General features: G+C 67.4%; 53 protein-coding genes (2 of these 53 running past the window's edge). 18 read left to right on the top strand and 35 right to left on the bottom strand.

The features are described from left to right. The 4 genes in view from ACRARE_RS11680 to ACRARE_RS11695 are tightly spaced (at most 48 nt apart) and all read right to left on the bottom strand, a layout consistent with a single transcriptional unit that may run on beyond the window. A protein-coding gene (locus tag ACRARE_RS11680; RefSeq protein ID WP_432656615.1) for an ABC transporter permease crosses the window boundary here: on the bottom strand, positions 1 to 27 show its 5' portion. It extends 855 nt beyond the left edge of the window; only the first 27 of its 882 coding nucleotides appear in the window; its start codon is at positions 25 to 27; its stop codon lies off the left edge, out of view. Beyond that, the gene (locus ACRARE_RS11685; protein WP_432656616.1) at positions 24 to 965 is read right to left on the bottom strand and encodes an ABC transporter permease; all 942 of its coding nucleotides are present in this window, start codon (positions 963 to 965) and stop codon (positions 24 to 26) included. The genes ACRARE_RS11680 and ACRARE_RS11685 overlap by 4 nt, the downstream gene beginning before the upstream one ends. Before the next feature lie 48 nt (positions 966 to 1,013). Next, positions 1,014 to 2,543, bottom strand: coding sequence for an ABC transporter substrate-binding protein (locus ACRARE_RS11690; protein ID WP_432656617.1), 1,530 nt, complete (start codon positions 2,541 to 2,543; stop codon positions 1,014 to 1,016). 37 nt (positions 2,544 to 2,580) lie between these two features. Next, entirely contained in the window at positions 2,581 to 3,726 is a 1,146-nt protein-coding gene (locus ACRARE_RS11695) for a C45 family autoproteolytic acyltransferase/hydrolase (protein ID WP_432656618.1), read from the bottom strand. Between the two features lie 198 nt (positions 3,727 to 3,924). On the opposite strand from ACRARE_RS11695, the gene ACRARE_RS11700 reads away from it, so the two are divergent. Next, positions 3,925 to 4,812, top strand: coding sequence for a GntR family transcriptional regulator (locus tag ACRARE_RS11700; RefSeq protein WP_432656619.1), 888 nt, complete (start codon positions 3,925 to 3,927; stop codon positions 4,810 to 4,812). Positions 4,813 to 5,113: 301 nt separating this feature from the next. Here ACRARE_RS11700 and ACRARE_RS11705 read toward each other — a convergent pair whose 3' ends face one another. The 7 genes from ACRARE_RS11705 to ACRARE_RS11735 all read right to left on the bottom strand — a co-directional run bounded on the left by ACRARE_RS11705 (position 5,114) and on the right by ACRARE_RS11735 (position 11,686). Continuing rightward, positions 5,114 to 6,505 (bottom strand): TRAP transporter large permease, encoded by a 1,392-nt coding sequence (locus ACRARE_RS11705; RefSeq protein WP_432656620.1) that lies wholly within the window; start codon positions 6,503 to 6,505, stop codon positions 5,114 to 5,116. Then, the gene (locus ACRARE_RS11710; RefSeq protein WP_432656621.1) at positions 6,492 to 7,016 is read right to left on the bottom strand and encodes a TRAP transporter small permease; all 525 of its coding nucleotides are present in this window, start codon (positions 7,014 to 7,016) and stop codon (positions 6,492 to 6,494) included. The genes ACRARE_RS11705 and ACRARE_RS11710 overlap by 14 nt, the downstream gene beginning before the upstream one ends. A gap of 7 nt (positions 7,017 to 7,023) precedes the next feature. Then, positions 7,024 to 8,046, bottom strand: a complete 1,023-nt coding sequence (locus ACRARE_RS11715; protein WP_432656622.1) for a TRAP transporter substrate-binding protein — start codon at positions 8,044 to 8,046, stop codon at positions 7,024 to 7,026. Between the two features lie 178 nt (positions 8,047 to 8,224). Beyond that, on the bottom strand, positions 8,225 to 8,557 hold the full coding sequence (locus ACRARE_RS11720) for a hypothetical protein (protein WP_432656623.1): 333 nt from the start codon (positions 8,555 to 8,557) through the stop codon (positions 8,225 to 8,227). A gap of 3 nt (positions 8,558 to 8,560) precedes the next feature. Then, complete coding sequence (locus tag ACRARE_RS11725) at positions 8,561 to 9,397, bottom strand: intradiol ring-cleavage dioxygenase (protein ID WP_432656624.1); 837 nt, start codon at positions 9,395 to 9,397, stop codon at positions 8,561 to 8,563. Then, positions 9,394 to 10,473 carry a maleylacetate reductase gene (locus tag ACRARE_RS11730; protein ID WP_432656625.1) on the bottom strand — a complete coding sequence of 360 codons (1,080 nt, stop codon included), beginning with the start codon at positions 10,471 to 10,473 and terminating at the stop codon, positions 9,394 to 9,396. The genes ACRARE_RS11725 and ACRARE_RS11730 overlap by 4 nt, the downstream gene beginning before the upstream one ends. Before the next feature lies 1 nt (position 10,474). Next, positions 10,475 to 11,686 (bottom strand): flavin-dependent oxidoreductase, encoded by a 1,212-nt coding sequence (locus ACRARE_RS11735; RefSeq protein ID WP_432656626.1) that lies wholly within the window; start codon positions 11,684 to 11,686, stop codon positions 10,475 to 10,477. 157 nt (positions 11,687 to 11,843) lie between these two features. On the opposite strand from ACRARE_RS11735, the gene ACRARE_RS11740 reads away from it, so the two are divergent. Beyond that, a complete protein-coding gene (locus ACRARE_RS11740; protein ID WP_432656627.1) occupies positions 11,844 to 12,737 on the top strand; it encodes an AraC family transcriptional regulator in 894 nt (297 codons plus the stop codon). Between the two features lie 17 nt (positions 12,738 to 12,754). Here ACRARE_RS11740 and ACRARE_RS11745 read toward each other — a convergent pair whose 3' ends face one another. The 6 genes from ACRARE_RS11745 to ACRARE_RS11770 all read right to left on the bottom strand — a co-directional run bounded on the left by ACRARE_RS11745 (position 12,755) and on the right by ACRARE_RS11770 (position 17,788). Continuing rightward, positions 12,755 to 13,666, bottom strand: coding sequence for a LysR family transcriptional regulator (locus ACRARE_RS11745; RefSeq protein WP_432656628.1), 912 nt, complete (start codon positions 13,664 to 13,666; stop codon positions 12,755 to 12,757). A gap of 95 nt (positions 13,667 to 13,761) precedes the next feature. After that, complete coding sequence (locus tag ACRARE_RS11750; protein WP_432656629.1) at positions 13,762 to 14,535, bottom strand: cyclase family protein; 774 nt, start codon at positions 14,533 to 14,535, stop codon at positions 13,762 to 13,764. 55 nt (positions 14,536 to 14,590) lie between these two features. Further along, complete coding sequence (locus ACRARE_RS11755; protein ID WP_432656630.1) at positions 14,591 to 15,040, bottom strand: acyl-CoA thioesterase; 450 nt, start codon at positions 15,038 to 15,040, stop codon at positions 14,591 to 14,593. Beyond that, positions 15,037 to 15,927: a beta-keto acid cleavage family enzyme gene (locus ACRARE_RS11760; protein WP_432656631.1), complete on the bottom strand. Its 891-nt coding sequence runs from the start codon at positions 15,925 to 15,927 to the stop codon at positions 15,037 to 15,039. The genes ACRARE_RS11755 and ACRARE_RS11760 overlap by 4 nt, the downstream gene beginning before the upstream one ends. A 299-nt stretch (positions 15,928 to 16,226) precedes the next feature. Next, positions 16,227 to 16,700 (bottom strand): nuclear transport factor 2 family protein, encoded by a 474-nt coding sequence (locus tag ACRARE_RS11765; protein WP_432656632.1) that lies wholly within the window; start codon positions 16,698 to 16,700, stop codon positions 16,227 to 16,229. A gap of 65 nt (positions 16,701 to 16,765) precedes the next feature. Further along, entirely contained in the window at positions 16,766 to 17,788 is a 1,023-nt protein-coding gene (locus tag ACRARE_RS11770) for an MBL fold metallo-hydrolase (protein ID WP_432656633.1), read from the bottom strand. 98 nt (positions 17,789 to 17,886) lie between these two features. Here ACRARE_RS11770 and ACRARE_RS11775 point away from each other — a divergent pair, with 98 nt between their 5' ends. Beyond that, complete coding sequence (locus ACRARE_RS11775) at positions 17,887 to 18,816, top strand: LysR family transcriptional regulator (RefSeq protein WP_432656634.1); 930 nt, start codon at positions 17,887 to 17,889, stop codon at positions 18,814 to 18,816. 49 nt (positions 18,817 to 18,865) lie between these two features. Here ACRARE_RS11775 and ACRARE_RS11780 read toward each other — a convergent pair whose 3' ends face one another. Together ACRARE_RS11780 and ACRARE_RS11785 are read right to left on the bottom strand one after the other, a co-directional pair. After that, the gene (locus ACRARE_RS11780; RefSeq protein WP_432656635.1) at positions 18,866 to 19,720 is read right to left on the bottom strand and encodes a fumarylacetoacetate hydrolase family protein; all 855 of its coding nucleotides are present in this window, start codon (positions 19,718 to 19,720) and stop codon (positions 18,866 to 18,868) included. A gap of 82 nt (positions 19,721 to 19,802) precedes the next feature. Beyond that, positions 19,803 to 20,861: a Rieske 2Fe-2S domain-containing protein gene (locus ACRARE_RS11785; protein ID WP_432656636.1), complete on the bottom strand. Its 1,059-nt coding sequence runs from the start codon at positions 20,859 to 20,861 to the stop codon at positions 19,803 to 19,805. Between the two features lie 148 nt (positions 20,862 to 21,009). On the opposite strand from ACRARE_RS11785, the gene ACRARE_RS11790 reads away from it, so the two are divergent. The 5 genes from ACRARE_RS11790 (at position 21,010) to ACRARE_RS11810 (ending at position 26,290) form a co-directional block, all read left to right on the top strand. After that, the gene (locus tag ACRARE_RS11790; protein ID WP_432656637.1) at positions 21,010 to 21,924 is read left to right on the top strand and encodes a LysR family transcriptional regulator; all 915 of its coding nucleotides are present in this window, start codon (positions 21,010 to 21,012) and stop codon (positions 21,922 to 21,924) included. Between the two features lie 234 nt (positions 21,925 to 22,158). After that, positions 22,159 to 23,181, top strand: coding sequence for an ABC transporter substrate-binding protein (locus tag ACRARE_RS11795; protein ID WP_432656638.1), 1,023 nt, complete (start codon positions 22,159 to 22,161; stop codon positions 23,179 to 23,181). Positions 23,182 to 23,246: 65 nt separating this feature from the next. After that, complete coding sequence (locus tag ACRARE_RS11800) at positions 23,247 to 24,032, top strand: ABC transporter ATP-binding protein (RefSeq protein ID WP_432656639.1); 786 nt, start codon at positions 23,247 to 23,249, stop codon at positions 24,030 to 24,032. Next, positions 24,029 to 24,805: an ABC transporter permease gene (locus ACRARE_RS11805; RefSeq protein ID WP_432656640.1), complete on the top strand. Its 777-nt coding sequence runs from the start codon at positions 24,029 to 24,031 to the stop codon at positions 24,803 to 24,805. Before ACRARE_RS11800 ends, ACRARE_RS11805 begins: the two co-directional genes overlap by 4 nt. 249 nt (positions 24,806 to 25,054) lie before the next feature. Then, positions 25,055 to 26,290, top strand: coding sequence for an NAD(P)/FAD-dependent oxidoreductase (locus tag ACRARE_RS11810; protein ID WP_432656641.1), 1,236 nt, complete (start codon positions 25,055 to 25,057; stop codon positions 26,288 to 26,290). Positions 26,291 to 26,310: 20 nt separating this feature from the next. Here ACRARE_RS11810 and ACRARE_RS11815 read toward each other — a convergent pair whose 3' ends face one another. Together ACRARE_RS11815 and ACRARE_RS11820 are read right to left on the bottom strand one after the other, a co-directional pair. Further along, positions 26,311 to 26,778, bottom strand: coding sequence for an exonuclease/endonuclease/phosphatase family protein (locus tag ACRARE_RS11815; protein ID WP_432656642.1), 468 nt, complete (start codon positions 26,776 to 26,778; stop codon positions 26,311 to 26,313). Between the two features lie 22 nt (positions 26,779 to 26,800). Further along, positions 26,801 to 27,379 carry an endonuclease/exonuclease/phosphatase family protein gene (locus tag ACRARE_RS11820; protein ID WP_432656643.1) on the bottom strand — a complete coding sequence of 193 codons (579 nt, stop codon included), beginning with the start codon at positions 27,377 to 27,379 and terminating at the stop codon, positions 26,801 to 26,803. Positions 27,380 to 27,710: 331 nt separating this feature from the next. Here ACRARE_RS11820 and ACRARE_RS11825 point away from each other — a divergent pair, with 331 nt between their 5' ends. The 6 genes from ACRARE_RS11825 to ACRARE_RS11850 all read left to right on the top strand — a co-directional run bounded on the left by ACRARE_RS11825 (position 27,711) and on the right by ACRARE_RS11850 (position 33,558). Beyond that, positions 27,711 to 28,970: an ABC transporter substrate-binding protein gene (locus ACRARE_RS11825; protein ID WP_432656644.1), complete on the top strand. Its 1,260-nt coding sequence runs from the start codon at positions 27,711 to 27,713 to the stop codon at positions 28,968 to 28,970. Positions 28,971 to 29,064: 94 nt separating this feature from the next. Then, positions 29,065 to 29,934: a carbohydrate ABC transporter permease gene (locus ACRARE_RS11830; protein ID WP_432656645.1), complete on the top strand. Its 870-nt coding sequence runs from the start codon at positions 29,065 to 29,067 to the stop codon at positions 29,932 to 29,934. After that, a complete protein-coding gene (locus ACRARE_RS11835) occupies positions 29,924 to 30,751 on the top strand; it encodes a carbohydrate ABC transporter permease (RefSeq protein ID WP_432656646.1) in 828 nt (275 codons plus the stop codon). Before ACRARE_RS11830 ends, ACRARE_RS11835 begins: the two co-directional genes overlap by 11 nt. Next, positions 30,748 to 31,590 carry a glycerophosphodiester phosphodiesterase family protein gene (locus ACRARE_RS11840; protein WP_432656647.1) on the top strand — a complete coding sequence of 281 codons (843 nt, stop codon included), beginning with the start codon at positions 30,748 to 30,750 and terminating at the stop codon, positions 31,588 to 31,590. Before ACRARE_RS11835 ends, ACRARE_RS11840 begins: the two co-directional genes overlap by 4 nt. Continuing rightward, positions 31,587 to 32,609: an ABC transporter ATP-binding protein gene (locus ACRARE_RS11845; RefSeq protein ID WP_432656648.1), complete on the top strand. Its 1,023-nt coding sequence runs from the start codon at positions 31,587 to 31,589 to the stop codon at positions 32,607 to 32,609. Before ACRARE_RS11840 ends, ACRARE_RS11845 begins: the two co-directional genes overlap by 4 nt. Before the next feature lie 82 nt (positions 32,610 to 32,691). Beyond that, a complete protein-coding gene (locus ACRARE_RS11850; protein ID WP_432656649.1) occupies positions 32,692 to 33,558 on the top strand; it encodes a MurR/RpiR family transcriptional regulator in 867 nt (288 codons plus the stop codon). Between the two features lie 19 nt (positions 33,559 to 33,577). Here ACRARE_RS11850 and ACRARE_RS11855 read toward each other — a convergent pair whose 3' ends face one another. From ACRARE_RS11855 to ACRARE_RS11870, 4 genes are all read right to left on the bottom strand, one after another. Continuing rightward, positions 33,578 to 35,071 (bottom strand): amidase, encoded by a 1,494-nt coding sequence (locus tag ACRARE_RS11855; RefSeq protein WP_432656650.1) that lies wholly within the window; start codon positions 35,069 to 35,071, stop codon positions 33,578 to 33,580. 116 nt (positions 35,072 to 35,187) lie between these two features. Beyond that, on the bottom strand, positions 35,188 to 36,240 hold the full coding sequence (locus ACRARE_RS11860; RefSeq protein ID WP_432656651.1) for a glycosyltransferase family 2 protein: 1,053 nt from the start codon (positions 36,238 to 36,240) through the stop codon (positions 35,188 to 35,190). A gap of 140 nt (positions 36,241 to 36,380) precedes the next feature. Then, a complete protein-coding gene (locus ACRARE_RS11865; protein ID WP_432656652.1) occupies positions 36,381 to 38,981 on the bottom strand; it encodes an ATP-binding protein in 2,601 nt (866 codons plus the stop codon). A 24-nt stretch (positions 38,982 to 39,005) separates the two neighbouring features. Continuing rightward, positions 39,006 to 39,503, bottom strand: a complete 498-nt coding sequence (locus tag ACRARE_RS11870; protein ID WP_432656653.1) for a putative pterin-binding protein — start codon at positions 39,501 to 39,503, stop codon at positions 39,006 to 39,008. Positions 39,504 to 39,847: 344 nt separating this feature from the next. Here ACRARE_RS11870 and ACRARE_RS11875 point away from each other — a divergent pair, with 344 nt between their 5' ends. Continuing rightward, entirely contained in the window at positions 39,848 to 40,465 is a 618-nt protein-coding gene (locus ACRARE_RS11875) for a response regulator transcription factor (RefSeq protein WP_432656654.1), read from the top strand. Between the two features lie 83 nt (positions 40,466 to 40,548). Here the strand turns inward: ACRARE_RS11875 and ACRARE_RS11880 are convergent, their stop codons facing one another. From ACRARE_RS11880 to ACRARE_RS11925, 10 genes are all read right to left on the bottom strand, one after another. Then, the gene (locus ACRARE_RS11880; RefSeq protein ID WP_432656655.1) at positions 40,549 to 41,940 is read right to left on the bottom strand and encodes an FAD-binding oxidoreductase; all 1,392 of its coding nucleotides are present in this window, start codon (positions 41,938 to 41,940) and stop codon (positions 40,549 to 40,551) included. Then, positions 41,933 to 42,322 (bottom strand): Rid family hydrolase, encoded by a 390-nt coding sequence (locus ACRARE_RS11885; protein WP_432656656.1) that lies wholly within the window; start codon positions 42,320 to 42,322, stop codon positions 41,933 to 41,935. The genes ACRARE_RS11880 and ACRARE_RS11885 overlap by 8 nt, the downstream gene beginning before the upstream one ends. A gap of 10 nt (positions 42,323 to 42,332) precedes the next feature. Beyond that, on the bottom strand, positions 42,333 to 43,403 hold the full coding sequence (locus ACRARE_RS11890; protein ID WP_432656657.1) for an ABC transporter ATP-binding protein: 1,071 nt from the start codon (positions 43,401 to 43,403) through the stop codon (positions 42,333 to 42,335). Positions 43,404 to 43,420: 17 nt separating this feature from the next. Beyond that, positions 43,421 to 44,212 carry an ABC transporter permease gene (locus ACRARE_RS11895; protein ID WP_432656658.1) on the bottom strand — a complete coding sequence of 264 codons (792 nt, stop codon included), beginning with the start codon at positions 44,210 to 44,212 and terminating at the stop codon, positions 43,421 to 43,423. A gap of 10 nt (positions 44,213 to 44,222) precedes the next feature. Then, the gene (locus ACRARE_RS11900) at positions 44,223 to 45,071 is read right to left on the bottom strand and encodes an ABC transporter permease (protein ID WP_432656659.1); all 849 of its coding nucleotides are present in this window, start codon (positions 45,069 to 45,071) and stop codon (positions 44,223 to 44,225) included. A gap of 143 nt (positions 45,072 to 45,214) precedes the next feature. Then, positions 45,215 to 46,270 (bottom strand): ABC transporter substrate-binding protein, encoded by a 1,056-nt coding sequence (locus ACRARE_RS11905; RefSeq protein WP_432656660.1) that lies wholly within the window; start codon positions 46,268 to 46,270, stop codon positions 45,215 to 45,217. 8 nt (positions 46,271 to 46,278) lie between these two features. Beyond that, a complete protein-coding gene (locus tag ACRARE_RS11910) occupies positions 46,279 to 47,280 on the bottom strand; it encodes a membrane dipeptidase (RefSeq protein WP_432656661.1) in 1,002 nt (333 codons plus the stop codon). After that, positions 47,277 to 47,966: a hypothetical protein gene (locus tag ACRARE_RS11915; RefSeq protein ID WP_432656662.1), complete on the bottom strand. Its 690-nt coding sequence runs from the start codon at positions 47,964 to 47,966 to the stop codon at positions 47,277 to 47,279. The genes ACRARE_RS11910 and ACRARE_RS11915 overlap by 4 nt, the downstream gene beginning before the upstream one ends. Beyond that, a complete protein-coding gene (locus ACRARE_RS11920) occupies positions 47,963 to 49,687 on the bottom strand; it encodes a hypothetical protein (protein WP_432656663.1) in 1,725 nt (574 codons plus the stop codon). The genes ACRARE_RS11915 and ACRARE_RS11920 overlap by 4 nt, the downstream gene beginning before the upstream one ends. After that, complete coding sequence (locus tag ACRARE_RS11925) at positions 49,684 to 50,481, bottom strand: IclR family transcriptional regulator (protein WP_432656664.1); 798 nt, start codon at positions 50,479 to 50,481, stop codon at positions 49,684 to 49,686. The genes ACRARE_RS11920 and ACRARE_RS11925 overlap by 4 nt, the downstream gene beginning before the upstream one ends. Positions 50,482 to 50,942: 461 nt before the next feature. Between ACRARE_RS11925 and ACRARE_RS11930 the strand changes: the two genes are divergently transcribed. From ACRARE_RS11930 to ugpB, 3 genes are all read left to right on the top strand, one after another. Continuing rightward, complete coding sequence (locus ACRARE_RS11930) at positions 50,943 to 52,481, top strand: acetolactate synthase large subunit (RefSeq protein ID WP_432656665.1); 1,539 nt, start codon at positions 50,943 to 50,945, stop codon at positions 52,479 to 52,481. A 74-nt stretch (positions 52,482 to 52,555) separates the two neighbouring features. Next, complete coding sequence (locus tag ACRARE_RS11935) at positions 52,556 to 53,143, top strand: cupin domain-containing protein (RefSeq protein ID WP_432656666.1); 588 nt, start codon at positions 52,556 to 52,558, stop codon at positions 53,141 to 53,143. Between the two features lie 267 nt (positions 53,144 to 53,410). Next, a protein-coding gene (gene ugpB, locus ACRARE_RS11940; protein ID WP_432656667.1) for a sn-glycerol-3-phosphate ABC transporter substrate-binding protein UgpB crosses the window boundary here: on the top strand, positions 53,411 to 54,627 show its 5' portion. Its footprint extends 106 nt past the window's final position; the window shows 1,217 of its 1,323 coding nt (coding positions 1-1,217); it begins with the start codon at positions 53,411 to 53,413; the stop codon falls past the right edge of the window.

The raw sequence follows: 54,627 nt of genomic DNA on the forward strand, positions 1-54,627 counted from the left end.
GGTCTTGGGAGAGGTCGCATCGCTCATAGCTTCACCTTCGGATCAACGAGCATGTAAAGAAGGTCCACCACCAGGTTGACCATGACGAAGACGAAGGACACGAACAGCAGGCAGCCCTGCAAAACCGGGTAGTCCCGCGCGAAGATCGCATCGACCAGGAGGCGGCCGAGGCCGGGGATGCTGAAGACGGTTTCCGTCACGCTGGCTCCGCCGAGAAGCGCACCAAGCGTGAGGCCGATCACGGTCAGCGCCGGGGCGACAGAGTTCCGGAAGACGTGCCGCATCAACACGGTTGCCTCGCTCAGCCCCTTTGCCCTTGCGTGGGTGATGTAGTCGAGGCGCAGGATCTCCAGCGTCTGGACACGGATCATCCTGATCAGGACGCCGGTTTCGACAGCCGCCAGGGTGATCACGGGCATCACCAGATACATGACGCCACCGACGAAATCCTCATGCACCGAGACGAAGCCCACGGTGGGGAACCAGCCGAAGTTGATTGCCAGCAGATAGATCATCATCAGGCCAAGCCAGAAGCTGGGCAGGGACAGGCAGACGATCGAAACAAAGAGAATGCCGAAATCCAGCGGCGTGTTCTGTCGCCAGGCGGCGACAAGCCCGGCTGGAATGGCGATCAGCGTCGCGAGACCGACCGCGACGAAGGTGATCTGGGCGGTCACCGCGAAGCGCGACACCAGGGCAGAGGCAATGTCTTCGCCCGTGTTGATCGACACGCCCAGATCGCCGCGGAAGATGTTTCCGACCCAGATCAGGTATTGCCGGTAAACCGGGAGATCGAGGCCAAGCTTGCTGCGCATGGCCTCGAGGGCGGTGTCGCTGTCGGTGTCGCCCAGCATGATCGCCGCAGGGTCGCCTGGGATCAGCCGGATCAGCACGAAGACGATGATCGACACCAGAAGCAGCGTCGGGATCGTCATCAGGAAGCGTTTGGTTGCGTATGTCCACATTTCTGGGGTCCTCTCGGGGGGATGGGGCGGCTTGCGCCGCCCCACCTGTCACTCAGCGGCGCCGAGGCCGACATTCCAGAACCGGGGCTGGCCACCGGGCCACATGCGGAAGTCCTGCACGCGGTCAGAGGTCGCCATCACGTCCAGCTGGCTGAACAGGCCAATGGCAGGGACGTCTTGCAGGAACATCAGGTGCAGCTTGTCGGAAAGCGCCTTGCGCGCCTCGGTATCCGTCTCCGACTTCAGGGCCTCGATCAGTTCAAGGGCCTGCGGGTTGTTCCAGACCTTGCGGGGATGCTCGCCAGAGAACATGTCCCAGGACAGCGCGGGGTCGAGGCGCGGCGAAAAGCCGAAGGACTGCATCTGGTACTTGCCGCTTTGGTAGAGGTCGAGCTGCGAGCCCCAGTCCATCACCTCGATCTCGACGTTCAGGCCCGCCTTGCGCCACATCGACTGGGCGATCAGCGCCTGGTCATAAAGCCGTTCGGACTGCTTCGTCGTGGTCAGGGTGATCGGTGAACCGTCATACCCCGACTCTTCGACCAGGGCCTTGGCCGCGTCGAGGTCGTACCCGTACCGTTGGCTCTGCACCTCGGTATAGAAGCTCGAGATCGGCGGGATGGGCGAGGCGTTCGCGGCCTCTTCCCCCATCAGCATTGCAAGCTGGTCCAGGTCCAGCGACCGCGCCAGTGCCTGCCGCAGGGCGGGATTGGCCAGCATCTCGTCATGGCGCGAGATCAGGAAGTTGCTCCAGCTTGCCGTCGGCTCCGTGAGAACGGTGAAACCGGCGTCGCGGAATTCGGTGATGTCGGAGACGTTGATGTTGAAGAGGTCGATGTCGCCGGCGCGCAACGCGGCCTTTGCCGAGGCGGGATCAGGAACCACGATGATATCCACGCGGTCGACATTGACGATCTTCGCGCCGGTATACCCGTCCATTGCCCCTTCCGCCGGAGTGTAGCCTTCGAACTTCGTCAGGCGAATGCGCTCGCCCGGACGCCACTCGTCGAGCACGAAGGGCCCGGTGCCGACCGGGGCGACCCAGCCGCCGTCGGCGTTCAGGCTGTCAGGGTGCAGCACCGGCGCGGTGCCGCAATCGAAACGCGCCATCTCCTTCAGGAACAGGGGAGAGGGGGCGTCGATTTCATAGGTGACGGTGTAAGGGTCCGGGGCCGTGACGGAGACAACGTTGATGCCGTCCGACCCGTTGAAGCGGTCCCGGCAACGCCAGCCGGTGTCCTCGGCCATCAGCCGTTGCCAGGACCAGAGCACGGCATCAGCGGTCAGTTCGGCGCCATTGTGGAATGTCACTCCGCGGCGCAGCGGGAAGGTGTAGCTCAACCCGTCCTCGGAGACCTGGATCTCACTGGCCAGAACCGGGCCGACCGACAGATCGTCGCGGTAGCCGACAAGACCTTCGACCACGTTCAGCAGAATGCCGTCCGTGTAGGCCGAACGGTCGACGCCGGGATTGGTGGATCGGATATCGACCTGGGTTCCAACCTTCAGGATGGCATCCTGTGCAGAAACGATGGCCGGTAGAGTGGTCAGGATTGCCGTCGCTATGGCTTTCTTCATTATCTTTTTCCCTGTTGCTGGATGTTGGTGCTCGGTTTCAGGCGGCTTGTTGGGACGCCGTTCCGAGCTTGTATGTTTTGTAGGTTGTCGAGGGGTCGTAGGGGGCCGGGCGGGCATGGAGCTCGCCGACAAGCGGGTCGAAAATGACGCTGGCGACCGTGCTGACCAAGTGCCCCGACCCGGACCGCGTCGGCGGTCGGCAGACTGCGAAGGGGGTTCCGAAGTCGTCGGAGAACGCCACCTTGAAGTCCTCCAAGGTCAGGTCACCGGCTCTTTTCCGGAGGTGGTGCAGCAGCCGCTTGTCTCGATAGTAGGTGCAGGGCGAGCGACCGAAACGGGCGCTGTCGGTGATCTTCGTCAGCCCCTCTTGGCTGAGAAAGTGGTTGGCGTGCGCGAAGATGCCGTCGCTGTCCGGGTGGACGAAGAAGACATCCTTCGGCGTCGTCTCCAGGCTGATTGCGATGTCGCCGTGCACGGAGGACAGCGTCATGTTGTTGGAAACCGCGCGCGGCACCGAGGTGACCGCGCCAAGCGCACGTGCAAAGTTGGATGCCATAAGGATGCGCCGGCGAATGATCGACAGCGGGACGCCCCGGTTGCCGTAGTCCTGTTCGCATTCCAGGTTGTTTGCCGTGACCGCGATGCCCGCATCATTGAAGCCTGAGCGAGCGAGCCCCCCCGCTTCGACGAAGGTCATCAGTGACGGGCCGTTCTCTTGCTTGATCTCCAGGATGACACTGGATTCCACGCAACGCGCATTGAAATCCCAGTTCTGGCCATGCAGCAGACGCCCCGCGCGCGTGGCCGTGCCATAGGCCAGCGCGCTTGTGCATCCCTCTGCCGGCATGGCGGCGCGCCCGCTCTTGGCGGCGTCGGGCGAGGTTCCGTTGAACAGTTCGGATCGCGCGTTGATGACGATGACGACCTCGCGATCAACATCGGCGCCTTCTGCGATGGCCGTCACCTCCTCCATGCAGAGGGGGTCCACGGCCTCGATGGAGTGCGCGAAGTCATGGGCGAGGCGCTTTACCTCGGACCAGTCGTGGCCATGAAGCTGCATCGCTTCACGGTAGATTTCTTCGCCGATCTTGATGCGATCTGCGGCAAGGCGTCCGTAAGCAAAGCCGCGCTCTGACGGCGTGCCCTCGACGCGGATATGGGGGAAGGGTTGAACATCGAACATGCTTCAAAAGTGAATTTGTTCGCGAACTGAGTCAATCTAGAATCTGTCGCAACGCGACATTATTGCAAAATAGCATAATTATCAGAAGCTTATGATTTGCCTTTTGTCGCTATCCGGTGCACCCTCCTTGAGGGGCTTCCTCTCGATCCGAACGCCCTATAGACTCGAAATGGCAGCAATAGTCATCGGGAGTGGAGCGTGAGTCCCTATACGCCCCTGCATCATCGGCTGGCCCAGAACATCGTTGAGGACGCAGTGCTTGCGGGACATTTGCCCGGGGCGCATCTGGTCACCTCGCAGCTGGCCGCCAAGTTTCAGATTTCGCGCACGCCCATCGTTCGGGCCCTGGATCTTCTGACCGATCAGGGCGTGCTGGAGAGGCGCAGCAATCGCGGTTACTTCATCCTCGACCTGGATCGCTTTGATCGGGAGGAGATCCAGTCAGACGACGAACGCCTCTACTGGCGCGCCGTCAACGATATCTATGATGAGTGCCTGCCCGAGAGTTTCGACGAAACCCTGCTGATCAAGCGCTATGAGCAGCCGCGCCGGACAGTGGCGCGTCTCTTGCAGCGGTTGTCCGATGAGGGGGTCCTGCGTCGGCGGGTTGGTGTCGGCTGGAGGATCGAAACGGTTCTTCGCACCCCTGAAGATGTTAGGAAAAGCCTGCGCTACAGGATGTCGATTGAACTCGGCGCTTTGGCCGAACCGGGCTACCACGCACCGCATGAAGAGGTGCTGGCGGCCATTCGAGAGCAGAAACTGATCCTGAGTGAAGGCACGCATTCGAAAGAGACTTTCGAACGAAACGCCCGCTTCCACGAAAAGCTCGTGTCGTGGTCCAACAACAGCTTCTTCGTAGAGGCTGCCGTGCAGCACAACAAGTTGCGCCGCCTCTGGGAATACCGCCACTTCAAGGCGGCCAAGGACATCCGGAAGTCCACCGAAGAGCACATCGAAATCTTGCGCGAACTTGCGGTCGGCAACACGGCGCGGGCGAGAGAGCTTCTGAGTGAGCATCTGGAGAAGCGAATGCATACCCAGGAGGCCTATGCCCCTGCATCCTCAGCTTCTGACGACCGATAGCATGGCTTTGCCCTGCGAAGTCGCCCGCTTCGCAGGAGATTTCACCCTGTCTTGATGTGGCTGGGCCCGACGCTTGATGCCGCCGAGCGACGGAAAGATTCGGGTGCAGTGACAGTCGGTTCTCCGAAGATCGCTGGCGCGGTTCGTGCCGACCCTGCTCGCGGTCCGGTTGGGCAGGTGCGTTGCAGAGACCGCCACCGCCATCTGCGGTGTTGGATCGGGTCGCCCCGGGCGGCCCGGATGGGCCGCACAGGGGGCAGGGGGTGCAGGCCGGGCGTGACCCCGGCCCGCACCAGGAGGCCTAGGTCAGGATCGTCGGCAGCCAGAGCACCAGCCAGGGCAGCGCGATCAGGATCATCACCCGGGCGATCTCGGCGGCGAAGAAGATCCCGGTGCCCGCGAAGATGCTGGACATCGGCGTCTTCGGCGTCAGCGACGAGATGATGAAGACGTTGATCCCGAGCGGCGGGGTGATCAGCCCCAGTTCCACCACGATCAGCGTCAGGATGCCGAACCACAGCTTCAGCTGGTCCGCCTCCAGCCCGAAGGCCGCCTGATCGGCCGAGACCCATTCGCCGCCGTTGATCGTCATCAGCACCGGCCAGAGGAAGGGCACGACCACCAGGATCATCGACAGCGACTCGAGGAAACAGCCCATCAGGATCAGGCCCAGCAGGCAAAGCGCCAGCACCGCGTAGGGGGCCATCGTGGTGGTCCCGGCCCAGTCCGCCAGCATCATCGGCAGGCCCGAGCGGGCGAAGAACCCCGACAGCACCGCACCGCCGAACAGCAGCCCGTAGATCATCGCCGAGGTCATGGCGGTTTCCTGAAGGGCGCGGCGCAGCTGCGGCAGGCGCAGCCGCGAGCCGTCGGCGCCGGGGCGGCGCAGCAGGCCGTAGAGGATCACCACCATCGCCCCCACCCCGGCGGCAGGCGTCGGCGGGAAAAGCCCGATGCCAAGGCCCAGGATGATCCCCCCGAAGATCGCCGCCACCGGCAGGAAACGACGCAGCAGCAGCCTGCGTTCGGCGGCCTCGATCGCGGGCACCGGCGGGGCGGCCTCGGGGCGGGCCCAGACGTAGAGGCGGATCACCAGCATGAAGAGGATCACCGCGATGACGCCGGGGATCAGGGCGGCCTGGAACAGGTCCATGATCGAGGCCTCGACGACGATCGCATAGATCACCAGGGCAACCGAGGGCGGGATCAGGATGCCAAGCGTGCCCCCCGCTGCCAGCACCCCGGCGCTGAAGCCGGGGGCATAGCGGGCGCGGGTCAGCTCTGGCAGGGCGATCTGGCCCATGGCCGAGGCGGTGGCCACCGAAGAGCCGCAGACCGCCCCGAACCCCGCGCAGCCGACGATGGCCGACATGGCCAGCCCGCCGCGCAGGCGCCCGACCAGCACCCGCACGCCGCCGAAAAGGTCGCGGCTGAGGCCCGCATAGGCCGCCGCATATCCCATCAGCACGAACAGCGGGATCACCACCAGGTCATAGCTGGCCACGGTTTCCCACAGCAGCGACTTGAACTGTTTCAGCACCGGCTCGAAGCGCAGGAAGGGGGCGACGATACTGAGGGCGAAATTGCCGCCGATCCCGACCAGCATCATCGCCAGGATGACGGGCAGGCGCAGCAGGATCAGCAGGACAAGGGCGATGAGGCCGCCGAGACCGACCAGCTCACGCGGGTCCATGAAGCGTTCCTTTCGTGTCGAAGGCCGATTGCGCGGCCACCAGCGCCCAAAGCGCCATGGAAACCACGCCGGGCAGGTAGAAGGGCCAGTGCGGCAGGCCCAGCAGGCTGGTGACCGTATGGTCGTCAAAGACCTCTGCCATGCCGAGGATCAGCCACCAGCCCAGAAACAGCGCCGCACCGCAGGCCAGCAGATGGGCCAGCACGGCATTGGCCCGGCGCAACCGCTCGGGCGCCAGGTCGACCAGGATGCCCACGGCGATATGGCCCTGGCGCAGGTGGCAATAGGGAAAGAAGGCCAGTGCCGCGACCGAGGCCAGCAGCCCGACGATTTCCTCGGTGCCGTAGATGCCGGGAACCCCCGGGGCCAGGGCCTCCAGGCCCAGGGCGCCCAGCCCCCGGGTCAGACCCAGAAGCAGGGCGTTGAGGCTCATCAGCCCGGCCACCGCCAGGATGCAGAGCCCGCCCAGCAGAGACCAGGCCTCTGCTGCGCGTGTGATCATGCGGGACATGGGGGCCTTACTCGCTGAAGCGGGCGATGGCCGCATGGGCCGCGTCGATCAGGGCGGGGGCGTCGATTCCCTCTTGCGAGACATCCGCGCTCCAGCGTTCGATCACCGCGTCGCTGGCGGTTTCGAACCCGGCCCATCCCTCGGGGGACATCTCGATCACCGGGCGGCTTTGGGCGAACTGGGCGGCCACGTCGCGTTCGACTTGGTCGAAGCCCGCGCCGATCTCTTCGGCGATGGCAGCGCCGGAGTTGGCGTCGATCACCGCCTTCAGGTCGTCGGGCAGGCTGTCGTAGCGTTCCTTGTTCATCGCGAAGAGGAAGACCGTGGTGCCTGAACGCAGGTGGTCGGGGCCTTCGAAGGTGAAATCGGTCAGCTCGTCCAGCTTCATCGGGCCCGCGGCCTCGAAGGGCAGCAGCGCCCCTTCGATCGCGCCCTTGGACAGGGCCTGCGGCAGGTCAGGGGCGGGCATGGAGACGGGCTCGGCGCCCCATTCGCCGATCAGCCAGCCGGCCACGCGCGAGGGGGTGCGCAGCTTCACCCCCTGAAGGTCGGCGACCTCGGTCACCTCATGGCCCTTCAGGTGCAGGGCATAGCCGCCATGGACGTGGATCAGCAGCGGATGGACCTCTTCCAGATCCGCCGCAAGCATCGGCATCATCGACTGGATCGCCATGGTCGTGGCGCGGGCCGAATTGCGATGCACGCCGGGCAGTTCGAAGACCTCCAGCCGCTTGAACTGGCCCGGGGTATAGCTGGGCAGGGTCCAGACTATATCAGCCAGGCCGTCGCGGACCTGGCGGTACAGTTCCGGCGCCTTGCCGCCCATCGACATGGCGGGGAAGATCTCGACCTGGATACGGCCGTCCGATTGCTCTTCGATCCGCTGGGCCCAGGGTTCGATCAGCACCTTTTGGACGGTGGCGTTCGGCCCCAGGAAATGCTGTACGGTCAGGGTTACATCCTGGGCCACGGCGGCGGTGGACAGCATAAGCGTCCCCGCAAGCCCGGCGAGGGCCAGCTTGAAGTTCATTGATTTTCCTCCCAAATTCTGATCGCCGGTCCGGGTGTTTCCGCCGCGTTGCGGGGGATGGGCGGGCGATCCGATGTCACGAAAATGACCGGAAGCGGGCCTTTCATAAAGACACGCCCCAGACATAACATTGCATAATTTCAACATTGGCTCCGCCGGGGTCGGGGCCCGGCCCGGGTCACTTCAGCGTGACGTAATGGGCCGGATCCAGTGCCGTGGCGCGCAGGGCGGGCGGGGTGCCCAGGATCGGTGCCAGCTGGGCGCGGAGCACCTCGCAAAGCGCGCCGATCCTGTCCGGCGTCCGGTCCGGGTGGCGCAGCAGGGCGATCTCGACATTGCACTGGGGCTGGTCGGGCAGGCCGTGCACGGGCACCACGGCCAGCTGGCAGGCCGCCCGGGGCACGCCCAGGTCCTGCATCAGCCGGTCGCGCAGGGCGGGCAGAGCCGCCAGCAGGGCGGGGCCGTGGCTGTCCCACAGGGGCTCTGCCAGGTAGATCTTCAGGTTCGGCATCCTTCAGCCCTCCGGGACCATCACGAAGTCGAAGGGCGAGCGCCACAGCGTCTCGGCCTCGACCCGTTCGAAGGGCGCGACCAGGCTTTCCTTGACCCCGAAGACGGTGTCCGAGGTCAGATAGGGGTCTTCGCCGACGAAGGTGTGGGTGATGATCGGCCGGAAGCCCGGCGCGCTGACCCGGTAATGCATATGCGCCGGCCGGAAGGGGTGCCGCCCGAGCTGGCCAAGCAGCTTGCCCACCGGGCCATCATCGGGGATCGGGTAGCTGACCGGCTTGATGCCGCGAAAGGCATAGCGCCCGTCGGCGCCGGTGGTGAAGATGCCCCGGTTGTTCCATCTGGGCTGAATCTCGGGCTGCTGCACATCGTAATAACCCTCGGCATTGTCCGACCAGACGTCGATCCGGGCGCCCGCGACGGGCTGCCCCTCCAGATCGAGGACCCGGCCCTCGTAGAGACAGCTTTCGCCCTTGCCATCCAGCGAGATCGTCTCGCCCATGGCCCGTTCCGGCGCGCCTGCCACATGGAAGGGGCCCAGCACCGTGTTCTCGGTCGCGCCCTCGGGGCGGCGGTTGTTGATCGCGTCGACCAGCATCGACAGGCCCAGGATGTCGGACAGCAGGATGAATTCCTGCCGCTCGTCGGTGCAGATTTGGCCGGTCTGGGTCAGGAAGGCGATGGCATGGTCCCATTCGTCCTGGGTCAGCTCGACCTCTTTGGTGAAGGTGTGCAGGTGGCGCACCAGCGCCGCCATGACCTGGGCCAGGCGCGGGTTGGCTTCGGCCCCGATGCGGGCGTTGACGGTCTCGGCCGAGGCCTCTTCGGTGAAGTAGCTCATGTCGTCCTCTCGATCTCCGGGCGGGCGCCTTCGAAGGCGCGGTGCAGCAGGGCGCGCAGGGGCGCGGCCTCGACCGGACGGGGGTTCCAGTAGGGGTTGGCCAGGGCCAGTTCGGTCACCCGGTCCAGGTCGGCCTTGCTGACGCCGAGGTCCTTCAGCGCGCGCGGCGCGCCCATGCGGGCGGCAAAGTCATAAAGGCCGTCGGCGGCGGTGTCGGCCTGAAGGATCCGCGCCACCGGGGCCAGGGCGGGCCCGGCCACGGCCTCGTTATAGGCGGTGGCATGGGGCAGCAGGATGGCGTGGGTCTCCGCGTGCGGCAGGCCCAGGCTGCCGCCCAGGGTGTGGCAAAGCTTGTGATGCAGGGCCATGCCCACCTGGGCCAGGACCGTGCCGCAGGCCCAGGCCCCGAAGAGCGTGTCTTCGCGCGCCGCCAGGTCGCCGGGCGCAGCCCGCAGCAGCGGCAGGCCGCCCGCGAAGGCGCGGATCCCCTCCAGCGCCAGGGCCGAGGACAGGCGGTTGCCGTCACGGGCATAAAGCCCTTCGACGGCATGGGCGATGGCGTTCAGGGCGCTGGTCACGGTCAGGCCCAGGGGCAGGCTGGCCACCAGCTCGGGGTCGTAGACCACCGCCTCGGGCTGGACCTTCTGCGAGGCGAAGGTGCTTTTCACCCCGTTCTCGGTCTGGCCCAGGACCGGGGTCGCCTCGGACCCGGCATAGGTGGTTGGCAGGACGATCTGCGGCAGGTCGGTGCGCCAGGCCAGGGCCTTGGCCAACCCCACGGTAGAGCCGCCGCCGATGGCGATCAGCCCGTCGGCGTCGCCCAGGGCGTCCAGGGCGGCCTCGGTCACCTCGACCGGGGTGTGCATGGTCGCCTCGGTGAAGATCCCCGCGCAGGCCGGACCCAGGGCGCGGGCCATCTCCTGCCCCTGGGGGGCCTGCTGCGGCGTGGTCAGGACCAGCGCCCGGCGAATGCCCAGCGTGGCCAGTTCGGGCGAGAGGTCGGCCCGGGCGCCCGCGCCGAAGCGCAGGCTGACCGGGCGCCCTTCGGCAGAGAAGCCGGCGAAAAAGCGGGACATCTCAGGCGCTCTTCTTCTGGAAGCCCGCGACATTGCGATAGCTGGCGGCCACCGCCTCCAGCTCTTCGGCGGTGATCAGCTCTTCGATGCGGTCCTCGGGGCCGCTGACCCGGGCATCGGCGATGTCCAGCACCTGTTCCGGCCCGCCCTGGCGGTTCATCCGCACCACGCTGGCGGTGACGGGGCGGCGGATCTCTTCATAGGCCAGCAGGCCGCCGGGGCCGGGGTTTGCGGCCAGGCAATCGGCCAGGACGCGGCCGTCGATGATCGCCTGGCTCGCGCCATTGGCGCCGATCGGGTACATCGGGTGCGCCGCATCGCCCAGCAGGGTCACCGCGCCATCGGTCCAGAAGGGCAGGGGGTCACGGTCGATCATCGGAAACTCGGTCACCGTCTCGGTGGCCTCGAGGATCCGGGCGATATCCATGTCGCCCATGCTGAAGTCGCGGAAGGGCGTGACGTAGTCGGTGGTGGCGCCGCGGGTCCAGTCGGCATCCTGGATGTGGCGCGGGCTGGACAGGCGCACCTCGGCCACCCAGTTGGTCAACGCCCGGCCCTTCTGGCGCAAGGGCTCGCTGATCGGGTAGGTGACGAACTTCACGTCGTGGTTTCCGGCAATCACCATGGTGCGCCCGTCGCCGATCTGGTCCATCTCGACCGCGCCGCGGAACATCATCGTGCCTTCGTAGTTCAGCGGCCCCTCGTCCGGGTGGATCTGCGCGCGCAGCTTCGAACGCAGCCCCTCGGCGCCGATCAGCAGATCCGTTTCATGCCGGCTGCCATCGGCGAAAAGGACGGTGACGCCCGCCTCGCCCTGCTCGTAGCCGGTCACCGCCTTGTCTTGAAGGACCGCGTCCTGACCCATGCGTTCGCGCACCGCCTCCAGCAGCAGGAACTGCAACTCCCCCCGATGCACGGAATATTGCGGCGCCGGAAAGCCCGCCTCGACGCTGCGCGGATCGGACTGGATCAGATGGCCGAACCGGGTGCGGTATTCGATGCAGCGGGTGCGGATGGCCATGGCATCAAGGCGCGGCCCCAGGCCCAGCCCGTGCAGCACCTCGGCGGAATGGGGCATCACGTTGATACCCACCCCAAGGGGCCGGATCTCGGGCACGGCCTCGAAGACCTGCGGGCGGAAGCCCTGTTCATGCAGGCAGAGCGCGGCGGTCAGCCCGCCGATACCGGCCCCGGCAATGGCGATCCTTGTCATGGTGTACCTCTCCATTCATTTTCAAAATCCGATCTCTGGCAAGCCGCGCCTGCCCTCGGAAAGTCTCCCTGGTGGCTTTGTTTTCGCCATGATGCTTGACGGGGGCAATTCACTGGCCTGACAATGACTGTCACTATTCCGACCGAAGGGCAGGGCGATGGTAGAGACCCATCTGGACCGGGACCGCTATGTGATGGGGGATGCCTCGGACCATGTCGGCTTCCTGAACATCGAACGGATCACCGACCGGCGGCACATCCACGGCTGGCATGTCGATCCGCATTTTCACGAGGGTCTGGCGCAGCTCTTCGTCTTCGAATGCGCAGGCATCGAGGCCCGGATCGACTATGAGCCGCTGCGCCTGGACGAACCGGCCGTTCTGTGGCTGCCGCCCCTGTGCAGCCACGGGTTCGACTATCCCGAAGAGGCCGACGGCTGGGTCCTGACGGTGCCAAGCAGCGACGTGACCCGGATCGCCACGGGGCGCAGCTGGCTGGAACGCTGGATCCACGCGCCGAAGGTGCTGCGGGCCTCGGATGCGCCAGAGGCCATGCGCGACTGCGCGGCCCTGGCCCGCAACGTCGGCATCGAAGGCGCCCGCCAGGGGGAAGAGCGCAACATCGTGCTGGAGTCGCTGTTCTTGCTGCTGCTGGTGCAGCTGCATCGCGGCCTGCAACGGGCGGCGGCCGAACCCGACAGCGGGCCCGACCGGCGGCAGCACCTGCTGAACCGGTTTCACGGGTTGCTGGACCAGCACCTGCAACAGACCCGGTCGGTTGCGGATTACGCCGCCATGCTGTCGGTCACGCCGACGCATCTGTCGCGCAGCATCAAGTCGGTCTGCGGTCGCACCGCCGGAGAGATCATCCACGACCGGGTGATGCTGGCGGCCAAGCGCGAACTGGTCTTCACCGACAAGTCGGTGACCCAGATCGCCTATGACCTGCAATTCTCGACCCCGTCCTATTTCACCCGCTTCTTCGTCCAGCAAGAGGGTGAGACGCCGCGCAGGTTCCGCGACCGGATGCGGGCGCCAGAGACCCAGGTCTAGCGCCGCCGGAGGCGGGCTCAGACCGCGTTGTCGTCCCGCATCTCCAGCAGGCGCGACCGGACGTAGCGCAGCACCTGGTCGCTGTCGCACAGCTGGTGCCACTGCATCCCGATGCGCAGCAGCGGCAGTTTCATCGGCGCGTCGAACATGCGCAGGGGCATGATCTTGCAAAACAGCTCGGCCAGGCGGCGGTGCACGATCGCGGCCCGGTCGGTGCCGGCGATCATGATCGGCACGGTGGCGAAATTGGCCACGATCACGTCCATCTCGCGCCGGTTGCCGTAAAGGTCGGCAATGGCGGATTCGTAGTTCGGCGGCCCGTCGGCCAGTTGCACCGTGACCTGGCGCAGGGCCATGAAGGTTTCCAGGTCGGGGGGCGTGTCGCCGATGCGCGCATTGTTTTCGTCGACGATCACCGAATGGCTGTCGGAGAAAAGGTGGCGCGAGGGGTGTTCGCTGGTCAGGAAGCGTTCGGGCATCACGGCAAAGTCGATCAGCCCGCGCGACAGGTAGGCGGTGGCGTCAGTCTTCGGCGCCAGCAGGGTGAAGCTGAGGCCGGGGGCCTCGCGCTGGATCTCGCGGATGGCGGCGCTCATGAAGGCCGTCGCGACATAGTCCGAGGTCATGATGCGGATGTTGCGCTTGACCGTGGCGGCCTCCAGGGTCGGCTGCTGGATGACCGTCGCCTCGATCTGCATCAGCGCGTTGCGGATCGCCACCGCCAGGTCCTCGGCCCGGGGCGTCAGGGTCATCTTGCGGCCGACCTGCACCAGAAGCTCGTCATCGAAATATTCGCGCAGCCGGGCCAGCGCGCCGCTGGTGGCGGACTGGCTGAGGCAAAGCTTCTCGGCCGCGCGCGACACGTTGCGCTCGGTCAGCAGCCGGTCGAGTGTCACCAGCAAGTTGAGGTCGAGCCCCCTGAACCGCATCCTGCATCGCCCTCCCTGGGTCCTGTCGTCCTGTCGCCGGGGCCGACATTAGGCCGCCCGGCCCGGGCGGTATAGCGCGGATCGGGGGCGTGGCCCTAGTCCGGCAGATGCGCCACCGCACGCACCCAGCCCGCCGAGGCGCCTTCGATCTTCACCGGAAAGCAGCTGAGCTTGAAGCCGTAATCGGGCAGCGTTTCGAGGTTGGTCAGCTTCTCTATGTGGCAATAGCCCCGCTCCATTCCGGCCTTGTGGCCTTCCCAGATGATCGACGGATCGCCGTCACGCTCGAAGCGTGCGCGGGTGTGGCCGAAGGGGGCGTCCCAGCTCCAGGCGTCGGTGCCGGTGATCTTCACCCCCTGTTCGGCCAGAAACAGCGTCGCCTCGCGCCCGAAGCCGCAGCCGCGGCTGAGGAAATCCGGGTGTCCATAGGCGGCCCCGGCGGCGGTGTTCATCAGCACGATGTCGAAGGGTTTCAGGCGGTAGCCGATCCGGTCCAGCTCGGCGCGGATGTCGTTGGCGGTGCAGACATGCCCGTCTGGCATGTCGCGGAAATCCAGTTTCACCGCATCGGCGAAGCACCACTCCAGCGGCACCTCGTCGATTGTGATGGCCCGGGCGCCGCCGTCCATCGTCGGGTGAAAGTGCCAGGGCGCATCCAGATGGGTGCCGTTGTGGGTGGTGATGCGCACCGTCTCGATCGCGGCCCCGGCGGCGCCGGGCAGATCCTCGGCCCGCAGGCCGGGAAACAGCATCATGAATTCCTCGGCGCCCTTGTCGTGACCGGCATAGTCGATCTGCGGCAGCATGTGCGGCGGGTCGGAGGCGATACCCTCCTTCAGGGCGACGGAAAGGTCGATAAGTCGTGGCATGGGGATCCCTGGTCTGATCTGGCGGGACGCGGGCGGGCCGCGTCCCGGAAGGGGGTCATTCGGCGGTGAAGAACCCGACGGTGAAGGCCTGGGGCAGGGGCTGCGCCTTGATCGCGCCGGGCTTGTCGGGATGACGCCCGACCCAGACCCGCTTGTCGGTGCCTTCGGCGATCACCGTCCCGTCCAGATGGGCGATGCGGTGATGCAGCTCGATCGAGGAGCCGCCGAAGCGGGCCACATGGCTGGTGATCTCGACCACGTCGCCATAGGTCGCGGGGGCGCGAAAGCTGACCTGGCTGTCGACCATGGGCCAGCCGACGATGTCGTGGGTGGCCTGGATCTGGCGCTTGCTCAGGCCGGTGACATGGTGGAACAGCGCGTTGGTATTGGCGTCGAACATCTCCGCATAGCGGGGATAGTAGACGATGCCGGCGGGGTCGCATTCGCTCCACTCGATCTCGCGGCGCCGGGTCAGGCGGACGGGGGTGCCGGGGGTCTGGGTCATTTCAGCGCCTTCAGTCCCAGCATGTCGCGCGCCTCGCCCGGGGTGGCGATGTCCAGCTGCAACTCCTTTGCGATCCGCACCGTGCGGGCGACCAGCTGTTCGTTCGTCGCCTTCTCGCCGCGGGCGTAATACAGGTTGTCCTCCAGTCCGACGCGGACATGGCCGCCCCAAAGCATCGCCTGGGTGGTGCCCGCCAGCTGCGCCGGACCGATGGCCGAGATGTTCCAGACCGAGCCCTCGGGCAGGAGCTTGATCATCGCCTCCAGGATGTCGTGGCTGTAGGGCATGGCGCCCTGGAAGTTGCGGTTGGCCCCCAGCACGAAGTTGAAGAAATAGGGCGGCTTGTCGTAGCCCATGGCGATCAGCCGGTTGGCATCGTTGATGATATGCGCCGGGCTGAACACCTCCCATTCGGGCTTGATGCCCTTTTCCTGCATGGTCTTGGCCAGGATCTCGCAGCGGGCCGGGGTGGTCAGCACCAGCAACTCTTTGCCCGGCACCACGGTGTCGACGGCGGTGAAGGCGTCCATGGTGCACATCTCGGCGCCCGCCATGGTGCCTTTCAGGCGCTCGTCGAAATTGTTCTCGCAGATGCCGTCGGGCCGTTCCAGAACCATGTCCCCGGTCGAGCCGCCGCCGGTGGAGTTGTTGAGGATGATGTCGGACCCCGCCCGGACCTTCTCGTTGATTGCGCGATAGATGTCGGGGTTGCAGGTGGCCAGGTGATCGGGGCGGCGGGCATGAAGCGCGGCGATGGCCGCGCCTGCCTTGGCCGACTTGATGACGCTGTCGGCGATCTCATCCGGCTGGGTCGGCAAATGCGGCGAGGCCTCTTTGGGGGCCATGCCGCCGGTGGGGGCGACGGTAATGATCAGCTTCGAACTCAAGGGGTCCTCCTTCGGGCATCGGGTTTGCGCGCCGGGGACCGTGTCGGAGGAAGGGGGCACATCTTTCCCGGGCCCGTCCATGGGGCCATGGCGGGGTGGGCAGATGGGCGGGTGGTCGGGTCTCCTCCGGACGCTCCCGGCGTCTGAGCGGATCTAACGCCAGATCCGCGCGCGCCGTATGGCCTAATTTCCGAAGTCAGCTATCGGTCTGGCCGATATATCCCGCTGTGGAGGATCGCTTGGCCGGTGGCCGCAGCCGCGCCCGGGCCACGCGGGCCCGGGGCGGCGCCATCGGGGCCTCAGAACATCCCGTTGTCGTTGGCGGCGGTCTCGGGGATGGTCTGGGTCACGTCCCAGTGTTCCACGATCAGCCCGTCCTCGACCCGGAAGATATCGACGATGGCCCGGCCACGGTCATCCGCGCCCGAGGTCGCATGGACATGCAGCCAGACCAGATCGCCCGAGGCGGCGCTTCTGACGATCTCGTTCTTGGCGGCGGGGTTCTCGGCGAACAGGCCGGTGAAGAAATCGACGAAGGGGGCCTTGCCGTCGGGCACATGGGGATTGTGCTGGATATAGTCGCCGGCCACGACCGAGGAGGCGGCGGCGACGTCATGGTCGAGGAAGACCCCTTCGTAGAAGGTGGTCACCAGGGCCAGGTTGGCGGCCTCCTGGGCGGTGTCGCGCTCGGGCGCCTGGGCCGTGGCGAGGGTGCCGGTCAGCAGGGCGGTGGCAACCAGCGGGGTCAGGCGGAATACGGAAGGGAAACGCATGGCAATCGTCCGTCTTGGGAAAGGGCAGGGGGGCAGGCCCGGGGAAGGGGCCTGCCGCAGGGCGCTTAGCGGTAGCTGAACAGGTATTCGGCCACCATTTCGGCATTGGCCGGAGTTGCTGCCTCGAAACCGTAGTAGGCGCCGTATGTGTCGCGCAAGCTCTCGGTGGCGCGACGGGCGATCTCGTCGTACCAGGCGGGCAGCATCGGGGTATGGGCGGTCAGCGTCGCGGTATCCACGCCAAAGCCCCAGGGCACCTCGCCCATGGCCTGACCCACGGCGGCCTCGAGATCGTCGAGGAATTGCAGGTAGAAGGCGATGTCCTCATGGGCGCCGACATTGCCGTGCCCGCCCGACAGATAGTCCCAGTCCAGCGCGCCGATCTGTTCGACCAGCTGACGGTAGCCCAGGTAAGAGGCCGAGCCGGCGAAGGACCAGAAGGGCGGCTGGTCGGGGTTGATGACATCGGGGATATGCGCGACCTTTTCGCCTTCCAGGTAGAAGATCGAATGGTCATGGGCGTGGGCGTCATCCTCGGCGGCGATCACGTCGACGGTCAGCCCCTCGAAGGCAAAGCTGGTCTCGTCCGTGCCCAGAACACGGGTCGGTGCAGGGTGGCCGGAGCCCAGCTTTTCCATCTGCGCGGCGGTGGCGGCGGTGGCGATCACCTCGGCCTCGGGGAAGGCCGCGAGGATCACCGGCGCGTCCTGGATGTGGTCGGCGTGGTTGTGGCTGTAGACAAGGGCGGTGACCGGCAGGTCGGTCACCTCGGCGATGGCCTCCAGCAGGCCCGCGCCCTGACCTTCCAGCGCGTCGAACAGCAGCACGCCCTCGTCACCGACGTAGAAGACGGTGCCGTAAAAGCCGCCCTGATAGAAATAGACCCGGTCGGTCAGCTTTTGCAGGACGAAGGCCTGGGTCATGTTCTTGGTGAAGAGGTTCTCGATCTTCTCGCCCGGGGCCAGCGCCTGGGTGGCGGATTCGGCGCGGTAGGTGGCGCCCACGGTCGAGGGCACCTCGGCCAGGGCGCCCTGGCCCAGGACGAGGGCCAGCGCGGTGGTGGCGGCGAAACGGAATTTGCGGGTCATTGCGGTGCCTTCCTGTGGCTGCATCATTTTGATGACCCAGAGGTAGCTCCGATGATCGTATGTCAGTAGGCCTATAAAATGCGATTAATTGTATTGATATGGCATACGGTTGCCGCTACGCCCTGCCCATGCTGAAGCTTGATCGCCTGCCCCATTTCCTTGCCGTCGCCGAGGCCGGTTCCTTTACCCGCGCGGCCGAACGTCTGGGCCTGACCAAGGCGGTGGTCAGCGCCCAGGTGGCACGGCTGGAGGATGAGTTGGGCGTGTCGCTGTTCGTGCGCACGACCCGCAGCGTCGCGCTGACCGAGGATGGCGAGCTGTTGCTGGGGCACGCCCGGCAGATCCTGGCAGAGGCCGAAAGCGCCCAGGAAACCCTGCGCTCGAAATGGGAGGCGCCCTCGGGCGTCCTGCGGATCGCGGCGCCACTGGACTATGGGCAAAGCTTTCTGGTGCCGGTGCTGGCGCAGTTCCGGGCGTTGCATCCGGCCTGCCGGGTGGCGCTGGATCTCAGCGACAGCATCGTCGATCTTCACAGCGGCAACTGGGATCTGTCGATCCGCCTGGGCTGGCCGCCGGATTCCAGCCTGAAGTCGCGCCGCGTCGGTCGTTTCACGCAGCGCCTGGTGGCCAGCCCGGCACTGGCCGCGCGCTATCCCGCCCCGACCTGTCCCAAGGAGCTGGAGGGCTGGCCCTTCGTCCGCAATTCGGCCCTGCGCGATCACCTCGGCCAGGAGTTCTCGAAAGGGGCAGAGCAGCGCGACCGGATCCGGCCGGACGTGGTCGCGGCCATCACCACGACCCCGGCGGTTCTGGCCGGGGCGCTGGCGGGGCTGGGCGCGGCGATCCTGCCGGACTTCCTTGTTGCCGATCCGCTGGCCAGCGGCGATCTGGTGCCGCTTCTGCCGGACTGGCACCTGCCCGAGGGCGGGATCCACATTCTTTACGCCCCGGCCCGCTTCCGCCCGCCGCGGGTGGTGGAATTCGTCAAGCTGCTGGTCAGCGCCGAGAAGGCCCGCCGCGACCCGTGACCGCGTCTCCACCGGGCCTTTGCTGACCCGACGGGTGCCGCCCGGGCCCTCAGACCGCGTCCCAGGGCACGGTGGTCTGGCACTGCTCGCCCAGCCCTTCGATGCCCAGGCGCAGGGTCTGGCCGGGGCGTAGGTAGACCGGATCGGGCTTTTGCCCCATGCCTACCCCCGGCGGCGTGCCGGTCGAGATCACATCGCCCGGATGCAGGGTCATGAACTGGCTCAGATAGGCTACCAGATGGGCCACGCCAAAGACCATCGTCGCGGTCGAGCCGTCCTGATAGCGGTGGCCGTCCACCTCCAGCCACATGGCCAGATCCTGCGGGTCGGCGATCTCGTCGCGGGTGACCATCCAGGGGCCCAGGGGGCCGAAACTATCCGCCGACTTGCCCTTCACCCACTGGCCAGAGCGTTTCTGCTGGAAATCGCGTTCGGAGACGTCGTTGACCAGGCAATAGCCCGCCACATGCTCCATCGCCTGGGCCGGGTCGATATAGCGGGCGGTCTGGCCGATGACCACGCCCAGTTCGACCTCCCAGTCGGTGGCGGTGCTGCCCTTGGGGATGATCAGCGGGTCATTGGGGCCGCAGATGGCCGAATTGGCCTTCATGAAGAGGATCGGTTCCTCGGGCAGGTCCATCCCCGCCTCGGCGGCGTGATCGGCATAGTTCAGGCCGATGCACATCATCTTGCCCACCTGGCCGACACAGGGGCCGATCCGGGCGCCGGGGTCCAGCACCGGCAGGGCCTGGGCGTCGGCCGCCGCGATCCGGGCCAGCCCGTCGGGGGTCAGCGCGGCGCCGGCGATGTCCTCGACCACGCCGGAAAGGTCGCGCCAGGTGCCATCGCCGTGCAGCAAGGCGGGCTTTTCCGCGCCCGGGGCGCCGATACGCATCAGTTTCATCACATCCTCCTGTCTTTGCCCCCGTTGTCCCGAGAAAGGCCCGGGGGCGCAAGCCCCGGGGGCGCGGGGATCAGGGGGCGGATCAGATCGCGGTGACGATGCCCAGCTCCTCCAGCCATTTCTGGTACTGGATCAGCGGCAGATCGCCCGGGCGGATCGGCAGTTCGACCTTGGCCCAGAAAGGCGGCAGCAGCCAGGGCCGCTGGCTTTCGATGATCGGCTTGTCCTGCATCCGCACATGGGCGGCCATCTCGGTGAAGGTGGCGTCGCTTTCGGGCGCCAGGTCGTAGTTGCGCGCGAAGATCCAGAAGTTGCGGGTGCGGTTCCAGTCCAGCGGGCAGGTGGCCAGCCAGATCACGTAACGCCCGCCGGGGCTGTCCTTCACCAGGCGGATCACGTTGGGCATCCCCACATAGTCGGTATAAAGCAGCTGCACCGGCCCATCCTCCGCCGCGCCGCCGCCGTTGAAGATCCCCGCGGGCTGTTCCGCCGCATAGCGAAGCACCAGCTGGCTACCCTCGCGCCAGACCTCGTGGTCGGGCGGCTCGGGATGGTCCTGATCGCCCAGGATGCCCTCGTGGACCCAGGGGAAATGGGTGTCGTCCAGCGTGCCCATGATCATACGGGTCGAGGAGGTGGCGGTATCCTCGGGTTCCGCCAGGCGCACCTTGCGGAAGCTGTCGTCGTCATATTCGGGGAAGGGGGGCAGGTCGAAGGTCGCCTCGGCCTCCAGGCAGACCCAGATCAGCCCGTAGGCCTCGCGGGCGCGGAAGGCGGGGATGTCGGCGGCGGCGGGAATGGCGCGCCCCTCGGGCAGCTGCGGGATGCGGGCACAGCGCCCGCCCGCGCCGAAGGCCCAGCCGTGATAGGGGCATTGCAGCGCCGGTTTACCGTCGACCACGACCACCTTGCCCAGCGACAGCTGCGCCTGGAAATGCGAGCAGGTGTCGGGAAAGACATGCACCGCGCCCTCGAACCGCGCCAGCACCAGGCGGCGGCCCAGCAGTTCGACCGGGGCGGGGGCGTCGGTCAGGGCCGCGCTTTCCATCACCGGGTGCCAGAAGGGCGCCATGCCGGTGCGAAAGCCCGCGATAGCCTCGTCGCTGGGGCGGTCTTCGGGGATCTGGGTGCGCGGGGCCATGGGTCTCTCCTGTCTGGGGCTGGCCCGGATATGGCCTGGCCTGTGTGTGCGGAAAAAGTGCCGTTTTGCGGCGAAGCGCATCGAAAAATGTGTACGCTTTGCGGGGGCGGGCCTAGGGTGGGGCCGGGACGAACACGGGGGACGACAGATGCACAACCGCGCCCTGCGCTACATTGATGCGGTGGCCCGCCACGGGTCGATCCGCGCCGCCGCCGAGGCGGTGAACATCGCCCCCTCGGCCATCAACCGCTATGTGCTGGAGCTGGAGGCGGACCTGGGCGTGCCCCTGTTCGAGCGCCTGCCGCGCGGGATGCGGCCCACGGCGGCGGGGGAAATCCTGCTGATGCATATCCGGGGCACCCTGCGGGAGTATGACCGCGCGGTCTCCGAGATCGGCCAGCTGAAGACCGGCACCCGGGGCAAGGTCACCATCGCCTCTGTGGCCAGTCCGCTGTGGGGCCTTCTGCCCGCCGCCATCCATGCCTTTTCGCAGCGCTACCCCCGGGTCGAGTTCCATGTGCGCGAGTTTGACATGGACCAATGCGTGCGCGAGGTGGTCGAGGACCGCGCCGATCTGTGCCTGATCTTCAACCCGCCGCCGCGCCTGTCGCTGCGCCAGGTGGCCAGCGCAGACTTCCCCCTGGGCGTCATCGCCACGCCCGACCACCCGATCGCGCAGCGCCGCTCGGTGAAACTGGACCATCTGCTGGGCTATGACCTGGTGCTGCCCGATGGCGCCACCTCGATTGCCCGCGAGATCGACCATGTGCTGGAAACCCGGGATCTGCGCCTGAATGCACAATTTGTAAGCTCTTCCGTCGCCTATATGATCGCCCATGTGGCGCGTGGCGGGGCGGTTGGCATCATGACCCCGGTGGGGATCGAGGACCATTTGCGCGACGGGCGGCTGGTTTTCGTGCCGCTGACCGACCCCGGAATCCGCCCGCAGCGCCTGATTGCCGGGGCCGCCGATGCCGCCGTTTCGGTGGCGGCGGCCAATTTCTCTCAACAATTGCGGGGGTCTTTGCAGGAATGGGCCGAAACCGGCGGCCAGCCGGGCTAGGGCCGCGCGCGCCCGGCGCGCCTGCGCAGGCCCCGGGTCGCAGCGACGAGAGCGCCCGGGATGCCCTTACGCCTTCTGCGTGTGTGTGCGAAAAATTAGAACGCAATGACCCAATTTCTGGTCTGGATGCGTTGCCGCACGGGTGATCTGTCTATCCCATGCGAGGCCATGGCCCGCCCTTCGGGGTGCCGCCGACGCGTTGCGACCTAACCCATTCAACGGACAGGACATCACATGTATCTGGGCAGCAAAGCCATCCCGATGATCTCCGCCCTGGCCCTGGGGGCATCGACCCTGGGCGCCCTGGCCGACACCGACGTCAAATTCGCCCTCGACTGGCGGTTCGAAGGCCCCGCCGCGGGCTTCCTGCTGGCCGAGGACCTGGGCTATTTCGCCGAGGAAGGCCTGAACGTGACCATCGACACCGGCACCGGCTCGGTGAACACCATCCCGCGCGTGGCCTCGGGCCTTTACGACATGGGCTTTGGCGATCTGAACAGCCTGGTGAAGTTCCTCGACGAGGATCCCGCCCAGCCGGTGATCGGCGTCGGCATGGTCTATGACAAGCCGACCTTCGGCATCGTGGGCCGCAAGTCCCTGGGCATCACCGAGGATCCCAAGTCGGTCGAAGGCCGCAAGCTGGGCGCGCCGCCGCCGGATGGCGCTTGGGCCCAATGGCCGATCTTCAAGGATGTGGCGGGCATCGACGACAGCGCGATCACCATCGAATCCATCGGCTTCCCGGTGCGTGAACCGATGCTGGCCAATGGCGACGTCGACGGCGTCTTCGGCTTTACCTTCTCGGTCATCCTGAACCTGAAGGCCCAGGGCACCCCCGCCGATGACATCGTCGAGATCCTGATGGCCGACCACGGCCTGAACCTCTACGGCAACGCCATCCTGGCCAACGAGACCTTCGCCGCCGAGCACCCCGAGGCCGTCACCGGCCTGCTGCGCGCCGTGATCAAGGGCTTTGCCGCCGCCATCGAAGACCCCGCCGCCGGTGCGGCTGCTGTCGCCAAGCGCGATGGCACCCTGGACGTGGGCGTCGAGCAGGAACGTCTGCAAATGGCCATCGACGGCAACATCCTGACCCCCTACGTGCAGGAAAACGGCATGGGCGGTGTCGATGCCGAGCGTCTGGCCTCCTCCATCGAGCAGCTGAAGGTCTCCATGGGCATCTCTGACGAGATCTCGCCCGAGGATGTCTTCGACAGCTCCTACCTGCCCGCCGCTGAAGAGCGGATGCTGAAGTAAGCAAGACCTGCCTGGCGGCGGGGCCAGCCCCCCGGCCAGGCGACAGACCCGGAAAGACTGCCCAGATGCATCTTGTGAATATCGACGACGTGGAGATGCGTTACGGGGGCCCCGAGGGCACCCTGGCGGTCTCTGGGTTGAACGTGAAAATGGACCGCGGCGAGTTTGTCGCCGTGGTCGGCCCCTCGGGCTGCGGCAAGTCCACGCTGATGAAGCTGACGACCGGCCTGCAACGCCCGCAGAAGGGCGCCGTGGTGGTGGCGGGCAAGGAAGTGACCAAGCCCATTTCCATTGTCGGCATGGCCTTTCAGAACCCGATCATGCTGCCCTGGCGCACGACGCTGGACAATATCCTGCTGCCGTTGGAAATCGTCGAGAAGCACCGCAAGCGCATCCGCAGCCACCGCAAGGAATACGTCGAACGGGCCGAGCACCTGCTGGAACTGGTGGGGCTGAAGGGGTTCGGCGCGAAGTATCCCTGGCAGCTGTCGGGCGGGATGCAGCAGCGCGCCAACCTGTGCCGCGCGCTGATCCATGAACCCGAGCTGCTGATGCTGGACGAGCCCTTCGGCGCGCTGGATGCCTTCACCCGCGAAGAGCTGTGGTGCGTGATCCGCGACCTGCACGCCGATACCGACGTGACCGTCATGCTGGTGACCCACGACCTGCGCGAAAGCGCCTTCCTGGCGGACCGGATCCTGGTGCTGTCGGCGCGGCCCGGTCGGGTGATCGCCGATCACAAGGTGCCCTTTGCGCGCCCGCGCCAGCTGGATCTGCTTTACGACAACGACTTCAACCATCTGGTGCAGGACCTGCATTCCGAGATTGCCCGGGCGAGGGACAACGCATGAGTACCGAACGCAAGGGCCTGACCTTCGTCCAACTGGCGCCCTGGATCTATACCGCCGGGCTGTTCGCCGTCTGGGAAGCCGCCGTCTGGATCTTCAACCTGCCCGTCACCTTCCTGCCCGCGCCGTCGCGCATCGCCGCGGCCATCGTGCAATACTGGGGGCCGATCTGGTCCAACTCGCTCCAGACGCTTTACACCACCCTCTTGGGCTTCGTCCTGGCCATGGTGGGCGGTCTGGCCATCGGTCTGCTGATCGGCTGGTCGCGGTCGATCTACGCGGGTCTTTACCCGCTGATGATCGGCTTCAACGCCATTCCGAAGGTCGCCGTGGTGCCGATCCTGATCATCTGGTTCGGCATCGGCTCGATCCCGGCGATCATCACCGCCTTCCTGATCTCTTTCTTCCCCATCGTGGTGAACGTGGCCACGGGCCTGGCCACCATCGAGCCCGAGACCGAGGACATCCTGCGCGCCCTGGGCGCCAAGAAGATGGATATCATGATCAAGGTCGGGATTCCGCGCTCGATGCCCTATTTCTTCGCCTCGCTGAAGGTGGCGATCACCCTGGCCTTTGTCGGGTCGGTGCTGTCGGAAACCGTGGGTTCGAACACCGGGCTGGGCAACATGATGGCCGCCGCGCAAAGCCGGTTCAACGTGCCGCTGGTCTTCGCGGGGCTGGTGATGCTGGCGATCGAGGGCATCGTCATGTACGCCATCATGGCCTGGGTCGAACGCCGCATGACCGGCTGGGCGCATCGGTCGAGCATGGGGTGAGCGGCGTCTCGGAAACCCTCCGGGGGAGGGTTTCAGCCGCGAACGGGCGGAGCCCCGGGGTAGGCGTCTCGGAAACGCTCCGGGGGAGCGTTTCAGGGCCGAACGGGCGGAGCCCAGGGCAAAGGTCCCACATCCCTTCCAAGGGCGCCCCGCCGGGCGCCCTTTCTCCGTTCCGCTCCCTCCCCCCATTGAAACCCGTCCCCTCTGCCCGCTAGGTTTCCCCAAATGGGATCGAGGAAGGAGGCGCCAATGGCCGATGTGATCGTTCTGGGGGCCGGCATGGTCGGCACCGCCAGCGCGCTGGCCTTGCAGGCGCGGGGGCTGGACGTGGTGCTGGCCGACCGTCGCGCGCCGGGGCGCGAGACCAGCTATGGTAATGCGGGCATCATCCAGGGCGAGGCGATGGAACCCTACGCCCTGCCCACCAACCCGCTGGCGCTGTTGCGCCTGGGGCTGGGCGCCGAGAACGCCGTGCGCTGGACCCCGGCGGGGGTGCTGGGGCAGGCGGGCGCGCTTCTGCGCTATCTGGCCCAGTCGCGGCCCGCGCGCCATGCGGCGATCTCGGCCATCTATGCCCAGCTGATCGCCCGGGCGGTGCCCGACCACGAACCGTTGGTGGCAGCGGCGGGGGCGGGGAACCTGATGCGCCCGCGCGGCTTTCGCCAGGGCTGGCGCAGCGCGCGGGCCTTTGACGCGGCGCGGGCCGATGCCGAACGGCAGGTGCGGACCTGGGGGATCGAGATCGAGGTGATGGATGGCGCCGCCCTGGCGCGGGCCGAACCGGGGCTGCGCGCCCCCTATGCGGGCGCCATCGACTGGCGCGACTGCTGGGCCTGTGCCGATCCCGGCGCGCTGGTCGCGGCCTATGCGGCGCTGTTTGAACGCCAGGGCGGCAGCCTGGCGCGGGCCGATGCGGGCACGCTGACCCGCGCGGGCGCGGGCTGGCGCGTCACCGGCGAGACCGGCCCGATCCAGGCCGCTCGCGTGGTGCTGGCCCTGGGCCCCTGGACCCCCGCCGCCCTGAAACCCTTCGGCGCCCGGGTGCCCATGGTGGCCAAGCGCGGCTATCACCTGCATTTTAAGGGCGAGCGGACCCTGAACCTGCCCTTCATGGACACCGAGGTGTCCGCCGTCATGTCGCCCATGCGCGCAGGCCTGCGCGTGGCCACCGGGGCCGAACTGGTGCCGATGGACGCGCCTGTGAACCGCAGCCAGCTGGCCCGGGCCGAGGCGCGGGCGCGCGAGATGTTCGAGCTGGGTGACGCGGTGGAACCCGAGCCCTGGTTCGGCACCCGTCCCTGTCTGCCCGGCATGTTGCCGGTGCTGGGCGAGGTGCCGGGCCAGCCCGGCCTTTGGGCGCATTTCGGCCATGGCCACCAGGGGTTCACCCTGGGCCCTGTCACCGCCGGGATCCTGGCCGGTGCGATGGCGGGCGAGCGCAGCGAGATGATCGCCGCGCTGGATCTGCGCCGCGCCCTGGCCTGAAGGCGGTTCAGGACAGCGGCCTAGCCGATGTCGCGCAGGTATTCGTTGGAATAGTCGACCTCCAGCTCGATCCAGACCGGCAGGTGGTCCGACATCTCGTGGGTGCGCCAGCTGGGATAGCTGCGCGCCCAGTTGTCATAGGGGGTGCCGCTGTCGGGGGCCTCGCGCAGCAGGCGGGTGACCTCAGCCTGGTCGCGGGCGTCGCGCATCAGCCGGGCGATCTGCTCGTACTCCGGCCCCTCGTCATCGCGAAAGACCGCATCGGGCCAGCGCACCACGCCGCGTTCCAGCATCCGGGTCTTCTGCGCCGGGCCGACAAAGGCGATCTGGTCGTAGTAATGCCGCCCCGACAGCGAGGTCGGCCCCAGATCCGGCACCTCGAAGCCCGCCTCCAGCAGGGCGCGCATCCCCGGCGCCGCGTGATCCTCGATGTTCATGTCGCCTAGGAAGACATGCACCTCGTCCTGGGCCCGGGCACGGCGGGCCATCTCGGCGGCGATGACGCGGATCTCATCCTCGCGCAGGGGGCGCCCGGCCTCTTCGTTGAAGACGATATGGGCCGAACAGAGGGTGAAGCGGAACCAACCCGCCTGGAAGGCGGCAAAGAAGGGAGTGCGGGCGATCTGCTCGCCGCCGGGCAGGGCGGTCCTGCGGCAGGACCAGCTCGCCCGCCAGGTGGCGGAAGGACACCCGGTTGCGGTTGTAGAGAAAGGCCATGCGTTCGTGATTGCCGCGCCCGCCGCCGGAACTGTCGTTGATGAAATAGGTCCAGCTGGGGCCCAGCAGGCGCATCAGCCGTTCGATCGCCTCGATGTTCTTCACCTCCTGCACGGCGCAGATGTCGAAATGGTCGATGATCTCGGCGATGTAGTGAAAGCTTTCGTGCAGGCGCGGGCGGCCGCCGTCGAAATGGCGGATGTTCCAGGACCCGATGATCAGGCTGTCGGGGCGCCGCCGCGCGGTGATCTGCCCGTTCAGCAGGGCGCGCAGGCGCAGCAGGCGGTCGGCGATCCAGCCCGCCTGACCGGGGGCGGCGCGGCCCCGGGGGTAGGTCCGGGCGTCATGTTTCAGCGATTGGTAATAGGCCATGGGAAATCCCTTCGATGAAATCTGTGCTGCGTCACGGCCCGCGAAATAGGCGGCCCGGGGGCAGGATAGCACGCCCGGGGCGCTGACCGGCGGGTCACTTGGTGGGGTGGCAGAGGAAATTCGCAATGGTGCGTGCAATCGGTATTGCATATCTATCCGGGCACGCGGCTGACGCGGATCGGCGTCGAAACTGAATGGAAATTCCATAAAACAAAGATGACAGGGCGCGCCTGTCGCAAAAGCTTCACCCAGGTTTCGGGGCGCCGTCATATTCCGCCTCTAGGCCGGGCTGCGAAGAAACTGCAATCCAAATTGCAAAAGGACCCCTGACATGGTTGCGAAACTTCCCAAACTTGCCGGCCTGGGCCTGGTGGCGCTGCTCGGCTCGACCTCGATGTCCTTCGCGGATGTGACCGTCGAATTCTGGCACAGCTTCTCGAAGAACGCGGGCGAGGCCCTGGACCAGATCATCGACAATTTCGAGGCCGCCAACCCGGGCATCACCATCGACGCCCAGCATATCGGCAACTACAACGACATCGTGGCCAAGCTTCAGGCCTCGATCCCGGCGGGCCGCGAACCCGACGCGGTGATCATGGAGGTGACCCGCTACGGCCTCTTCGCCGACCGTGGCGTGCTGATGGACCTGACCGACTACGTCGAGAACGACCCGCTGAAGGACGACCTGTTCGACTTCGCCCGCGAGGTCGGCGTGTTCGACGGCAAGAATTATATCGTGCCCTTCAACTCCTCCACCCCGGTCCTGTACTACAACAAGGCCATCCTGGAGCGCGCGGGCGTGCCGGAAGAGCCGAAGCTGGACAGCTACGCCGACGTGCTGGCCGTGGCGCAGCAGGTGCAGGCCGAGCTGGGCGACGAAGGCATCAGCGGTATCGCCGCGCCGGGGCAGTTCGCCCGCTGGGGCCTGATCATGAGCAACGACAGCGACATGATCGACAGCGTCTCGGGCGAGATCCTGCTGGACGCGCCCAACACCGTGGAGGCCTACGAATGGATGGCCTCGCTGGTGCATGAACATGGCGTCGCCTCGGCCGATGGCGTGACCACCGAGAACCAGGGGCGCGACGCCTTCCTGGCCGGCAAGGTCGGCATGATGATGAATTCGACCGGCAACTATGGCCGTTCGGTCACCGCCCTGGGCGACGACCTGGTGGTGGCGCCCATGCCCTGCAACAAGGTCTGCCGGGTGCCGATCGGCGGCGCGGGCATCGGCATCCTGTCCTCGGCCGAGGAGGAGGTGAAGGACGCCGCGTGGAAGTTCATCTCTTACGCCGCTTCCGCCGAATCCAACGCCATCTGGTTTGCCGCCACCGGCTACATGCCGATCAACCAGCACACCGCCGAGCAGCCCCTGGCCGCCGAGGCGCTGGAAACCCAGCCCGGGATCCGCGTCGCCATCGAACAGCTGCCCTTCGCCAAGGGCCGCCCGCGTCCCCCGGTGGTGACCTGGATGCGCGCCACCGAATACGACATGTGGCAGGCCATGGCCCTGGGCCAGCGCGAGGCCACCGAAACGCTGGACGATTTCGCCGCGCGCACCCGCGCCGAGGCCGAGCGTCTGGCCAAGTAATCCCCCGGCACCAACGGCAGGGGCCCGGTTCGTCCGGGCCCCTGTTGCCCGTCCAGGTCCGTTCCCACGGTCCGCCCGAAAGGTCCGCCTGCCCATGCTGCGCAAACTGACACCCTATCTTTTCATCCTGCCGCTGATGGCCTTCCTGGCGGTCTTTACCTATGTGCCGATCCTGCAAAGCGTGAACCTGTCGTTCCGCGAATGGGATTTCATGTCGCCCACGAAACCCTGGGTCGGGCTGGACAATTACACCCTGTTGCTGACCTCGCGCGACTTCTGGAACTCGGTGAAGGTGACGGCGATCTTCGCCCTGATCTCGGTGCCGCTGCGCCTGGCGCTGGCACTGGCCATTGCCAGCTATCTGGTGCGCGAAACCATCGTGTCGCGGCTGATGCGCGGGGCGCTGTTCCTGCCCTCGGTCACCTCGACCGTATCCATCGCGGTGGTCTTTTCCTGGGTCTTCTCGACCGACTACGGGATGATCAATGCCGCCCTCGCCTGGCTGGGATTCGAGCGGGTGCAATGGATGCAGGACCCGCAGCTGGCGCTTTACGTGATCATCTTCGTCAACACCTGGAAACAGCTGGGCTATGACATCATCATCTATATCGCGGGCCTTCAGGCGGTGCCGGTCGAGCTTTACGACGCGGCCTCGGTCGATGGCGGACGGCGGTTCCACGTCTTCCGCCGGGTGACCATGCCGCTGGTCATGCCCACCACCTATTTCCTGCTGGTGGTCTCGGTGATCGACGCCTTCCAGGTCTTCACCATCGTCAACGTCATGACCCATGGCGGCCCGGCGGGCGCCACCGACATGATCGTCAACATGCTCTACCGCGTGGGGTTCACGCTGTTCGACATCGGCACCGGTTCGGCGCTGGCGGTCCTTCTGTTCGTCTTCCTGATCGCCCTTGCGGTCCTCAAGGCCCGGGTCATCGGGCGGAGGGTTCACTATGAAGCCTGACACAAAACCCATGCGCGGCCTCTGGGCGGTCAATATCCTGGTGCTGGCCGCGGGGCTGCTGTTCCTGTCGCCCGTCCTCTATTCCATCTGGATGAGCTTTCAGACGGCGGATGCCTATTACGCCGGGCACCTCGACTTCACCCTGTCGAACTACGAGGTGGCGGTGGCCGAATACAACTTCGCCCGCTACCTGCTGAATTCGCTGATCGTGTCGGGGGTGGTGACCCTGGCGGGGATCGCCGTGGCGACCATGGCCGCCTATGCCTTTGCCCGCTACAGCTTTCGGGGCGGCAACCTGGCCTTTGCCGCCGTGGTGGCGACGCTGATGATCCCCAGCCATATCACCCTGATCCCCAACTACCTGACCCTGGCCAAGGCGGGGCTGCTGGACAGCTACGCGGGCCTGATCCTGCCCGCCATTTCCTCGGGCTTCGCCGCCTTCTTCCTGCGCCAGTACATCAAGGGCATCCCCCGCGCCCTGGACGAGGCGGCCTATATGGACGGGGCCAATGCCTTTCAGGTGCTCTGGCGGGTGATCGTGCCGATCTCGAAACCGGCGATCTTCTCGATGGGGCTGCACCTCTTCATCAGCGAATGGAACAACTACATCTGGCCGCTGGTCGCCATCGGCAAAGAGGATCTCTACACCCTCCAGGTTGGCCTGGCGCGGCTTTACCGGATCAACCCGGGCGAAGACGTGATCGACTGGCCGCTGGTGATGGCCGCCTCGACGATCACCATCCTGCCCGTCCTGCTGGGCTTCGTGCTGGTGGAACGCCACCTGGTGCGCGGCATCACCATGGGGGCGGTGAAATGACCGGCCCGCTGTCCGCCCTTCCCACCGATGACAAGACCAAGAAGAAGATGCCCATGACCTATGATGTGACCCGCATCGCCTCGCACCGGGGCGGCACGTTGGAGTTCGGCGACAGTACCCCGCAGGGGTTCCGCGCCACGGCCGCGATGGCACTGGAGGAGGTCGAGTTCGACCTCCACCCCACGGCGGACGGGGCCATCATGGTGCACCACGACGCCACCCTGGACCGCACCACCGATGCCACCGGCGCGATCCGCGACCTGACCGAGGCCCAGGTGCGCGCCGCCACCATCGACTATGGCGCGGGCGGCCATCCCATCTCGCTGGCCGAGCTCTGCGAGATCTACCGGGAGAGCCATGTGTCTTTCCGCTGCGAGCTGAAGCCGGGGCCGGGCGGCCTGGCCTATCCCGGTTTCGCCCCCCGCGTGGTGGCCGAGCTGGAGCGGCGCGGGATGCTGCATCGCACCGGCTTTTCCTCCTTCCTGATCGAGACGGTGGATGCGCTGCAAGCGGCCTCTGACCGGCCCTGCCTGTGGCTGGTCAGCCCGCCCGTGCTGACCCAGCTGGGCGCCGCCGGGGTGCTGGAGGTCTGCGCCATGCATGGCATCGCCGAGATCGGTGTGAACATCGACACCGCCACCTGCGCCTTACGCGACCGGGTGCGCGCCGCCGGGGTGGATTTCGGATGCTGGGGCGCCCATGAAGCCGCCCAGATCGACCGCGCGCTGGAGATGGGGGTGAAGGTCTTCACCACCGACCGGCCCAGCCTGGCCATCGCCCGCCGCGCCGCCCACCAAAGCACCCGCCAGACCGCCCGCCAAACGGAGGCCGAGACATGAGTTCGATCGAGCTGACCCAGATCCGCAAATCCTATGCCAACGGTCCCGAGGTGCTGCACGGGGTCGACCTGTCCATCGCCGCGGGCGAGTTCGTGGTCATCGTCGGCCCCTCGGGCTGTGGCAAATCCACTCTGCTGCGGCTGATCGCCGGGCTGGAGGCGGCCAGTTCCGGCGATATCGTCATCGGCGGCACCCGCGCCAATGACCTGGCCCCGCAGGACCGCGACATCGCGATGATCTTTCAGAACTACGCGCTCTATCCGCATATGACGGTGGAACAGAACATCGCCTTCGGGCTGGAGCTGCGCCGAGTGCCGAAACGCGAACGTCTGGCCCGCGCCCGCGAGGTGGCCGAGATGCTGCAACTGACCCCCTATCTTGACCGCAAGCCCGGCGCCCTGTCGGGCGGCCAGCGCCAGCGGGTCGCCATGGGGCGCGCCATGGCCCGCAACAGCTCGACCTTCCTGATGGATGAGCCGCTGTCGAACCTCGACAACGCCTTGCGCGTCGCCATGCGGACCGAGATCAAGGATCTGCACCGCCAGCTGGGCGCCACCATCGTCTTTGTCACCCATGACCAGACCGAGGCGCTGAGCCTCGCCGACCGGATCGCGGTGATGAAGGACGGCTATCTGCAACAGTTTGACACCCCCGGCGCGATCTACGACCGGCCCGCCAACCGCTTTGTCGCGGGGTTCCTGGGCGCGCCGACGATGAACTTTGTCGCCGCCGAGGCGCTGGAGGGCTGGCGCGGCCCGCGCGACGTGGATCTGGGCCTGCGCCCCGAGGCCCTGCGCCTGCACCGCGCCCGCCCCCAGGCGCCCGCCATCGAGGCGCGTCTGGCGCTGAGCGAGATGACCGGGTCCGAGTTCGTGCTGCATTGCGAAAGCCCCCTGGGCCGTCTGACCGCCGTGGCGCCCCGGGCCGAGGGGCTGCCCAGCCCGGGCGAGGCCATCTGGCTGGAATACGACGCCGAGGCCGCGCATCTTTTCGACCGCGACAGCGGCGCGCGGGCCTGAGGCACGCGCCCATGGACCGGGCCGCGCGTCTGGTCTAGGCCTGAGGGGGACAGCGGGCGCCGGGCGCCCGGGGGGACAGGACATGACCGACACGCCGCCCTTCCTGGGCGATCTGATCTCGCGCCATTCGGCGAAGCTGACCGAGGCGGACACCCGCCTGCTGGACGTCATGGTGCGCGACCCGATCCGGGCGGCGATGGAGAACGGCAAAGAGGTCTCGTTCCGCGCCGGGGTCCACCCGGCCTCGGCCGTGCGCCTGGCGCGGCGACTGGGGTTCAAGGGCTACCCCGAGTTCCGCGCCTTCCTGCAATCGAACCTGGTCGAGGGCCAGGGCGAGTTCGAGGCGGCGGGCGCGCGTATCGCCGCGCGGCTGGCCCGCGCCGAAGAGGGGCAGTTGCTGTCCTCGGTGCTGGACAGCGAGATCGCGGCCCTGGAGGCCCTGCGCGCCTCTTGCGCCGATGCCGACATTCGCGCCTTTTCCCAGGTGCTGCTGCCCGCGCGGCGGATCTTCGTCTTCAGCAGCTCGCACGGCGGGGCCCTGTCGCATCTGATCGCCATGCGCCTGCGCCGCTCGGGCTATGACGCCCTGGACCTGGCCGCCGAACAGACGCGGATCTGGGAATATCTGGCGGGGATGGGCAAGGGCGACGTGCTGTGGCTGATCGCCCTGCGCAAGACCGGCGATCTGCTGCACGAGTTGCGCGCCCTGGCGGCGGACCGCGGCGCGGCGGTGCTGTCGCTGCGCGACCCGCGCAGCGCGCCCTTCGAGCCCGCCGCCGAGGCTGAGATCTGCGCCTCGCGCGGGGGGGCGGGCGAACATCAGTCGCTGGTGGTGCCGATGACCATCGCCAATACGGTGATCCTGGATCTGGCCTCGATCGACGAGGGGCGCACGATGCGCGCGCTTGAGAGGTTCCGCGCCCTGCGCGAGGCGGCCGAGCGGCGCTGACCTCTGGGCGAGGCGGGCCCTAGCGGGCCGGGGTCATCGGGTCGATCGGGCCCAGGGGGCCGCCGCAGGCCCGCTCCACCGCCCGGGCGGCGGCCAGCAGGGCCGCCTCGCCCCGGGGCTGGCCGATCAGTTGCAGCCCCACGGGCAGGCCGCCGGGCCCGCGCCCCACGGGGACCGAGATCGCGGGCAGGCCGGTCACCGGCGCCAGGAACGAAAAGCGCAGCCAGCCGATGTAATCCTCCAGCGGCTGGCCGTCGATTTCGCGCGGGTATTCCTCTTCCACCGGGCCGGGCATCAGCCCGACCACCGGGCAGGCCAGCACGTCGAAGCCGGCCATGAAGCCCTGGACGATGTCGTAAAGGCGCGAGCGCGCCTGCTGCGCATCCAGCACATCCTCGATGTCCAGGGCCCGGCCCTGGTCGATATTGGCCTGCAAGCTGCGCTTGAAATGGCGCTGCACCCGGGGCGCGGCCCGGCCCGGCCCCGCGGCCCAGAGCATGGCGCGCAGGGTGCGATAGCAGGGGTCGAGGTCGGGCAGGGGCGGGCAGGTCTCGTCGATCACCGCGCCCTGGGCCACGACCCGGGCCAGGGCCTGGCGCAGGTGGTCCTCCATCGCCGCCGAGACCGGGGCGAACCCGCCCAGGTCGGGGGCAAAGGCGATGCGGATCCGGCCCTCGGCCCGGGTCACCGCGTCCTGAAAGGGCGTGGCGGGGGCAGGCTGCGACAGCGGCTCGCCCCGCATCTCGCCTGCCATGGCATCCAGAAACAGCGCGCAATCCAGGACCGAGCGCGCCATCGGGCCCTGCACCGCCTCCATGTTGAAGCGTGAATGGGCGGGCGCGCCGGGCACCCGCCCGGGCGAGGGGCGCAGGCCCACCACGCCGCAATAGGCCGCGGGCGTGCGCAGCGAGCCCGCCAGGTCCGAGCCATGGGCCAGCCAGACCTCGCCCGTGGCCAGGGCCGCCGCCGCCCCGCCAGAGGAACCGCCCGCGTTGCGCGTGGTGTCCCAGGGGTTGCGGGTATAGCCGAAGACATCGTTGAAGGTGTTTGCCCCGGCGCCGAATTCGGGCGTGTTGCTTTTGGCCAGCACCACCCCGCCGCGCGCCTCGATCCGGGTGACGATGGGCGAGGACGTCTCGGGCACATGGGCGGTCATGCCCCGGGTGCCGAAGGTCGCGCGCACGCCCGCCACCTCTGACAGATCCTTGATCGCCAGGGGCAGCCCGGCCAGCCAGCCCGGGTGGGCCGGGTCGCCCGCCAGGCTTGCGGCGGCCGCTTCGGCGCGGGCCTGGCAGGTGGTGGGCAGGGCGTTGACCTCCGGTTCCACCTGGTCGATGCGGGTCATGGCGGCGGCGATCAGCTCTGCGGGGGCGATCTCGCCCCGGCGCAGCAGCCCGACCGCCTCATGGGCCGAAAGCCGGCACAGCTCGGGCCCGGTGAAGCGGGGCTCGGGGGCCGGGGTCTCGGCGGGGGCGGGGGCCGTTGCGGCGGCGGAGGTGGTGGCGGTGGTCATGGGCACGTCTTGGGTCTGGCTGCGGCTTGGCCGCCAGTCTCGACCGCGGAGGGGCCCGTTGTCAAAGCCTGGGCGCCCCGGCCCGGGCCGGGATGGGTTTTGCAAGGACGGGGGCGTCAGTTTGCAAAGAGGTTGCGGCTGAGGCCCTGGGGCAGCAGCAGATAGGCCAGGGCAGAGGTCAGCACCAGGGCCCCGCCGCGCCGGTCGGCGAACCAGCCCGCGGGGCTGGTCAGCAGGCCGCGCAGCGCCAGCGCCAGGGCCTGGCGGCGCGGTGCGCCCTGGCGCAGGGCGCGGCGGGCCAGGCGGCGCAGATGCACCGCCTCGTCCCGGGCCGAGGCGGCGCGGCCATAGCGCGCGGCACTGACCAGCGCCGCCAGACGCCCGGCACAGATCGCCGCCAGATCCGGCGCCTGTTCACCCGCCGCCCCCGGCGCCACATGGCCGCGCGGATAGAGGACCAGCGCCCGGTCGAGCGGCGCCAGCCGGTTGCCCTGGCCCACCAGGCGGATCAGCCATTCCAGCTCGTCCCCATGGGTCAGGCGGCTGTCGAAACCGCCGCAGGCCAGGGCCACTTCGGTGCGCAGCACCAGGTTGCTCAGCCGGTCGACCGGGTTGTCAGCCAGCAGCCGCGCGATGGTCAGATCCTCGGGCGGCAGGGGGCGGGGGTGCGGCGGCAGGTCAGAGGCGGGCAGGGGCGCGCCGGGGCGGGCGGTGGCCACATGGGCGCCCGAGGCATAGCAGCCATCCAGGGTGATATCGTCGAAGGCCGCCACCAGCAGCGCCAGCTTCTCGGGCATCCACAGCGCGCCGGGGTCACCGAAGGCCAGCAACCGCCCCCGGGCGTGGCGCATCCCCAGGTCGCGGGCGGCGGCAAAGCCATTGCGGATGTCGCGCCCCTGCGGCACGCGCAACAGGCGAAAGCGCCGGTCCAGCGCGGCATACTCGGCCGCCACTTCGGCGCTGTCGTCCCGGGCGCCGGTGTCGATCAGCAGCGCTTCCCAATCGGTGAAGGACTGCGACAGCAGGGTTTCCAGGGTGATCGCCAGGCTGGTGCTGGCATTGCCGTAGGGTAGCAGGATCGTGACGCAGGGCCGGGTCGAGCCCGGCACCCCCGGGCGACCCCGGGCCGCCGCGGCAGTAGAGCAGGCCGAGGGGCAGGCCTTGGACACGGCGGGCGCGCCTTGCGGGTGCCCGGCGCGCGCGGTGCGGCCGGGATCCCGGCGCCCGGACCGCGGGCATCCGTCCGCCGCCACGGGGCTGCGGTCCGCCGCGGGGTGCCAGCCCGGCGGCAGGGGGCGACGCCGCGCGCTCAGGCGACGACCCCGCCCTTGTCGAGGGCTTCCAGCTCGGCCCGGCTGTCGCGCCACAGCGGCTCCAGCGCCGCCAGGTCGGCGCGGCTGATCTCCTGGTTGCGCTTGGCGCGGGTCTCGATCTCGGCCAGGGCCTGGCGCAGGGCGGTCAGGCCGAAGGTGCCGCAGGTCCCGGCGCAGGCATGGGCCAGGCGGGCGATCTCTTCCTTGCTGCCGGGGAAGGCGGCCAGGGCGGCGATGCAGCCGTCGGTCTCGGCACAGAACCGATCCAGAAGCTTGTGCCCGGTCTCGGCGCCGGTGCCGGCAAAGAGGGTCTCGATCTGCTCGGCGTCGATCAGCGCAGAGGAGGCGGCCTCGCCCGCCGCGCGGGCCTCGGCCTGGGGCAGTTCACCCGCCGCCAGATCGCGCAGCAGCTGGCTCAGGACCTTGCGGTCGATGGGTTTGGCCAGGCAATGATCCATGCCGATGCTGCGGAACCGCTTCAGCTCTTCGGGCAGGGCATGGGCGGTCAGCGCCACGATCGGCACATCGGCCGAGGCGCCATGGCCCGCACGGATCCGGCAGGCGGCCTCGGTCCCGTCCATCACCGGCATCGAGATGTCCATCAGGATCAGGTCAAAGCGCTGCGCCTCGGCCCAGTCGACCCCGGCCTGGCCGTCGACGGCCTCGGTCACGTAATGGCCTTCGCTTTCCAGCATCTCGCGGGCGATGAAACGGTTGATCTCGTTGTCCTCGACCAGAAGGATCTCCAGCGGCGGCGCGGCCAGGGGGGCGGGGCTGTCGTCGCTTTCGTCCTCGGGCTTGGCGGCGGCGGGGGCGGTGGCCACCGGCAGGCGCACCCAGAACAGGCTGCCGTCGCCGGGCACGCTTTCGGCGCCGATCTCGCCGTCCATCAGCTCGACCAGGCGGCGGGCGATGCCCAGGCCCAGCCCGGTCCCCGAGGCCTGCCGGGCGTAAGAGCTGTCGAGGGTCTCGAAATCGTTGAAGATCCGGTCGATGTCTTCCTCGGCAATGCCGATGCCGCTGTCGATGACGCGGAACTCGATCTGGTTGCGCTGCGCGCCGACCAGTTCGGCCTCGATCTCGACCTCGCCGCCACGGGTGAACTTCACCGCATTGGTCACCAGGTTCAGCAGCACCTGGCGCAGGCGGCGGCCGTCGGCCACCACGTTCTCGACCGGCTGGCCCACCCAGGACCAGGTCAGATCGTTGCCATTGGTGGCGGCCAGGGTGGCCGAGGTCTCGACCACCCCGTCCAGCAGGCGCGGCACCGAGAAGCTGCGCGCCTCGGGCTTCATCTTGCCGGCCTCGAACTTGGCCAGGTCCAGCACGTCGTTCACCAGGTTCAGCAGCAGATTGGCCGAGCTGTCCATCAGATCCAGCAGCTCGCTTTGCTCTTCCGACAGGGAATGGTCGCGCAGCAGTTGCATCGAGCCGATCAGCCCGTTCAGCGGCGTGCGCATCTCGTGGCTCATCACCGCCAGGAACTCGGATTTCGACCGTTCCCCCGCCAGCGCCCGGTCGCGGGCCTGGGTCAGCATCTCTTCCTGGGCCTTGCGCAACGAGATGTCGCGGACGAAGGACACGAAGAGGTTGGCGTCATCGGCGGCCCGGTCAAAGGAGATCTCGGCGGGGAAGCGCCGCCCCGAGCGGTCGCGAGCGGTGAATTCGAAGGGATGCAGGATGCGGTCGCCCCGAGCGCGGGCCTCCAGCACGCTGTCGCCCATGCGGCGCAGCTCGTCGGCGCCCGCCTCGGGGATCAGGAAATGGCGCACCCGCTGGCCCAGAACCTCGTCGCGGCTGTAGCCGAACATGCGCTCGGCGGCGCCGTTGAACTCGTGGATATAGCCCTCGGCATCGGTGACCACGACCGCGTCCAGCGAGGTTTCCACGATGGTGTCCATCCGCGCCGCATGGGCCTCGGCCTCTTCGGCGCTGGCGCGGGCCTGGCGGCCCAGGCGCAACAGCACCAGCGCCAGCAGTGACAGCCCGGCGATGCAGATGAACAGCACGGTGGCGATCAGCCCCAGCTTGCGGATCAGGCTGCCCTGGCGGGCGTCGGCCATCTGGGCGAAGTTGTCCAGTGCCGCCAGCGAGAAGGCGCGCACGTCCTGGCGCACGTCGACCGAGGTCTCCTGCAACACCGGAAGGGCGGCCAGCAGGGCGCTGTCGGGGCCGTCGATCAGCGCCACGTTGTCGGCGATGAAGGCATCGACGCGCAGGCGCGGGCCGTTGAAATCGCGGCTGCCCTGCAACTCGCGCAGGGCGGGGGCCTCTTCGATCAGGGTCATGCGGCTGTAGAAGACGTCGAAGCTGCGGCGCAGGTCGTCCAGCGCGGTCTGGCTGGCGGCCACATCGCCCGAGGCCACCGCCGTGCGCGCCTCTTCCAGTGCCAGCTGGTAGCGCAGGAATTCGACATCGGCCTGGGCCAGGCTCCATTGCAGGTTGCCCGTGTCGGAGGACGAGAGGTTCTCGATCTCGTTCAGCACCAGCCAGGCCAGCCCGACCACCAGCACCACGCAGACAAGCAGCGTCGAGATGGCGGCCACGGGCTGTTGCCAGTGTCCTTTGCGGGATGCGGTGCGTGGCGTCATCGCCATGTCCGGGACCTCCTCGGGGCCGGGTTACTCGGTCACGGAAATGCGATCGAGCTGCCAGATGCTGCGGGCGTAGACCACCTCTTGGCGGTAGGCGGGATCGGCATCAAAGGGAAAGACGATCCACAGCGGGCCCTTTTCGCGTAGCGACATCGGTTCGCCATGGTTCAGATAGGCCAGCAGGGCGGCGCCATCGGCCCAACCGCTGCGCGGGATCTCGACGGCGTAGTCGTTGATTGCCGTGGCGCTGATGCTTTGCGCCTCGGGGGCCAGGTCCTGCATCAGGGTGGCCAGGGGCACGCCGGTGAAGACCTGGATCCCGTCGGTCCAGATGGTGCTGGTCTCGATCACCCGGGCCGGCAGGGCCTGAAGCGCCTCCATGTCCAGCCGGGCCAGCACCGCGCCGTCGCTGTCGGTGACGGTCAGCAGGATATCATCCTCGGCGGCGACAGCCAGGGCGGGCGCCAGGACCGTGGCGGCCAGCAGCGCGGCAAGCGGCGTCAGGGAAGGGCTGGGCAGGGGCATAGGTGGGTACCGAATCTATCTGTTACCAATGTTAATCATGGCACAGGTGGGCCCCGTGCGGGAAAGAGGCATCGGACCAATGCCCCTACCCGAAAGGATAGGTGCGCCGCTCCCGGCCCCGGCTCGGCTGCTTGCCGTGGCGGCATCTGTCTTGACCTAGGCGTCACTGGACCTGTCGCAGAGAACTGTCCATAATCAGCACTATACGGCCAATCCTCCCCGATTTGGTCACATTGTTACGCTTCATTAACCGAACGTAACGAACACGATTCGCAGGCGGGACGACGGTGATCACGGCCAGAACTCTTCATGAACGCGATTCAGGCGGCGTGTCGGCCGGTGGGATGCGGGTGCTGATCGCCGACGACCACGACCTGTTGCGCGATACCTTGCAGGCCTTCCTGAACGCCGAGGGCGGGTTCGAGGCCAGCACCGTGGCCTCTTTCGACGAGGCCATCGAACAGGTCGAGGGCGGCGCGCCCTATGATCTGATCCTGCTGGACTATTCCATGCCCGGGATGCGCGGCATCGGCGGCCTGCGCCGGATGATGGAGGTGGCGGGCCACAATCGCGTCGCCATCATCTCGGGCACCGCCAGCCGCGAGATCGCCGAAGAGGCGCTGGCGCTTGGTGCGGCGGGCTTCGTGCCCAAGACCCTGTCGGCCAAGTCGCTGATCAATGCCGTGCGCTTCATGTCCATGGGCGAGCAATATGCGCCGCTGGAGTTCATGCGCGCGCCCGCCGAGGACGAAGAGACCAACCCCCTGGCCGAGATGCTGTCGGAACGCGAGTTGCAGGTGCTGGAGGGGCTGACCCAGGGCAAGGCGAACAAGGAAATCGCCCGCGACCTGGACATCCGCGAACCCACGGTGAAGCTGCATGTGAAGACGCTGTATCGCAAGATCGGCGCGGCCAACCGGACCCAGGCGGCGATGATCGCCAAGGAGGCGGGCCTCTTCTAGGCCCCGCCGCCCGCCCGCAGGGGCAGGGGCAGTTTTTCCATTTTCCGATTTTCCCGGCGCCGTGCCGTGCCGTTTGCCCGGGTTCAGCCCAGCAGACGGCCCGGGTTCAGCACGCCGGTGGGATCCAGCGCCGCCTTCAGCCTGGTCATCAGCTGGCGTTCCTCGGCGCTGCGCACCAGCGACAGATAGGGCGCCTTGTCCTGGCCGACGCCATGTTCGGCGGTGATTGACCCGCCCATCCGGGCCGCCAGCCCGTTGAGCGCGGCAGAGACCTCGGCCCGGGCCTGGGTCTTGACGATATAGTGCAGATTGCCGTCGCCCAGGTGGCCGTAGATATAGGGCCGCGCCTCGGGGTCGATGGCCGACAGGCGGGCGCGGGCCTCGGTCAGGAAGGCGGGCAGGGCGCGGGCGGGCAGCGACAGGTCATGCGGCACCAGCTGGCCCAGCGAGAAGGTGTACTCGACGCAGGCCTCGCGCAGCGCCCAGAACCGGTCATGCTCGCGCGCCGATTGCGAGACCACCACGTCGCGGCACAGACCGGCCTCGTAGGCCTCGATCAGCGCCGCCTCGAAGGCGTCGTCCTGAAGGATCTCGCGCATCCCCTGGATCTCGGCCAGCACGTAAAGCCCGGCGCCCGTGGGCAGGGGCGGGTCGCAGGACATGGCGCAGGCGCCCTCGTAGACCTCGGGCCAGATCCCCTCGTAGGCGGACAGAAGCGGGCCCAGCCGGGCGCGCAGATGGCGCAGCAGGGCCTGGGCCTTGTCCACGCTGTCGACGGCACAGAGGGCCGTGACCTCCAACGTGGGGGCGGGGTGCAGGCGCAGCAGGGCGCGGGTGACCACGCCCAGGGTGCCTTCGGAGCCGATGAAGAGCTGGCGCAGATCGACCCCGGCGTTGTCCTTGTCGAGCCCCTTCATGGCGCTGACGATGGTGCCGTCGGCCAGCACCGCCTCGATGCCCGCCACCTGGGCGCGCATCATGCCGTAGCGCAGCACCCGGATGCCGCCGGCATTGGTGGCGATCATGCCGCCGATGGTGGCGCTGCCCCGCGCCCCCAGATCGACGCCAACGATCATCCCGGCCTGGGCGGCGGCCTCTTGCACCTTTTGCAGGGGCGCGCCCGCGCCGACCTCGATCTGGGCCGCCAGATCGTCGACCGGGCCCACATGGGCCATGCGCTCCAGCGACAGCACCACCTCGCCCGGATTCACCCGGGCACCGCCCGACAGGCCGGTCAGCCCGCCCTGGACCACCACCCGGCGGTCTGCCTGATGGCACAGGTGCAGCACGGCGGCGACCCCGGAGGTATCGGCGGGGCGCACCACCAGCTCGGGCACCGCCACCACCCGGCGGCTGGCATCGGTGGCAAAGCGCGCCGCCGTCTCGGGATCGGTCACCAGGCCAAGGTCCAGCCCGGTGTCCAGAAGCGCGGCGTAAAGCGGATCCGGCGTGGTTTCGGCCAGCGTGTCAGGCATCGGCCGCGCGGGGGGCGTCGGGAACGGCACAGATCATGATCATCTCGACCTTCAGATCGGGGTTGGCCATGTTCGCCTCGAAACAGGCGCGGGCGGGCGGGGCGATATCGGCCACCCAGCCGTCCCAGACGGCGTTGAAGGCGGCGACCTCGGAAATATCCTTCAGGATGATGGCGCAGAAGAGAAGCCCTGCCTTGGTCGAACCGATCTCTTCCAGCCGCGCCTCGGCCTTGGCCAGCAGCTGCTCGGCCTGTTCGGCGGTGGTCAGGCGGCCGTCATAGGGGGCCTGGGGGGTGACGGCGAAATAGCCGGTGCCATTTGCGACCGTGGCGATAGAGGCGCGGGCGCCGGTGCCGAAACGGGTGATGATGTCGTCGAACATGGGGTCTTCCTTACTCGGTCAGGACGAAAACGGCGTCGGGGGTCCAGGAGACGTGGCAATCGTCGCCTTCCTTCAGGATCACCACATCGGCGCCGGGCACCCGCACGCGGATCGGCTGGGCGCCGCAATGGCCGATGACCACGGCATTGTCGCCGTAATTCACGATGGTCTCGATCGTCATCTTGGCATTGGCGCGTCCCTCTTTCGGGTCGCGCGACAGTTTCAGATGCTCGGGCCGGATCAGCAGGGTCACCTCCTGCCCGTCGCTCAGGGGCGGCTGGCCTTCGGTGGCAAAGTCCACCGCGCCCAGGATGGCACTGTCGGCGCGCCCGGCGGCGGCGTCGGTGATGGTGGCCTCGACCAGATTGCTTTCGCCGATGAAGTCGGCAACGAAGCGCGTTGCCGGGCGGTGGTAGATGTCCAGGGGCGCGGCGGCCTGTTCGATGGCCCCGTTCGAGAAGACCACGATGCGGTCCGACATCGACATGGCCTCGGTCTGGTCATGGGTGACGAAGATCGTCGTCACGCCCAGGCGCTTCTGGATGCGCTTGATCTCGATCTGCATCTGTTCGCGCAGGTTCTTGTCCAGGGCGCCCAGGGGCTCGTCCAGCAGCAGGAGGTCAGGCTCGAACACCAGGGCACGGGCCAGGGCGACGCGCTGTTGCTGGCCGCCCGACAGCTCTTTCGGCAGACGATGGGCAAAGCCCTTCAGGCCGACAAGCTCCAGCATGTCCTCGGCCTTCTTCATCCCTTCCTTCTTGCCGACCTTGCGCATTTGCAGCGGGAAATAGACGTTTTCCGCCGCGGTCTTGTGGGGGAAGAGGGCGTAGTTCTGGAAGACGATGCCGATATTGCGTTCCTGGGGCGCCAGATGCGACAGCGACTGGCCGTCCACGGTGATCTCGCCCTTCGTCGCATCCTCGAAGCCCGCGATCACCATCAGCGTGGTGGTCTTGCCGGATCCCGAGGGGCCGAGGAAGGTGACGAACTCGCCCTTCTCGATCCCGAGGTCGATATGCCCGAGGGCGGTGAAATTGCCGAAAGTCTTGTTGACGCCGGAGAGCTGAAGATAGGAGGTCATGGTTTCTCCAGGGGGGCTTAACGTTGGGCCGTGCGGGCCGTCATCTTGCGGACGGCCTTGACGAGGGAGGGGGCGATGAGGCCGGCGAAGACGATTGCGAAGAGCAGCGTCGAGATCACCGCGATGACCGGGTCGGCCTCTTCGCGGATCGAGTCGAACATCTTGCGCGGCAGGGTTTCCGCGTTGCGGCCCGAGATGAAGATCGCGACGACGGTTTCATCGAAGGACTGGATGAAGGCGAAGAGGGCCGAGATCAGCAGGCCGGGGCGCAGGATCGGCAGGGTGATATGCATGAAGACCTGGCGCGGCGTGGCGCCAAGCGAGCGCGCGGCGCGTTCCAGCGTCCGGTCGAAGCCCTTCAGGTTGGCCGACAGCACCAGGAAGGTGATCGGCACCGACAGGCAGGTGTGCGCCAGGATCACCCCCAGCTTGGAATGCACCAGCTTCAGCTCGCCGAAGTAGGAGTAATAGCCGATGGCCATGACGATATGGGGCACCGCCATGGGCATCATCATCATCAGGTTGGCCGCCGATTTGCCCCAGAACTTGTGCCGCACCAGGGCGAAGGTGGCGGGCACCACCAGCGCCATGGTCAGCAGGGTGTTCATCGCCGCGATGAAGACCGAGTTCCAGGTGGGCCGCAGCCAGGAGGGATCGGTGAAATAGGCCTGGTAATACTGCCAGCCCCAGCCCGGCGGCGGGAATTGCAGCGAGGCGGCGGTCGAGAAGGACATCGGCACGACGATGACCAGCGGTGCTGCGATGAAGACGACAACGGCAATGCCGATCCAGCGGATGAAGGTATTCATGGTCGCGTCCTTATCCGTAAAGTTTGTCGAGGCCGAAGCGGCGGTGATAGATGCCCAGAATGATCAGCGTCACCAGCAGCAGGACAATGGCCATGGCCGAGCCCAGGCCGAAGGCCAGGAACTGTTCGATCTGGTTGCCGATCAGGCCCGCGGCCATCTGTTCACGCGGCGAGCCCAGCAGGACGGGCGTCACGTAGAAGCCCAGGCAGATGACGAAGACCAGGACCGAGCCATTGGCGATGCCCGGTGCCGTCAGCGGCAGGTAGACATGGCGGAACAGCGACCGCCCATAGGCCCCCATGCTTTCCGCCGAGCGGATCAGCGAGGGGTCGATCTTCTGCATCACCGTGTAGATGTTCATGATCATGTAGGGCGCCAGGATATGCACCATGGCCAGGGTCGAGCTGAACCGGGTGAAAAGCAGCGGCGGCGGATCCTGGATGCCCAGGGTGTGCATCAGCCAGATGACGGGGCCGTTGTTGCCCAGCAGGACCATCCAGGCATAGGTGCGCACCAGGAACGAGGTCCAGAAGCTCATGGTGATCAACAGCAGGATGCCCATGGCCGCGCGTTTGCTGACCGTCGACATCAGGTAGGCCAGCGGATAGCCGACCAGCAGACAGCAGACCGTCACCAGAAGGGCGGTGCCGAAGGTGTTGAGGAAGACCTTGCGGTACAAAGAGCCGGTCAGCACCTTCTCGTAATTGGCCAGGCCCGGGCGCGGTTCGGTGACCGACATGATCGCCACCTCGGCCAGCGGCACGAGGAAGAACAGCGCCAGGTAGATGGCCAGCGGCGCCAGCAGCAGCCAGGGCCAGATATTCTGCCGGTCTGGCAGGGTCGAAAGCTTGAACCCCATGGGATGTCTCCCTTCGTGATGCGGAAAGTCGGGCGCGGCCTCTGGGACAGGGCGCGGCACAAGGTGGGGCGGCCCTGGCGGAGGCCGCCCCCTGGGGGACGCGCGACGGGGGAGAGCGTCGCGCGGCCGTCACTGAGGCCGGATCAGGAGGCCAGCCATTCGTCGAAGCGCATCGCCACTTCCTGCGGATCGCCACCCCAGTTCAGCATGTCCTGGGCGAAGGTCAGCTCGGCATTGCCGGGCGCCGTGGGCATCCGCGGCTTGGCCGCGTCGGGGATGAAGGCATCGGCGGCGGGGTTCAGCGCGCCATAGTTCGCCTGGCTGACGAAACCGGCCAGCGGTTCGGCAGAAGTGGCGAATTCGACGAACATCTTGGCCGCTTCCATGTTGGGGGTCTCTTTCGCGACCACCCAATAGGCATTGTCCAGCTCGGCCTGGTTCCAGGTGAAATCGACCGGGGCGCCGGCGTCGGCGGCTTCGAAATAGCGGCCATGCCAGATGCCGATCATGTCGACCTCGCCGTCGCGCAGGATCTGCGTCGACTGGGCGCCGCCGGTCCACCAGACGCGGATATGCTCCTTGATCTCGTCCAGCTTGGCAAAGGCGCGGTCGATGTCCAGCGGATAGAGATCCTCGGGCGCCACGCCATCGGCCAGCAGGGCCAGGGGCAGCACGCGGGCGGGGTAGCGTTGCAGCGAGCGACCGCCGGGGAAGCGTTCGACATCCCAGAAGTCGGCCCAGCTTTGCGGGGTCTCTTCCCAGCCCTTGTCGGTGCGCCAGGCCATCATGGTGGCGAAGGCGTGGCTGCCGACACCGTTCTGGAACAGGCCGCCCGGATAGGGTTCTTCGATCGGCTCCAGCAGGCCCGCGTTATTGGCGGCCACGATGTCGCCACCGCCCAGGGTGGTCACGTCGAATTCGTAGACGCCGGTGCGGACCTGGGCGGCCAGCTTGGCGAAGGACACCGGCGAGACGGTGTTGATGGCAATGCCGGTGGCGGCGGTGAAGGGCTCGAACAGGTTCGCCGTGGCCGCTTCCAGCCAGGGGCCACCCCAGGAGTTGATATACAGTTCTTTCGACTGCGCCCGCCCGATCGAGGGGGCGGCCAGGGCAGTGGCACCGGCCAGCGCGGCAGAGCCTTGCAGGAACAGGCGGCGCGAGGGGCGTATCAGTTTGGATTTCTTGGTCGTAATGGTCATGGAAACTCTCAACTGTTGGAGGTGGGGAAGGTTTCGCCGTAAAGACGAAGCCAGTTGCCGTGGGTGATTTTTGCGACCTCTTCTTCAGAGAAGCCCACGTTGCGGAGGCCGTTTGGGATGACCGCCATGTCTTCCAGATCCTGGAACCAGTCCGGCGGCGGTGCCTTGCCCGGACGGGCGGCCGAGGCCGCGCCGTAGTCGACGCCACGGGTCCAGCGACCCATGCGCATCCAGGCGTAATCGGGGGCGGTAAAGTTGTGGCTACGGTCGGTGCCGATGGCCACGCTGTCGATGCCGGCGATATCCACGGTCCGGGCCACCATCTCGCACCACTGCTCGATGGGGCCGGAGTAGTAGTCGCCGGTGATGTTGCGGTACGCGGCGCAGCCGATCACGCCGCCGGTTTCCTTCAGCGCGCGCAGCACGTCGTCGGTCTTGTTGCGCTTGTGCGCGAACAGGCTGTCGGCATTGGCATGGGTCACCGCGATGGGTTTCTCGGACGCCTCGATGGCCTGAAGGGTCGAGAGGTTCCCCACGTGGGAGCAATCCACCAGGATCCCCGCGCGGTTCATTTCCTTGATGACCTCTTTGCCATAGCGCGCCAGGCCCGAATCCTCGGCCTCGTAACAGCTGCCCGCCAACTCGTTCTGGTTGTTGTAGGTCAGCTGCACCACGCGCACGCCCAGCTCGGCCCACATCTCGACCAGGCGGATGCGGCCTTCGAAGAGGTTCGAGTTCTGGTAGCCCAGGATCGCGGCCACCTTGCCCTCGGCGGCGGCCTTTTCGATATCGGCGGGGGTATAGGCGAAGGCGGCGACGTCGTCATTCTCGCGGATCAGGTCGCGCCAGCGGCCTAAGGAGTCGAGGCTTTCCAGCGTGCCTTCCCAGAAGCCGCAGGTCACCACGACGCCATGCACCTTGGCTGCCTTCAGCCGGACGAAGCTGTCACGGTCGAAATGGCCGCATTGCAGCCCGTCGATGATCATGTCGGGGGTCATGGGGGCGGTCATTGGGTGGCTTCCTGGGTCTTGAGGCCGATCGAATTGATGAAATTCGGATCGGTGTCGTCGTCATTGTCGGTGCGGCCGATGATCTGGCCATCCTCGGTCACGATGTTCACGCCCGCATGGCGGCGCGACACGACCGAGTCCGGTGTCAGCGCGGTTTGCGCCAGCTCGTAGATGCGCCACCACTGCGCCGCCTCGATGGTGCAGCCGTCCTGAAGGACCTGCGCCAGCACCGGATCGGCGGCGGGGATGCGGGTGGCGGTCAGGACATTGCCCGCCAGTTCCATCTTCAGCCCGCGCCGCGCGCCCAGGGCGCTGGCCACGGCCAGTTCCTCGGGATCGGTCACATCGGTGACGGTGATCCGGGCGCTGTCCTGCTGGGCCAGGGCCAGTTCGGCCAGGTCCAGCACCGAGGGCAGGGTGATCCAGGCGTGCTGCCCGCCCGCGTCCAGCGCCAGGGCCTCACCCGTGTCGGACATCAGTTTCAGCCGGTGCGGATTGGCGGGCATCAGCGCGGGCAGGCGCGCCTCGAACAGGGGGAAACCGCCCAGGCCCAGGGCCTGGGAATACATCACCACATCGGTGATCATCAGCGCGAAGCCCTTGGGCAGATCGGTCAGCGACCAGATCCGTTCGCTCATCAGCCGCATCTCGCGCGGCATCACGCGCAGGGTCTGGGTCTCGGTCATTGGCGGGGCTCCTCGGGGTAGAACCAGTCGCTGGCCTCACCGGCGGCAATGGCCGCACGGGTGGGCGCACCGTGGTAGAGCACGCCGCGCAGGTTGCGTTGCAGGTAGTCGCGGGTCTTGTCGATGCCGTGCAGGGCGACGTTCATCAGCCGCACCAGGTCGATCGGCACGAAAGAGCCTGCGTTGATATTGGCGTGCGGCGTGTGGAAATGGCGCCCCGACAGGCTTTGCGCCCGGGCCACCATCAGCCGGTGTTCGGGGTGCGACAGCAGGAAATGCGCCATCGGGGTCTCGGCGGCGACGCCACCCAGATCCGCGTGCAGCTGTTGCAGCTGGCCGGGGATGTCCAGGCCCAGTTCGCGCGCCTCGGGGATCTCGTCGCGCAGGCCGCGCCGGGGCTCCTCGGCGGTTTCGGACTTGTACCAGACGTAGTCCTGGGCGTCGGAGGCCCCCATGTCCATGGCCAGGGCCCAGTCGTATTCGTCTTCCAGCAGATCGCGCAGGGCGCCCGCGGTCATGGTGGCGGTCACCTCCATCTCGTCGGCGCCTGCCACGGTGGTGGCCAGGGCGTCGGCCTCTTCGGGCACCAGCTCCATGATCAGTGACAGGAAGGTCTCGTAGCTTTCGGGCGCCAGGGTGGCCTCGGCGCGGCGGGCCAGCACGTCCAGCGGGTAGGCCTCGGCCTTGCCGTCCAGGGTGCCCGCGTCGCGCAACTCTTCCAGGGCGGGGATCAGCCCCGCGATCTCTTCGGCGACGGTGGCCGAGGCGGTGAAGGTCTCGTACATCATCCGGTCCTGGGCGCGGAAGGTCTGCGCCCGGCGGATCAGCGCGATCAGGCGGGCGATGCGCGCGTCCCCCTGGCCCAGCTCCAGCGCCAGCGCGGCGGCGATGGCGGTTTCGCGGGCGCTCAGCCAGCTGTCCAGCAGGCGGGGGTGCTTCTGGATGAAGAAGATCAGACCCAGGGCCGAGCCGTTGCCCACCCCCAGATAGCTGCGCAGCGCCGGATCCAGCGTCACCGCCTTGTCCGAGCGCAGGCGGGCCAGATGTTCCACCAGATCGCAGGCCAGTTCGCGCATCAGATAGGCCAGCAGCAACTGCGCCTCTAGCATCCCGCCCAGATCGTGGGCCTCGGTGTTGATCGAGGGGAAGGACCGGGTGCCGAAGGTGCCGTTGCCGTCCAGCCCGGTGTTGCGCATCAGGTAGCAGACGCTGTTCAGATCCTCGACCGAAGGCTGGCGCCCGTCGGCCAGGGCCTCCAGCACCGTCTCGAAGACCCGCATCGAGCGGTTCGAACGGCACCAGACCAGGGCGTTCTCGCTGGCCCGGCCCCGGTAGAGCTTGGGCAGTTCCTCGCGGGCGCTTTCGATGGCCTCTGCGGTGGCGGGGCCCTCGTTCAGGGTGCCCATCATGTCCCAGGCGCGGCCGATGATGCGGCCCGTGCGGCCCTCGCGTTTCGGCGTCAGCGAAAAGGCGATGAAGCTGAAGTCCTGCCGGGGCGTCTTGATCGAATAGACGATGGTGCCGCGCGCCTCGGCGTCGACGTCGAACCGCTCGGTGGTGATCTGCCAGCGTTCGCGGATCATGCGGTTCATCATCGCCCGGGTGCCAGACAGGCGCGAGGGCTGCATGGCGGCCAGCCGCTCGGGTTTCATCAACCCGCGCCAGTCGCGCAGGCCGGGACGCCCCTGGGCGTCGTGGGTATGAAGGGACGGGCGCGTCACGCGGAGCCTCCTTGCAGGATTTGAGAGAGGTCCGCGGCGGCTTTCAACAGCGGGTCGCGGAAACGGGCCTCGTCGAAGCGCATTTCGGGCACGACGAGGGACAGGGTGGCGGTGCAGCGCCCGTGCAGGTCGAAGACCGGGGCAGCAATGGCGCGCACGCCGCTTTGGGTATAGCCGCTGGACAGGGCGTAGCCCGCGGCGCGGATGGCGGGCAGGGTGGCCTCGTCGGGCAGCGGGTGCTCGCCCCGGCGCAGCCGGTCCAGCATCTGGGCATCGCCATAGGCCACCAGGATGCGCCCCGAGGCCGATCCTTCCAGCGACATCATCGTGCCCAACTTCTGTTCGGCGCGCAGCAGCGTGTCGGCTTCGACCCGCGCCACGATGCAGGGCAGGCCCCGGTCGATGATCGACAGCGAGGCAGTCTCGCCCGTCTCATCGGCCAGGGCGCGCAGCACCGGGTCGGCCCGGGTGCCCAGGTCCGCCTGGTCGAGCGAGGCCGAGGCCATGCGGGTGGCCAGCATCGACAGCCGGTAGGCGCCGCCGTCGTCCTGTTCCAGCCAGCCGGCGGCGACCAGGGTCAGCAGACGCTGATAGGCGGTGGCGCGCGACAGGCCCAGCTCTTCGGCGACCTCGGCCAGGCGCTGCGGGCGCCGCTTGTCGCCAAAGTGGCGCAGCACCTCCAGCACCTTCAGCGCGGTCGACAGCGGGCGCACGCCGCCGTCTTTCTGGCCGTCCTTGGCGCCGCTCTTGGTCGCCTTGGCAGGCTGTATTCTATCTGAATAAGAGTGATCCATATGAAATATCCTGCGGGTCGAATTGATCCATGTCAAAGAAAATACAGGCGTCTGAGGTGCAGGTTTTCCGGCCCTCGGCACCAAGTCTTTGAAATTTCGCAAAGAAAAATTTCGGCCTGCCGTATCAATTTTTGAGCAAAGCGCACGGTGGGCGCCGGTTGGTCGCCCTGTCGGCTCTGTCTGCCCGGGGCAGAGATCCGAATCGTGATCCGCGGAGTGAACCTGCTGAAATCGTCATTTGTATTTATATTCAATACGTTCCATGTCTCCTTTGGGCGGTCTCTCTGGCCGGAGGGGGTCGCTTTCGGGGATCTTTTCTGCGCCAGGGGGCCTGCGGCTTGCTCATTATTATTGACACCCTCGGCGGGATGGGGAGGATCGGGGCAAAGGCCGCGACCCCGCCCGGCGTGACGCGTCAGGGGGCGGTTGGCGCGGCGCGCGATCAGCAAAAGGTGGAACGGATGACACGAAACGGAGCCGATCTTGTGGTGCAGACCCTGGCGGAGAACGGGGTACGGATGTGTTTCGCCAATCCCGGCACGACAGAGATGCATATGCTGGCCGCCCTGGGCCGCGAGCCGCGCATGGGCCTGTCGCTGTGCCTCTTCGAAGGGGTGGCGACCGGGGCCGCCGATGGCTATGCGCGGATGACGGGCACGCCCGCGGCGGTGCTGCTGCACCTGGGGCCGGGCTTTGCCAATGGCATGGCCAACCTGCACAACGCCCGCAAGGCCGACACGCCGGTGTTCAATATCGTGGGCGAACACGCCACCTATCACCTGACCTATGACGCGCCCCTGACGGCCGATATCGCGGGCATGGCCCATACCGTCTCGGCCGCCGTGGCCACGCCGGAAACGCCCGAGGCCGCCGCAGGCGCCACCGCGCATCTGCTGGCCGAAACCGCCCATGGGGGCGTGGCGACGCTGATCGTGCCCAATGATGTGGCCTGGGCCGAGACCGAGGCCGAGACGGTCGCGGCCATCCACACCCCGCGCCCCGGGTTTGACGCCGATCTGCTGGCCGATGCCGCAGCAAAGCTGCGCGCGCCGGGCGCGGCGCTGATCCTGGGGGCGCCCTGCATCACCCGCCGCATGGCCGAGCTGGCCACCGCCATTGGCGAGGCCACCGGCGCCCTGGTGCGGACCGAGGCAGCCGTGGCGCGGATGCAGCGGGGCGGTGGCACACCGCCGCTGCTGCGCGTACCCTTCCACGTCGATTTCGCCACCGAGGCCCTGAAAGAGGTGCAGGCCGCCGTGCTGGTCGGCGCGCGCGAGCCGGTGGCCTTCTTCGCCTATCCGAACCGCCCCTCGCGGCTGCTGCCCGAGGGGGCCGAGTGCCTGCCCCTCTGTGCCCCCGGCGCCGATGCCGAGGCCGCGCTGGAAGCCTTGGCCGATCTGCTGGGCGCCCGGGTCACCGGCCATACCCAGCATCCCGCTACCGCCGCCGACCCCGGGGCTGCGATTGACGCCGAAGTGCTGGGACGTACCGTCGCCCGGGCCCTGCCCGAAGGGGCCATCGTGGTGGATGAAAGCATCACCAACGGGCTGTCGCTGTTCCCGATGTGCGGCGAGGGCCCGGCCCATGACTGGCTGAACAACCGCGGCGGCTCGATCGGCTATTCCCTGCCCGTGGCCCTGGGCGCCGCGACGGCCTGCCCCGACCGGCCGGTTTTCTGCATCACCGGCGACGGCTCGGCCTTCTATACCTTGCAGGCGCTTTGGACCCTGGCACGGGACGCGCGCGACGTGACGGTGATGATCCTGGCCAACCGGTCCTACCGGATCCTGGCCAACGAGACCGCCAAGATCGGCGCGGGCGCGCCGACCGAGGACACCGGCCCGCTGATGTCGCTGGAGGATCCGGCGCCCGACTGGGTGAAACTGTCCGAAGGGCAGGGGGTGCCCGCCCGGCGCGTGGTCACCGCCGCCGAACTGGCCGAGGCCCTGGCCTGGGCCCAGGCCGAGACCGGCCCGCATCTGATCGAAGTGACGATGTGAGCGGCGCCGAGGGACACTGGAATGCCCTGCGGAAAAGCGGTAGCTTGCGAAACTTGCAGGCAAAAGGGGGCGTCATGACCGACGCGGCTTTCGACATCGGCGCGCGGCTTCTGGCCATGCGCAAGGCGGCGCAGTTGTCGCAGCGCCAGCTGGCGGAACGCGCCGGTGTGCCCCATGCCCAGATCTCGATCATCGAGAAGAACAAGTCGTCGCCCTCGATCGCCACCCTGCGCAAGATCCTGTCGGGCCTGGGCATGACCATGGCCGATTTCTTCGACAGTGAACGCCAGGCGCCCGAGGGGCCGTTCTTTGGCCCCGAGGATCTGCTGGACCTGACCTCGAAACTGCCCGTCACCGGGGTGGCGGATGTGGCCGGGCGCATCGCCTTTCGCCAGATCGGCGACGCGCACCGCCACAACCTGCAAATCCTGCACGAGGTCTACGAGCCCGGCGCCGACACCGGCGAGACCATGCTGGAGCATTTCTCGAACGAGGGCGGCTATGTCATCGAAGGCGCGCTGGAGCTGACGGTGGGCGACGAGGTGCGGGTGCTGCGCCCCGGCGACAGTTACCTGTTCGACAGCCGCGTGCCGCACCGCTTCCGCAATGTGCATGACGGGCGCACCATCGTCATTTCGGCCTGCACGCCGCCCTATCTCTGACCCTTCCGGACGGGCCCTGGCCCGGCTGAACTGCCCCGATCCGAACCCCGGGCGCGCTGCACATCGCGGCGCGCCCGTTTCACATTCGCGGGGGATGCGTCGTGCCGCCGCGCTCATTCGCGCATAATCCTGTCCGTTTGCGCGCCCCGGGCCGGGTCGGCACGGTTGAACGCGCATTTTCAACCGATCTTCATCGGACTGACTCAGAACTGTCATGAAAGCTGCCTAGGCGGATCGCATCCTTTCCTTCCTTTCACGGAGCATCCGATGAAGCGTACCCTGATCGCAGGCCTGGCCCTGACCACCGCCCTGGTGGCCCCGCTGGCGGCTTCCGCCCAGACCGAAATCTCCTGGTGGCACGCCATGGGCGGCGCCCTGGGCGAAAAGGTCGACGAGATCGTCGCCAACTACAACGCCTCGCAGGACGAGTACCACCTGACCGCCACCTATCGCGGCAGTTACACCGAGACCATGACCGCCGCCATCGCCGCCTTCCGCGCCGGTGAGCAGCCGAACCTGGTGCAGGTCTTCGAAGTGGGCACCGGCACCATGATGGCCGCCGAAGGCGCCGTCTATCCGGTCTACCAGCTGATGGAAGAGCACGGCCAGAACTTCGACCCCTCCGCCTACCTGGCGGCCGTGGCGGGCTACTACACCAACACCGACGGCCAGATGCTGTCGATGCCCTTCAACTCGTCGACCCCGATCCTGTACTACAACAAGGACATCTTCACCGCCGCCGGTCTGGACGCCGACGTGGCACCGAAGACCTGGGCCGATGTCGAAGCCTTCTCGCGCAAGATCGTCGAAAGCGGCGCGGCCGAGTGCGGCTTCACCTCGGGCTGGATCTCTTGGGCGCAGCTGGAAAACCTGTCGGCCTGGCACAACCAGCCGATCGGCACCAACGAGAACGGCTTCGGTTCGATCGACAGCCAGATGACCGTCAACGGTCCCGTGCAGATCCGCCACTGGGAAAACCTGGCCAAGTGGGAAGACGAAGGCCTGTTCAAATACGGTGGCCCCGCCGGCGGTGCCGACAGCGCGCCCGCCTTCTACTCGGGTGAATGCGCCATCTACATGAACTCTTCCGCCTCGCGCGCAGGGATCCTGGCCAACACCGACTTCGACCTGGGCCTGGGTATGCTGCCCTACTACGCCGACGTCGAAGGCGCGCCGCAGAACTCGATCATCGGCGGTGCCACCCTGTGGACCCTGGCCGGTGGTTCGGATGCGCAATACGACGGTGTTGCCTCCTTCCTGAACTTCCTGTCCTCGGCCGAGGTTCAGGCCGACTGGCACCAGTTCACCGGCTACCTGCCGATCACCAACGCCGCCTATGAGCTGAGCCAGCAACAGGGCTACTACGACGAGAACCCCGGCGCCGACATCGCGATCAAACAGGTCACGCTGAACGCCCCGACCGCCAACTCCAAGGGCCTGCGCTTTGGCAACTACGTGCAGATCCGTGGCGTGATCGACGAAGA

Origin of the sequence: Pseudooceanicola aquaeponti (assembly GCF_050897975.1) — a bacterium.
Classification (GTDB): Bacteria; Pseudomonadota; Alphaproteobacteria; order Rhodobacterales; family Rhodobacteraceae; genus Pseudooceanicola.

What these genes read in the sequence shown, in the direction of transcription:
- ACRARE_RS11730 (WP_432656625.1), bottom strand. Translation starts at nt 10,473, where the DNA reads ATGTCCCGCTTTTTCGCCGGCTTCTCTGCCGAAGGGCGCCCGGTCAGC.
- ACRARE_RS11910 (WP_432656661.1), bottom strand. Translation starts at nt 47,280, where the DNA reads ATGACCGCCCCCATGACCCCCGACATGATCATCGACGGGCTGCAATGC.
- ACRARE_RS11885 (WP_432656656.1), bottom strand. Translation starts at nt 42,322, where the DNA reads ATGTTCGACGACATCATCACCCGTTTCGGCACCGGCGCCCGCGCCTCT.
- ACRARE_RS11915 (WP_432656662.1), bottom strand. Translation starts at nt 47,966, where the DNA reads ATGACCGAGACCCAGACCCTGCGCGTGATGCCGCGCGAGATGCGGCTG.
- ACRARE_RS11790 (WP_432656637.1), top strand. Translation starts at nt 21,010, where the DNA reads ATGCACAACCGCGCCCTGCGCTACATTGATGCGGTGGCCCGCCACGGG.
- ACRARE_RS11850 (WP_432656649.1), top strand. Translation starts at nt 32,692, where the DNA reads ATGACCGACACGCCGCCCTTCCTGGGCGATCTGATCTCGCGCCATTCG.
- ACRARE_RS11880 (WP_432656655.1), bottom strand. Translation starts at nt 41,940, where the DNA reads ATGCCTGACACGCTGGCCGAAACCACGCCGGATCCGCTTTACGCCGCG.
- ACRARE_RS11900 (WP_432656659.1), bottom strand. Translation starts at nt 45,071, where the DNA reads ATGGGGTTCAAGCTTTCGACCCTGCCAGACCGGCAGAATATCTGGCCC.
- ACRARE_RS11895 (WP_432656658.1), bottom strand. Translation starts at nt 44,212, where the DNA reads ATGAATACCTTCATCCGCTGGATCGGCATTGCCGTTGTCGTCTTCATC.
- ACRARE_RS11720 (WP_432656623.1), bottom strand. Translation starts at nt 8,557, where the DNA reads ATGCCGAACCTGAAGATCTACCTGGCAGAGCCCCTGTGGGACAGCCAC.
- ACRARE_RS11795 (WP_432656638.1), top strand. Translation starts at nt 22,159, where the DNA reads ATGTATCTGGGCAGCAAAGCCATCCCGATGATCTCCGCCCTGGCCCTG.
- ACRARE_RS11930 (WP_432656665.1), top strand. Translation starts at nt 50,943, where the DNA reads ATGACACGAAACGGAGCCGATCTTGTGGTGCAGACCCTGGCGGAGAAC.
- ACRARE_RS11810 (WP_432656641.1), top strand. Translation starts at nt 25,055, where the DNA reads ATGGCCGATGTGATCGTTCTGGGGGCCGGCATGGTCGGCACCGCCAGC.
- ACRARE_RS11925 (WP_432656664.1), bottom strand. Translation starts at nt 50,481, where the DNA reads ATGGATCACTCTTATTCAGATAGAATACAGCCTGCCAAGGCGACCAAG.
- ACRARE_RS11750 (WP_432656629.1), bottom strand. Translation starts at nt 14,535, where the DNA reads ATGCCACGACTTATCGACCTTTCCGTCGCCCTGAAGGAGGGTATCGCC.
- ACRARE_RS11825 (WP_432656644.1), top strand. Translation starts at nt 27,711, where the DNA reads ATGGTTGCGAAACTTCCCAAACTTGCCGGCCTGGGCCTGGTGGCGCTG.
- ACRARE_RS11845 (WP_432656648.1), top strand. Translation starts at nt 31,587, where the DNA reads ATGAGTTCGATCGAGCTGACCCAGATCCGCAAATCCTATGCCAACGGT.
- ACRARE_RS11715 (WP_432656622.1), bottom strand. Translation starts at nt 8,046, where the DNA reads ATGAACTTCAAGCTGGCCCTCGCCGGGCTTGCGGGGACGCTTATGCTG.
- ACRARE_RS11905 (WP_432656660.1), bottom strand. Translation starts at nt 46,270, where the DNA reads ATGACCATTACGACCAAGAAATCCAAACTGATACGCCCCTCGCGCCGC.
- ACRARE_RS11745 (WP_432656628.1), bottom strand. Translation starts at nt 13,666, where the DNA reads ATGCGGTTCAGGGGGCTCGACCTCAACTTGCTGGTGACACTCGACCGG.
- ACRARE_RS11725 (WP_432656624.1), bottom strand. Translation starts at nt 9,397, where the DNA reads ATGAGCTACTTCACCGAAGAGGCCTCGGCCGAGACCGTCAACGCCCGC.
- ACRARE_RS11735 (WP_432656626.1), bottom strand. Translation starts at nt 11,686, where the DNA reads ATGACAAGGATCGCCATTGCCGGGGCCGGTATCGGCGGGCTGACCGCC.
- ACRARE_RS11890 (WP_432656657.1), bottom strand. Translation starts at nt 43,403, where the DNA reads ATGACCTCCTATCTTCAGCTCTCCGGCGTCAACAAGACTTTCGGCAAT.
- ACRARE_RS11865 (WP_432656652.1), bottom strand. Translation starts at nt 38,981, where the DNA reads ATGGCGATGACGCCACGCACCGCATCCCGCAAAGGACACTGGCAACAG.
- ACRARE_RS11870 (WP_432656653.1), bottom strand. Translation starts at nt 39,503, where the DNA reads ATGCCCCTGCCCAGCCCTTCCCTGACGCCGCTTGCCGCGCTGCTGGCC.
- ACRARE_RS11770 (WP_432656633.1), bottom strand. Translation starts at nt 17,788, where the DNA reads ATGACCCGCAAATTCCGTTTCGCCGCCACCACCGCGCTGGCCCTCGTC.
- ACRARE_RS11755 (WP_432656630.1), bottom strand. Translation starts at nt 15,040, where the DNA reads ATGACCCAGACCCCCGGCACCCCCGTCCGCCTGACCCGGCGCCGCGAG.
- ACRARE_RS11830 (WP_432656645.1), top strand. Translation starts at nt 29,065, where the DNA reads ATGCTGCGCAAACTGACACCCTATCTTTTCATCCTGCCGCTGATGGCC.
- ACRARE_RS11875 (WP_432656654.1), top strand. Translation starts at nt 39,848, where the DNA reads ATGCGGGTGCTGATCGCCGACGACCACGACCTGTTGCGCGATACCTTG.
- ACRARE_RS11855 (WP_432656650.1), bottom strand. Translation starts at nt 35,071, where the DNA reads ATGACCACCGCCACCACCTCCGCCGCCGCAACGGCCCCCGCCCCCGCC.
- ACRARE_RS11935 (WP_432656666.1), top strand. Translation starts at nt 52,556, where the DNA reads ATGACCGACGCGGCTTTCGACATCGGCGCGCGGCTTCTGGCCATGCGC.
- ACRARE_RS11835 (WP_432656646.1), top strand. Translation starts at nt 29,924, where the DNA reads ATGAAGCCTGACACAAAACCCATGCGCGGCCTCTGGGCGGTCAATATC.
- ACRARE_RS11780 (WP_432656635.1), bottom strand. Translation starts at nt 19,720, where the DNA reads ATGAAACTGATGCGTATCGGCGCCCCGGGCGCGGAAAAGCCCGCCTTG.
- ACRARE_RS11765 (WP_432656632.1), bottom strand. Translation starts at nt 16,700, where the DNA reads ATGCGTTTCCCTTCCGTATTCCGCCTGACCCCGCTGGTTGCCACCGCC.
- ACRARE_RS11785 (WP_432656636.1), bottom strand. Translation starts at nt 20,861, where the DNA reads ATGGCCCCGCGCACCCAGATCCCCGAAGACCGCCCCAGCGACGAGGCT.
- ACRARE_RS11685 (WP_432656616.1), bottom strand. Translation starts at nt 965, where the DNA reads ATGTGGACATACGCAACCAAACGCTTCCTGATGACGATCCCGACGCTG.
- ACRARE_RS11815 (WP_432656642.1), bottom strand. Translation starts at nt 26,778, where the DNA reads ATGGCCCGCCGTGCCCGGGCCCAGGACGAGGTGCATGTCTTCCTAGGC.
- ACRARE_RS11705 (WP_432656620.1), bottom strand. Translation starts at nt 6,505, where the DNA reads ATGGACCCGCGTGAGCTGGTCGGTCTCGGCGGCCTCATCGCCCTTGTC.
- ACRARE_RS11840 (WP_432656647.1), top strand. Translation starts at nt 30,748, where the DNA reads ATGACCGGCCCGCTGTCCGCCCTTCCCACCGATGACAAGACCAAGAAG.
- ACRARE_RS11775 (WP_432656634.1), top strand. Translation starts at nt 17,887, where the DNA reads ATGGCATACGGTTGCCGCTACGCCCTGCCCATGCTGAAGCTTGATCGC.
- ACRARE_RS11820 (WP_432656643.1), bottom strand. Translation starts at nt 27,379, where the DNA reads ATGGCCTATTACCAATCGCTGAAACATGACGCCCGGACCTACCCCCGG.
- ACRARE_RS11800 (WP_432656639.1), top strand. Translation starts at nt 23,247, where the DNA reads ATGCATCTTGTGAATATCGACGACGTGGAGATGCGTTACGGGGGCCCC.
- ACRARE_RS11805 (WP_432656640.1), top strand. Translation starts at nt 24,029, where the DNA reads ATGAGTACCGAACGCAAGGGCCTGACCTTCGTCCAACTGGCGCCCTGG.
- ACRARE_RS11690 (WP_432656617.1), bottom strand. Translation starts at nt 2,543, where the DNA reads ATGAAGAAAGCCATAGCGACGGCAATCCTGACCACTCTACCGGCCATC.
- ACRARE_RS11710 (WP_432656621.1), bottom strand. Translation starts at nt 7,016, where the DNA reads ATGTCCCGCATGATCACACGCGCAGCAGAGGCCTGGTCTCTGCTGGGC.
- ACRARE_RS11740 (WP_432656627.1), top strand. Translation starts at nt 11,844, where the DNA reads ATGGTAGAGACCCATCTGGACCGGGACCGCTATGTGATGGGGGATGCC.
- ACRARE_RS11695 (WP_432656618.1), bottom strand. Translation starts at nt 3,726, where the DNA reads ATGTTCGATGTTCAACCCTTCCCCCATATCCGCGTCGAGGGCACGCCG.